This window comes from Rossellomorea arthrocnemi, from assembly GCF_904424705.1.
GTDB classification, from domain to species: Bacteria; Bacillota; Bacilli; order Bacillales; family Bacillaceae_B; genus Rossellomorea; species Rossellomorea arthrocnemi.
Map to the genome: position 1 here is coordinate 1 of NZ_CAJGBF010000013.1, position 56,799 is coordinate 56,799.

64 protein-coding genes (1 of these 64 only partly in view) are annotated in these 56,799 nt (G+C 40.3%); 14 read left to right on the forward strand and 50 right to left on the reverse strand.

The features are described from left to right. Nucleotides 1-45 precede the first annotated feature (45 nt). The 7 genes from map to BAA9072_RS16300 all read right to left on the reverse strand — a co-directional run bounded on the left by map (nucleotide 46) and on the right by BAA9072_RS16300 (nucleotide 7,507). Entirely contained in the window at nucleotides 46-789 is a 744-nt protein-coding gene (map, locus tag BAA9072_RS16270) for a type I methionyl aminopeptidase (RefSeq protein ID WP_201715745.1), read from the reverse strand. A 352-nt stretch (nucleotides 790-1,141) separates the two neighbouring features. Next, entirely contained in the window at nucleotides 1,142-1,828 is a 687-nt protein-coding gene (locus BAA9072_RS16275; protein ID WP_201715746.1) for an LrgB family protein, read from the reverse strand. Then, nucleotides 1,812-2,192: a CidA/LrgA family protein gene (locus BAA9072_RS16280; protein ID WP_201715747.1), complete on the reverse strand. Its 381-nt coding sequence runs from the start codon at nucleotides 2,190-2,192 to the stop codon at nucleotides 1,812-1,814. The genes BAA9072_RS16275 and BAA9072_RS16280 overlap by 17 nt, the downstream gene beginning before the upstream one ends. 136 nt (nucleotides 2,193-2,328) lie before the next feature. Next, the gene (locus BAA9072_RS16285; protein WP_230980903.1) at nucleotides 2,329-2,982 is read right to left on the reverse strand and encodes a type 1 glutamine amidotransferase domain-containing protein; all 654 of its coding nucleotides are present in this window, start codon (nucleotides 2,980-2,982) and stop codon (nucleotides 2,329-2,331) included. Between the two features lie 393 nt (nucleotides 2,983-3,375). Then, the gene (locus BAA9072_RS16290) at nucleotides 3,376-5,550 is read right to left on the reverse strand and encodes a DNA topoisomerase III (protein WP_201715748.1); all 2,175 of its coding nucleotides are present in this window, start codon (nucleotides 5,548-5,550) and stop codon (nucleotides 3,376-3,378) included. Nucleotides 5,551-5,744: 194 nt separating this feature from the next. Next, entirely contained in the window at nucleotides 5,745-6,188 is a 444-nt protein-coding gene (locus tag BAA9072_RS16295) for a DUF6376 family protein (protein ID WP_201715749.1), read from the reverse strand. Between the two features lie 221 nt (nucleotides 6,189-6,409). After that, nucleotides 6,410-7,507, reverse strand: a complete 1,098-nt coding sequence (locus tag BAA9072_RS16300) for a M24 family metallopeptidase (protein WP_201715750.1) — start codon at nucleotides 7,505-7,507, stop codon at nucleotides 6,410-6,412. Nucleotides 7,508-7,776: 269 nt separating this feature from the next. Here BAA9072_RS16300 and BAA9072_RS24330 point away from each other — a divergent pair, with 269 nt between their 5' ends. After that, complete coding sequence (locus BAA9072_RS24330; protein WP_224940763.1) at nucleotides 7,777-7,872, forward strand: putative holin-like toxin; 96 nt, start codon at nucleotides 7,777-7,779, stop codon at nucleotides 7,870-7,872. Nucleotides 7,873-8,109: 237 nt separating this feature from the next. On the opposite strand, the gene BAA9072_RS16305 is transcribed toward BAA9072_RS24330, so the two are convergent. The 11 genes from BAA9072_RS16305 to BAA9072_RS16355 all read right to left on the reverse strand — a co-directional run bounded on the left by BAA9072_RS16305 (nucleotide 8,110) and on the right by BAA9072_RS16355 (nucleotide 18,454). Next, entirely contained in the window at nucleotides 8,110-8,553 is a 444-nt protein-coding gene (locus BAA9072_RS16305; protein WP_201715751.1) for a DUF4064 domain-containing protein, read from the reverse strand. A 19-nt stretch (nucleotides 8,554-8,572) separates the two neighbouring features. Beyond that, nucleotides 8,573-9,034: an NUDIX hydrolase gene (locus tag BAA9072_RS16310; RefSeq protein ID WP_201715752.1), complete on the reverse strand. Its 462-nt coding sequence runs from the start codon at nucleotides 9,032-9,034 to the stop codon at nucleotides 8,573-8,575. Nucleotides 9,035-9,184: 150 nt separating this feature from the next. After that, nucleotides 9,185-10,033, reverse strand: a complete 849-nt coding sequence (locus tag BAA9072_RS16315) for an SDR family oxidoreductase (protein ID WP_201715753.1) — start codon at nucleotides 10,031-10,033, stop codon at nucleotides 9,185-9,187. 277 nt (nucleotides 10,034-10,310) lie between these two features. Beyond that, nucleotides 10,311-10,751 carry a hypothetical protein gene (locus BAA9072_RS16320; protein ID WP_201715754.1) on the reverse strand — a complete coding sequence of 147 codons (441 nt, stop codon included), beginning with the start codon at nucleotides 10,749-10,751 and terminating at the stop codon, nucleotides 10,311-10,313. Nucleotides 10,752-10,984: 233 nt separating this feature from the next. Continuing rightward, nucleotides 10,985-12,649: a glycerol-3-phosphate dehydrogenase/oxidase gene (locus BAA9072_RS16325; protein WP_201715755.1), complete on the reverse strand. Its 1,665-nt coding sequence runs from the start codon at nucleotides 12,647-12,649 to the stop codon at nucleotides 10,985-10,987. A gap of 167 nt (nucleotides 12,650-12,816) precedes the next feature. Next, nucleotides 12,817-14,307, reverse strand: a complete 1,491-nt coding sequence (gene glpK, locus BAA9072_RS16330) for a glycerol kinase GlpK (protein ID WP_201715756.1) — start codon at nucleotides 14,305-14,307, stop codon at nucleotides 12,817-12,819. 18 nt (nucleotides 14,308-14,325) lie between these two features. Continuing rightward, nucleotides 14,326-15,156: an MIP/aquaporin family protein gene (locus tag BAA9072_RS16335; RefSeq protein WP_201715757.1), complete on the reverse strand. Its 831-nt coding sequence runs from the start codon at nucleotides 15,154-15,156 to the stop codon at nucleotides 14,326-14,328. A gap of 340 nt (nucleotides 15,157-15,496) precedes the next feature. After that, complete coding sequence (locus tag BAA9072_RS16340) at nucleotides 15,497-16,054, reverse strand: glycerol-3-phosphate responsive antiterminator (protein ID WP_201715758.1); 558 nt, start codon at nucleotides 16,052-16,054, stop codon at nucleotides 15,497-15,499. A gap of 277 nt (nucleotides 16,055-16,331) precedes the next feature. Next, nucleotides 16,332-16,739: a VOC family protein gene (locus BAA9072_RS16345; protein ID WP_201715759.1), complete on the reverse strand. Its 408-nt coding sequence runs from the start codon at nucleotides 16,737-16,739 to the stop codon at nucleotides 16,332-16,334. Between the two features lie 30 nt (nucleotides 16,740-16,769). Continuing rightward, complete coding sequence (locus BAA9072_RS16350; protein WP_230980904.1) at nucleotides 16,770-18,011, reverse strand: aminopeptidase; 1,242 nt, start codon at nucleotides 18,009-18,011, stop codon at nucleotides 16,770-16,772. 11 nt (nucleotides 18,012-18,022) lie between these two features. After that, on the reverse strand, nucleotides 18,023-18,454 hold the full coding sequence (locus BAA9072_RS16355) for an HIT family protein (RefSeq protein WP_201715760.1): 432 nt from the start codon (nucleotides 18,452-18,454) through the stop codon (nucleotides 18,023-18,025). A gap of 126 nt (nucleotides 18,455-18,580) precedes the next feature. Here BAA9072_RS16355 and BAA9072_RS16360 point away from each other — a divergent pair, with 126 nt between their 5' ends. Beyond that, nucleotides 18,581-19,084 carry a GNAT family N-acetyltransferase gene (locus BAA9072_RS16360; RefSeq protein ID WP_201715761.1) on the forward strand — a complete coding sequence of 168 codons (504 nt, stop codon included), beginning with the start codon at nucleotides 18,581-18,583 and terminating at the stop codon, nucleotides 19,082-19,084. A 69-nt stretch (nucleotides 19,085-19,153) separates the two neighbouring features. Here the strand turns inward: BAA9072_RS16360 and BAA9072_RS16365 are convergent, their stop codons facing one another. The 4 genes from BAA9072_RS16365 to BAA9072_RS16380 form a co-directional block, all read right to left on the reverse strand. Further along, complete coding sequence (locus tag BAA9072_RS16365) at nucleotides 19,154-19,654, reverse strand: CBO0543 family protein (RefSeq protein WP_201715762.1); 501 nt, start codon at nucleotides 19,652-19,654, stop codon at nucleotides 19,154-19,156. A 90-nt stretch (nucleotides 19,655-19,744) separates the two neighbouring features. Next, nucleotides 19,745-20,776 (reverse strand): serine hydrolase domain-containing protein, encoded by a 1,032-nt coding sequence (locus tag BAA9072_RS16370; RefSeq protein ID WP_230980905.1) that lies wholly within the window; start codon nucleotides 20,774-20,776, stop codon nucleotides 19,745-19,747. Further along, nucleotides 20,773-21,318: a GNAT family N-acetyltransferase gene (locus BAA9072_RS16375; protein ID WP_201715849.1), complete on the reverse strand. Its 546-nt coding sequence runs from the start codon at nucleotides 21,316-21,318 to the stop codon at nucleotides 20,773-20,775. Before BAA9072_RS16375 ends, BAA9072_RS16370 begins: the two co-directional genes overlap by 4 nt. Nucleotides 21,319-21,506: 188 nt before the next feature. Next, a complete protein-coding gene (locus tag BAA9072_RS16380; RefSeq protein WP_201715763.1) occupies nucleotides 21,507-22,520 on the reverse strand; it encodes a S66 family peptidase in 1,014 nt (337 codons plus the stop codon). Between the two features lie 275 nt (nucleotides 22,521-22,795). On the opposite strand from BAA9072_RS16380, the gene BAA9072_RS16385 reads away from it, so the two are divergent. Both BAA9072_RS16385 and BAA9072_RS16390 read left to right on the forward strand, forming a co-directional pair. Next, nucleotides 22,796-24,109 (forward strand): D-alanyl-D-alanine carboxypeptidase family protein, encoded by a 1,314-nt coding sequence (locus tag BAA9072_RS16385; protein WP_201715764.1) that lies wholly within the window; start codon nucleotides 22,796-22,798, stop codon nucleotides 24,107-24,109. A 104-nt stretch (nucleotides 24,110-24,213) separates the two neighbouring features. After that, the gene (locus BAA9072_RS16390) at nucleotides 24,214-24,606 is read left to right on the forward strand and encodes an SET domain-containing protein (RefSeq protein WP_201715765.1); all 393 of its coding nucleotides are present in this window, start codon (nucleotides 24,214-24,216) and stop codon (nucleotides 24,604-24,606) included. Between the two features lie 77 nt (nucleotides 24,607-24,683). On the opposite strand, the gene BAA9072_RS16395 is transcribed toward BAA9072_RS16390, so the two are convergent. From BAA9072_RS16395 to BAA9072_RS16430, 8 genes are all read right to left on the reverse strand, one after another. Beyond that, nucleotides 24,684-25,505 (reverse strand): EcsC family protein, encoded by an 822-nt coding sequence (locus BAA9072_RS16395; RefSeq protein WP_201715766.1) that lies wholly within the window; start codon nucleotides 25,503-25,505, stop codon nucleotides 24,684-24,686. A gap of 72 nt (nucleotides 25,506-25,577) precedes the next feature. Next, complete coding sequence (locus BAA9072_RS16400; RefSeq protein ID WP_201715767.1) at nucleotides 25,578-26,849, reverse strand: hemolysin family protein; 1,272 nt, start codon at nucleotides 26,847-26,849, stop codon at nucleotides 25,578-25,580. A gap of 42 nt (nucleotides 26,850-26,891) precedes the next feature. Beyond that, complete coding sequence (locus BAA9072_RS16405; protein ID WP_201715768.1) at nucleotides 26,892-27,302, reverse strand: MerR family transcriptional regulator; 411 nt, start codon at nucleotides 27,300-27,302, stop codon at nucleotides 26,892-26,894. 175 nt (nucleotides 27,303-27,477) lie between these two features. Further along, entirely contained in the window at nucleotides 27,478-27,960 is a 483-nt protein-coding gene (locus BAA9072_RS16410; RefSeq protein WP_201715769.1) for a DUF4306 domain-containing protein, read from the reverse strand. Between the two features lie 127 nt (nucleotides 27,961-28,087). Then, nucleotides 28,088-28,834, reverse strand: a complete 747-nt coding sequence (locus BAA9072_RS16415; RefSeq protein ID WP_201715770.1) for a YdcF family protein — start codon at nucleotides 28,832-28,834, stop codon at nucleotides 28,088-28,090. A gap of 11 nt (nucleotides 28,835-28,845) precedes the next feature. Next, nucleotides 28,846-29,475 (reverse strand): nucleotidyltransferase family protein, encoded by a 630-nt coding sequence (locus tag BAA9072_RS16420; RefSeq protein WP_201715771.1) that lies wholly within the window; start codon nucleotides 29,473-29,475, stop codon nucleotides 28,846-28,848. Between the two features lie 172 nt (nucleotides 29,476-29,647). Further along, a complete protein-coding gene (locus tag BAA9072_RS16425; protein ID WP_201715772.1) occupies nucleotides 29,648-29,812 on the reverse strand; it encodes a hypothetical protein in 165 nt (54 codons plus the stop codon). A gap of 213 nt (nucleotides 29,813-30,025) precedes the next feature. Continuing rightward, complete coding sequence (locus tag BAA9072_RS16430; RefSeq protein ID WP_201715850.1) at nucleotides 30,026-32,158, reverse strand: peptidoglycan D,D-transpeptidase FtsI family protein; 2,133 nt, start codon at nucleotides 32,156-32,158, stop codon at nucleotides 30,026-30,028. A 358-nt stretch (nucleotides 32,159-32,516) separates the two neighbouring features. Here BAA9072_RS16430 and BAA9072_RS16435 point away from each other — a divergent pair, with 358 nt between their 5' ends. Further along, entirely contained in the window at nucleotides 32,517-32,912 is a 396-nt protein-coding gene (locus tag BAA9072_RS16435) for a sporulation protein (RefSeq protein ID WP_201715773.1), read from the forward strand. A gap of 59 nt (nucleotides 32,913-32,971) precedes the next feature. Here the strand turns inward: BAA9072_RS16435 and BAA9072_RS16440 are convergent, their stop codons facing one another. The 3 genes from BAA9072_RS16440 to BAA9072_RS16450 all read right to left on the reverse strand — a co-directional run bounded on the left by BAA9072_RS16440 (nucleotide 32,972) and on the right by BAA9072_RS16450 (nucleotide 34,139). Further along, complete coding sequence (locus BAA9072_RS16440; RefSeq protein WP_201715774.1) at nucleotides 32,972-33,682, reverse strand: nucleotidyltransferase domain-containing protein; 711 nt, start codon at nucleotides 33,680-33,682, stop codon at nucleotides 32,972-32,974. Between the two features lie 66 nt (nucleotides 33,683-33,748). Continuing rightward, the gene (locus BAA9072_RS16445) at nucleotides 33,749-33,919 is read right to left on the reverse strand and encodes a tRNA U-34 5-methylaminomethyl-2-thiouridine biosynthesis protein (RefSeq protein ID WP_201715775.1); all 171 of its coding nucleotides are present in this window, start codon (nucleotides 33,917-33,919) and stop codon (nucleotides 33,749-33,751) included. 16 nt (nucleotides 33,920-33,935) lie between these two features. Beyond that, nucleotides 33,936-34,139 carry a hypothetical protein gene (locus BAA9072_RS16450; RefSeq protein ID WP_201715776.1) on the reverse strand — a complete coding sequence of 68 codons (204 nt, stop codon included), beginning with the start codon at nucleotides 34,137-34,139 and terminating at the stop codon, nucleotides 33,936-33,938. 261 nt (nucleotides 34,140-34,400) lie between these two features. Here BAA9072_RS16450 and safA point away from each other — a divergent pair, with 261 nt between their 5' ends. Further along, nucleotides 34,401-35,030, forward strand: coding sequence for a SafA/ExsA family spore coat assembly protein (safA, locus tag BAA9072_RS16455; RefSeq protein WP_201715777.1), 630 nt, complete (start codon nucleotides 34,401-34,403; stop codon nucleotides 35,028-35,030). Nucleotides 35,031-35,184: 154 nt separating this feature from the next. On the opposite strand, the gene BAA9072_RS16460 is transcribed toward safA, so the two are convergent. The 3 genes from BAA9072_RS16460 to BAA9072_RS16470 all read right to left on the reverse strand — a co-directional run bounded on the left by BAA9072_RS16460 (nucleotide 35,185) and on the right by BAA9072_RS16470 (nucleotide 36,762). Further along, the gene (locus BAA9072_RS16460) at nucleotides 35,185-35,370 is read right to left on the reverse strand and encodes a hypothetical protein (protein ID WP_230980906.1); all 186 of its coding nucleotides are present in this window, start codon (nucleotides 35,368-35,370) and stop codon (nucleotides 35,185-35,187) included. A 129-nt stretch (nucleotides 35,371-35,499) separates the two neighbouring features. Then, nucleotides 35,500-36,135 carry an FMN-dependent NADH-azoreductase gene (locus tag BAA9072_RS16465; RefSeq protein WP_201715779.1) on the reverse strand — a complete coding sequence of 212 codons (636 nt, stop codon included), beginning with the start codon at nucleotides 36,133-36,135 and terminating at the stop codon, nucleotides 35,500-35,502. Nucleotides 36,136-36,336: 201 nt separating this feature from the next. Beyond that, nucleotides 36,337-36,762, reverse strand: coding sequence for a DUF1801 domain-containing protein (locus BAA9072_RS16470; RefSeq protein WP_201715780.1), 426 nt, complete (start codon nucleotides 36,760-36,762; stop codon nucleotides 36,337-36,339). A 399-nt stretch (nucleotides 36,763-37,161) separates the two neighbouring features. On the opposite strand from BAA9072_RS16470, the gene BAA9072_RS16475 reads away from it, so the two are divergent. Together BAA9072_RS16475 and BAA9072_RS16480 are read left to right on the forward strand one after the other, a co-directional pair. After that, the gene (locus BAA9072_RS16475; protein WP_201715781.1) at nucleotides 37,162-37,299 is read left to right on the forward strand and encodes an FbpB family small basic protein; all 138 of its coding nucleotides are present in this window, start codon (nucleotides 37,162-37,164) and stop codon (nucleotides 37,297-37,299) included. Continuing rightward, a complete protein-coding gene (locus tag BAA9072_RS16480; RefSeq protein ID WP_201715782.1) occupies nucleotides 37,299-37,685 on the forward strand; it encodes a sporulation protein in 387 nt (128 codons plus the stop codon). Before BAA9072_RS16475 ends, BAA9072_RS16480 begins: the two co-directional genes overlap by 1 nt. Before the next feature lie 103 nt (nucleotides 37,686-37,788). Here BAA9072_RS16480 and BAA9072_RS16485 read toward each other — a convergent pair whose 3' ends face one another. From BAA9072_RS16485 to BAA9072_RS16515, 7 genes are all read right to left on the reverse strand, one after another. After that, nucleotides 37,789-38,253, reverse strand: coding sequence for a GNAT family N-acetyltransferase (locus tag BAA9072_RS16485; RefSeq protein WP_230980907.1), 465 nt, complete (start codon nucleotides 38,251-38,253; stop codon nucleotides 37,789-37,791). Between the two features lie 19 nt (nucleotides 38,254-38,272). Continuing rightward, nucleotides 38,273-39,103, reverse strand: a complete 831-nt coding sequence (locus BAA9072_RS16490) for an alpha/beta fold hydrolase (RefSeq protein ID WP_201715852.1) — start codon at nucleotides 39,101-39,103, stop codon at nucleotides 38,273-38,275. Next, entirely contained in the window at nucleotides 39,099-39,332 is a 234-nt protein-coding gene (locus BAA9072_RS16495) for a hypothetical protein (RefSeq protein ID WP_201715783.1), read from the reverse strand. Before BAA9072_RS16495 ends, BAA9072_RS16490 begins: the two co-directional genes overlap by 5 nt. Nucleotides 39,333-39,458: 126 nt before the next feature. After that, on the reverse strand, nucleotides 39,459-40,328 hold the full coding sequence (locus BAA9072_RS16500; protein WP_330999304.1) for a cation diffusion facilitator family transporter: 870 nt from the start codon (nucleotides 40,326-40,328) through the stop codon (nucleotides 39,459-39,461). 328 nt (nucleotides 40,329-40,656) lie between these two features. After that, entirely contained in the window at nucleotides 40,657-41,208 is a 552-nt protein-coding gene (locus BAA9072_RS16505; RefSeq protein WP_201715784.1) for a hypothetical protein, read from the reverse strand. A gap of 370 nt (nucleotides 41,209-41,578) precedes the next feature. Next, nucleotides 41,579-43,261, reverse strand: a complete 1,683-nt coding sequence (locus BAA9072_RS16510; RefSeq protein ID WP_201715854.1) for an acyl-CoA dehydrogenase family protein — start codon at nucleotides 43,259-43,261, stop codon at nucleotides 41,579-41,581. Nucleotides 43,262-43,263: 2 nt separating this feature from the next. Further along, entirely contained in the window at nucleotides 43,264-43,641 is a 378-nt protein-coding gene (locus BAA9072_RS16515; protein WP_230980917.1) for a MerR family transcriptional regulator, read from the reverse strand. Nucleotides 43,642-43,915: 274 nt separating this feature from the next. On the opposite strand from BAA9072_RS16515, the gene BAA9072_RS16520 reads away from it, so the two are divergent. Then, a complete protein-coding gene (locus BAA9072_RS16520) occupies nucleotides 43,916-45,163 on the forward strand; it encodes a cytochrome P450 (RefSeq protein ID WP_201715786.1) in 1,248 nt (415 codons plus the stop codon). Between the two features lie 102 nt (nucleotides 45,164-45,265). Here BAA9072_RS16520 and BAA9072_RS16525 read toward each other — a convergent pair whose 3' ends face one another. After that, the gene (locus BAA9072_RS16525; RefSeq protein WP_201715787.1) at nucleotides 45,266-45,820 is read right to left on the reverse strand and encodes a 2'-5' RNA ligase family protein; all 555 of its coding nucleotides are present in this window, start codon (nucleotides 45,818-45,820) and stop codon (nucleotides 45,266-45,268) included. Between the two features lie 242 nt (nucleotides 45,821-46,062). On the opposite strand from BAA9072_RS16525, the gene guaC reads away from it, so the two are divergent. The 4 genes from guaC to BAA9072_RS16545 all read left to right on the forward strand — a co-directional run bounded on the left by guaC (nucleotide 46,063) and on the right by BAA9072_RS16545 (nucleotide 48,241). After that, complete coding sequence (guaC, locus tag BAA9072_RS16530; RefSeq protein ID WP_201715855.1) at nucleotides 46,063-47,046, forward strand: GMP reductase; 984 nt, start codon at nucleotides 46,063-46,065, stop codon at nucleotides 47,044-47,046. 342 nt (nucleotides 47,047-47,388) lie between these two features. Then, nucleotides 47,389-47,715, forward strand: a complete 327-nt coding sequence (locus tag BAA9072_RS16535; RefSeq protein WP_201715788.1) for a hypothetical protein — start codon at nucleotides 47,389-47,391, stop codon at nucleotides 47,713-47,715. A gap of 97 nt (nucleotides 47,716-47,812) precedes the next feature. Then, on the forward strand, nucleotides 47,813-48,007 hold the full coding sequence (locus BAA9072_RS16540; RefSeq protein ID WP_201715789.1) for a hypothetical protein: 195 nt from the start codon (nucleotides 47,813-47,815) through the stop codon (nucleotides 48,005-48,007). Between the two features lie 33 nt (nucleotides 48,008-48,040). Beyond that, entirely contained in the window at nucleotides 48,041-48,241 is a 201-nt protein-coding gene (locus tag BAA9072_RS16545) for a twin-arginine translocase TatA/TatE family subunit (protein WP_201715790.1), read from the forward strand. A gap of 101 nt (nucleotides 48,242-48,342) precedes the next feature. On the opposite strand, the gene BAA9072_RS16550 is transcribed toward BAA9072_RS16545, so the two are convergent. Continuing rightward, on the reverse strand, nucleotides 48,343-49,143 hold the full coding sequence (locus BAA9072_RS16550; RefSeq protein WP_201715791.1) for a class I SAM-dependent methyltransferase: 801 nt from the start codon (nucleotides 49,141-49,143) through the stop codon (nucleotides 48,343-48,345). Between the two features lie 182 nt (nucleotides 49,144-49,325). Further along, complete coding sequence (locus BAA9072_RS16555) at nucleotides 49,326-52,406, reverse strand: GNAT family N-acetyltransferase (RefSeq protein WP_201715792.1); 3,081 nt, start codon at nucleotides 52,404-52,406, stop codon at nucleotides 49,326-49,328. Between the two features lie 258 nt (nucleotides 52,407-52,664). Between BAA9072_RS16555 and BAA9072_RS16560 the strand changes: the two genes are divergently transcribed. Then, nucleotides 52,665-53,006 (forward strand): DUF3889 domain-containing protein, encoded by a 342-nt coding sequence (locus tag BAA9072_RS16560; RefSeq protein WP_201715793.1) that lies wholly within the window; start codon nucleotides 52,665-52,667, stop codon nucleotides 53,004-53,006. A gap of 279 nt (nucleotides 53,007-53,285) precedes the next feature. Here the strand turns inward: BAA9072_RS16560 and BAA9072_RS16565 are convergent, their stop codons facing one another. The 4 genes in view from BAA9072_RS16565 to BAA9072_RS16580 are tightly spaced (at most 17 nt apart) and all read right to left on the reverse strand, a layout consistent with a single transcriptional unit that may run on beyond the window. Next, complete coding sequence (locus tag BAA9072_RS16565; protein ID WP_201715794.1) at nucleotides 53,286-54,074, reverse strand: serine hydrolase; 789 nt, start codon at nucleotides 54,072-54,074, stop codon at nucleotides 53,286-53,288. Nucleotides 54,075-54,091: 17 nt separating this feature from the next. After that, a complete protein-coding gene (locus tag BAA9072_RS16570) occupies nucleotides 54,092-55,096 on the reverse strand; it encodes an ABC transporter ATP-binding protein (RefSeq protein ID WP_201715795.1) in 1,005 nt (334 codons plus the stop codon). Continuing rightward, a complete protein-coding gene (locus BAA9072_RS16575) occupies nucleotides 55,093-56,016 on the reverse strand; it encodes a C40 family peptidase (RefSeq protein ID WP_201715796.1) in 924 nt (307 codons plus the stop codon). The genes BAA9072_RS16570 and BAA9072_RS16575 overlap by 4 nt, the downstream gene beginning before the upstream one ends. Nucleotides 56,017-56,033: 17 nt before the next feature. Further along, nucleotides 56,034-56,799, reverse strand: partial view of a mandelate racemase/muconate lactonizing enzyme family protein gene (locus BAA9072_RS16580; RefSeq protein ID WP_201715797.1) — the 3' portion only. Its footprint extends 314 nt past the window's final position; 766 of the gene's 1,080 nt are visible here — the last part of the coding sequence; the start codon falls outside the window, past its right edge; its stop codon occupies nucleotides 56,034-56,036.

Sequence of the window (56,799 nt, forward strand, 5' to 3'; positions counted from 1 at the left end):
GTTCCCAGGAGATGCTCCTGGGAACAAGGTCCGTCCCTCACTGCTTTACTCGGTTAAAATGATAGGTTCGTTTTTAGTGATGATGATGGTGTGTTCAATTTGGGCAACCAGGCTGTTATCAGGTGTGATGTAAGTCCAGCCGTCGCCTTTCTCCACGACGTTCTGGGCTTTTGTGGAGATGAACGGTTCAAATGCGATGACCATTCCTTCCTTCAAAAGAGCGTTATCCCAGGGATCAAAGTAATTTAGAATATGATCCGGTTTCTCATGAAGTGAGCGGCCCACACCGTGCCCCGTCAAATTCATGATCACAGTATATCCATTTTTTCTTGCTTCATTATTCACGGCTTTTCCGATTCCATTTTGTTTAGAGCCGGCTCTTGCCTTTTGAAGTCCCGCTTGGAATGACTTTAATGCAGCATCACATAAATCTGTCAGCTTGTTATTTCCCGTTCCGACAACGAATGAAATTCCTGTATCTGCATAGTAACCATTTTTAGATCCTGAAACGTCTATATTGACAAGATCCCCTTCGTTTATCATTCTTTCTCCGGGAATGCCGTGGGCAACTTCTTCATTTACACTGATACAAGTAAAACCCGGAAAATCATATTCTCCTTTAGGGCCTGAGACCGCTCCGTTTTCTTCAAACATTTTCCCTGCAATATCGTCAAGTTCCTTCGTCGTTACGCCAGGTTTGGTTTGAGATCTCAACTCATCGCGAATCATTGCGACAATACGTCCAATTTCTTTTAAAGCCTGTAAATCTTCATCAGTTTTGACAATCATAATATCTTCCTTCTCTTTTTGAATTTCCTTCCCTTACTATACATAAACCTCCTCTTTTTTTAAAGGGAAATCCCCTGTCCATCACGCGTAATACCACAAATATATTTCAGCCATTCTTCCAGCTATTCTGTTTATTCAGGTTTCTTCCTTGTAATTCCTTCATTTAGATAGTATAAATCCCACTATTGCATTTGATCCAAATTTATTCCATGCAGGACATAATGATGAAAATCGTACACAATCTTTTTCCGGTAGAGGTCTAATTGTCCATAAATCATTTTAAGTGATTCTATAATGGATAGAATGAAAGAAATCTCATCTTTATCATAATGCACTATTTAAAAATAAGTGATCAAACCAAAAGAAATAGAATTGGAACGACAAAAGACATGATGGTTGCTGTCAAGGCCATGGCAGCACCACTGACTGCTCCTTCTCTTTCTCCTTCTTTAATAGCTTGGGCCGTACCGACACCATGAGAGATAACACCGAATGGAAGCCCTCTGGCAATAGGATGCTTAATTCCCATCCACTTTATGAGCGTCGGAATGACCATTGCACCTATCATCCCTGTTACGATGACAACTGTTGGGATGATCTCGATCCTTGCACCAATTTCGCTCCCGATATCAACTGCTACAGGAGTCGTAATGGTTTTGATCATTAAGGAACGATTCCAGTCTGACGGGATCCCGAGCCATATGCCAAATGTATAGGACACAAGCATTGACAATCCACTTCCGAACAAAATGCCCAAGAAGATTGGCTGACAGTTTCTCGTAAGTAAATGTCTATGCTGATAAAGTGGGTAAGCAAGAGAAACTGTCGCTGGTCCAAGTAAATAGGTAACGAGTGAAGTGTTATGTGCAAATTGTGAGTATGGAATATCCAAGACGAATAACATAGCCATTATCGCAATTGTACTCAAGAAGATAGGAATCGTAAATGGATTTGTCCAACGTTTGTGAATCTTAACGCCCAAGACAAAATATAGGAGGGTAATGCCTATTGTGAGTAGGGAATTAATGAGAACGATCATATTTTCTTTTCTCCTTCCATCGAATCAACACCTCTGCTGAAAGCGAAGTGGCTAAGAATCCAACGACTCCACTGCCAACAAGAATGAGAACCAATTTCCAACCAAATTCGATAAAATAAGGTCCGAGAACGATGGCGCTGACAGACAAGGGCAGGAAGAAGAAGGAGAAGTGTCTTAAAAAGAATCCTGAACCGTCCAACAGGACCCGTTCATTCACTACCCCTGATAATAGTAATAGAAATAATAACAGCATACCGATGATGCTTCCGGGTATGGGTAAATGAAAAAATGCTGTACACCACTTTCCAATTTCATAGAATAAACAAAGAATAGCCATTTGTATGATGACCCGAATAGCCTGCATAGGATTCACCACTCCCCTGTAATCTTCTCCCGATTTTATCATAAATAATGGTAGAAAAGAGAATAATGTAGAAGAGATAGAAAAAAGAGCATGGATTTAAGTCCATGCTCCAAGAAAAAGAGATTAAAAGGGTTGGTTATAAGATTTTAACGAATGCTTCTGCTGTTGCCTGACTGGACTGTGGATTTTGACCTGTTACAAATTGACCGTCGGTTATGACATGATTGCTCCATGCATCTGATTTTTCAAATCGAGCTCCCTGCTCCCTCAATTTTGTTTCCAACAAGAATGGCATGAATGAGTCCTTGCCCGTTTGCTGTTCTTCTTCGTTTGTGAATGCGGTTAAACTTTTTCCTTCAACGAGCCAATTGCCATTAGATAATTTAGTGCCGACAAATCCAGCGGGGCCGTGGCAAACAGAACCGATTGCTTTATCATTTTCAGCAAAGTGGTTCAATGCCTTTTGAAGTTCAGGACTATCAGGAAGGTCAAACATGGTGCCGTGTCCTCCAGGTAAGAAGATGCCTGCATATTCATTTACGTTTAATTGCGAAAGCACTAATGTTTGATCAAGTTCCTTTGTGACCCCTTTCCACTTTTCCACCTGCTCATCATCAAGGCTGTTGGGGTCCAATGGGATGCGACCTCCTTTTAGACTTGCAACATCTACATCAAAACCTTGATTCTTAAATTCTTCATGTGGTTCAGCGAACTCGGATAACCAGAGACCTGTTTCGTGTTCATCGTCTATCTTGCTTTCGTTTGTTAAAACCATTAAAATCTTTTTCAATGTATACCCTCCAATTATTCAACAATGATTTCCTATTACTCTATTGTTTTATCCACTTCACATAAAAATAAACTTATTCTGAAGCATATAGCCTTTCTATGAATGGCTGACAATACAAAGAGTGGGGAGAGATAACTAATCCAATCAATCTATAGATGACCGACCTGGATAAATGAACGGGATAGAGTCTCTTGTTACATCTCTGTTGCTTTCCGTACTATGCTTGGCTAACTTCGAGTGGCAGGTGGGGCATTCACTCCAATCAACAGCTAGAAACAGCTAAATATAATAAATATGCTTTCAAAATACAAAAAAACCGAACAAATTCGATTTTTAAAAAACTTCGAATTTGTTCGGTTTTCCTTGTGGACAAAAGACTTTTGTACAGGCCACTTATAATTGCCGTTCGTTAATATCAAATTGAAATTGGATTTTCTTCTGATTTGAATCCCAGCTCAGGTACGCAGAAAATTCCTTTTCCCCTTTTTTGAATCCGTCTATACGATCGGATTTACCTTCAGTTAATACTTTTTTGACGATCTTTTGAGTAATTCTCTTTGATAATATGGTTTTTGAAATGGTAAAGCTGCACTTGGTCTTTTGATAGTTGGAACATCCATAGAATTTGCCTTTATCCATTACTTTCCCGCCACATTTCAAACAAGTGCCCAGACTTGTTTTGGGCACTCTTTTTCGGTTCCTTCCCCTAGCTTGTTGAATAGACTCTGTATCAAGATCTTCGAATTTCCATGAGGCAGATTCTTGAAGGGCATTTTGAACAAGCCCGGCACTCAATTTCTTCACTTGTTCCATAAATTCAGGTGCGGATGCTTGTCCTTTTCCTATTTCTTGTAGGCGCTGTTCCCATTTAGCCGTCATTTCTGCAGAAGCCAATACATTTTTCCCAATGGCACGTATCAATACTTTTGCTTTGTCGGTGGGGAATACAATATTTTTTTGTATATCAATGTACTTACGATCCTTTAGCATTGTGATGATACCTGCCCTTGTTGCTTCCGTTCCCAGCCCCTCTGTTTGTTTCAACACCTTCTCAAGCTCATCATTTTCCATATACTTACCTGCTGTCTTCATTAAGGTAATCAGTTGTCCTTCTGTGTATCGTTTGGGTGGTTGCGTTTTTCCTTCTTTTGTCAGGGCCTTCTCAACGATTCCTTTATCCTGTTCTTCTACAGGAGGCAGGAGTGGTTCATCTTCTTTTTCATTTTGTATAAGGATCTTACGCCAGCCTTCCTGAAGGATTTGTTTCCCTTTGGAAATAAACTCAGCCCTCTCATCTACAGTTGTGGTGATGGTCGTATAGTTCATGATAGCTTTATCATGATGAGCAGCGATAAATCGTTTCACTACTACATCATAAATTTTCCTTTCATCTTCTGATAAGGATTTGGGATTTATTACTTGCTCCGTAGGGATGATGGCGTAGTGATCCGAGACCTTTGCTTCGTTCACAAATCGCTTATTGTTCAGTAACGTTGCATGAGGAGTCGGTATCCAATTATTGTAAGGGTCAAATTCTTTCAGTTTGGTCAATATTTCTGGAAAGCTTTCAGCTTCGCCTTTTGTTACATACTGGGAGTCTGATCTTGGATAAGAAACGATTCCTTTTTGGTAAAGCTTCTGAAGCACATCCAATGTTTTCTTTGGTGAGAATTTGTACATTTTGTTGATCGTAGCTTGAAGTGCTGATAGGTTGAATAGCAGAGGTGGTTGGAATTCTTTTCTCTCTATATTCAATTTACTTACGGTTGCAGGCTTGTTTTGACAAAAAGAAGCAATCTTATCAGCTAATTCCCGGGAATGAATTCGACTTTCTCCATCCTTTTGCCATATCCCTTCATAGGCGTCATCGCCGATTTGAAAGTTTGCTTTCACTTCCCAAAAAGGTTCACTCTTAAATCGATCAATCTCTTCATCCCTTCTTACGATCAACGCAAGTGTAGGGGTTTGAACCCTCCCTGCAGAGAAAACATCGGCCATACCCTGCTGTTTTAGTAGTATGCTATACACTCTTGAAGCATTCATCCCTACCAGCCAGTCGGCACACGCTCGGGAATATGCTTCAAAATAGAGACTTCTCATTTCTGATTCTTCTCGTAAACTCTCGAATCCTTGAATGATGGCTTTCTCAGTCAAAGAAGAAATCCACAGTCTTTTCATAGGTTTATGCACCTTGGACATCGAAATAATATTCCGGATGATCAACTCCCCTTCACGTCCTGCATCACCTGCATGGATGATTTCTGTGACTTCCTGCTTTTTAAGAAGGTCTTTAATGACGGAGAATTGTTTCGCTTTAGCCCTCTGCAACTCATATTGAAATCTGAGAGGAATGATAGGAAGGTCATCCAGGGACCATTTCTTCCATCTGCTTTCATATTTCTCTGGGGATTGAAGCTGAAATAGATGTCCAACTGCCCACGTTATATAAGCACCTTCAGGGAACACATCATTTGGATGAATCTCAATGTATCCTTGACGTTTTCTATGGGAAAAAGGCTTGGCAAGAGTGGATCCTTGGTCGGGTTTTTCAGCTATTACGACTTTCATAACATTCTCCTTTTCCTTTTGTTGATTTTTTCATTATATCATTTTCAAGAACTCCTGTTCTATAAATACAAGAAATCATCTTTTAAGTATAGTCAGACAAATCTGTTGTTCCATTAGTCAGATGTATGGTTTATTCCAGTGTGGAGACTCAAATAAAAAGGTGTCACAGACTTAACGTCTGTAACACCCGACTTTTATTGACCGAGATTTTCTAAGTTTTCTCTTATGTCCTGCAGTTGCTTGAAGGTATTTACGATTTCAAGGTTTTGGAGTTCGGAAATCTTGACTTCTCCTTTATCAATTTCGACTAATGCCTGATTGATCCCATCCAATGCTTGTTGATTATATCCCTCCACTTTTTGGTGGATGTCTCCTGCCATTTTAGGTGGGGTTAATTCGTTGACTTCCTTGATCTCATTTTTCATATCGACCAACCTTGTTTCAAGTTCCGGAATGGAGGATGAATCGGCAGCGGCCTTTTCCATTAGACCAGGAAGGTCATTGGCGAACTGTTCAGCCTCATTCAAGTAATCGGTCATTTCATCTACATAGGTCAAACTATTGTTTGCTTCTTCAAGAATGCCACAGCCTGTCAGAGTAATGAAGCTGAAAGCAATAAGTATCAGTAATTTTTTCATATTGAAGTCCTCCCAATGTGTTTCTTTCCCTGTATATACGTATCTAATCAGTAAAAGTTTCACTACTTTGTTAAATGGTTGGTTTTTTAGAGAGATAAAAAGGAGAATGGGATGACCTAATAAAGATCTTCTTTTGAGAAAATTGTTGCTGTCGTAAAGAAGAAAGTAATAAAGCGCCTAATAAAAAGAAGGCTAACTCGTATGTCAGCCTTCTTTTAGTGTTATTCGATAATTTGAAGTTCTTTTGGATAGTTCGTTAACGTCACGTAACCGTCTTTGGTGATGAGTACGTCATCTTCAATTCTTACACCGCCGATTTCCGGGACGTAGATACCAGGTTCGATTGTGTAGGTCATACCTTCTTTTAATATACCATCATTCAAGTGACTCATGGAAGGGAACTCATGGACATTGATTCCTAATCCATGCCCGATTCGATGCGGGAAGTAGTCTCCGTAGCCTGCATCTGCAATGATATCACGAGCGATTTGATCCAGATCACCTATTCGATTTCCAGGTTTACTGGCTTCCAAAGAAGCGAGCTCGGCTTGTAATACGGTGTTGTAAATCTCCTTTTGTTTGTCTGACACTGACTTAAACGCGAATGTACGGGTGATATCAGAAGTGTACCCTTCAAGGACAACTCCCAGGTCAAATAAGACAAAGTCTCCTGCTTTAAGCTTTCGGTCTCCCGGGTTACCATGGGGATCTCCGGCTTTTTCCCCAAAGAGTACCATGGTAGAAAAGGACATTTCACGAATGCCTTTTTTCTTTAATTCATACTCAATCTTTGCAAGAACTTCCATCTCTGTTATACCTTCCTGAAGTGCACTTACACCTACTTCTACTCCGTAGTCCGCCATATGAGCCGCCCGACGCATGATTTCTATTTCTTTCTCGTCTTTCACTACACGCATCTCATTTAATTTGTCTTCAGCATTCACTACATTCGGTGAATCAAATATGTTTAAGAATGATTGGCTGCGTCCATAGGATACGACTTCGTTTTCAAAGGCCACTTTACTGCCGGTGATGTTTCTTGACTGAATGGCTTCCTTAATAAAGTCCCAAGGATTTTCGTGGTCGGAGTATCCAATCACTTCGTTGCCCCATCCTGCATCTTTCACCTGCCTTGCTTCCATTCCTGGAACGACAACGAATGGATCCGCTTCGGGGAATACAAATAGCCCCATTAATCGCTCATGTGGATCAGTGTGGAAATTCGTTAAGTAGAATACATTTTCAGTTGAATTAATAAATACTGCGTCAATTTCTTCTTCTTTCAACCAATTTTTCACTATTTCTAAACGTTGCTTCATTGGATGATCCTCCTTGATTTTCTTATAATTATGTAATCGTTTAATACAAGCATATCTATGCTAACATATTTTAAAGAGAGATTGAACTAAACACATTTGTTAATGGAAGATGAAAGAGGTTTATTGAGTAGGGGTGTGTTTTTTTGAGGGGCAGGCTTTTCCTACCTCCTGCCTATAAAGGGTGGTGGCTGTTTGTGATATAATTTGGAGTATACAGTGAATGTAGGGTGGGAGTGGCCACTTCCTTACAGAAGGAGGTGGTGCTTATAGTGACAACGTATGAGGCGTTAACGCTGATGATTACCTTTGGCTCTTTAATTGTCTCCATCATTGCCATAGTTATTTCGAATGACAAAAAGAAATAACCCCACCCTCATGAAGCGCCTAAACTTTGAAGGGTAGAGTTATATTCCTTTCTCTATTGGGCCACTGCTTTCCTTGCAGTTTGCTGTGTAGCAAGAGACATTGGTTGCCGCCAGTGTCTCTTGTTTTTCATTATACTCTCTTTTAAGATAGTATAATTTCTGTCAGAAAGCAAGGTGTGACTAAGCACATTCTGACGGAAAAATAAAGCTTAGAGAAAATTCCCTAAGCTTTATGTATTAATAAACGGGGTCTGTTCTTTTGGGTTTGCGAACAAATGCCATGATACCGGCGATTAAGAATAAAAGTCCAGGAATGAAACCGAAGCCAACTGTCCCAAGACCAATCACAAGAGCGGCAATGATAAACATGATACCGGATAGGACCGGTTTTTTATTTTTGACAATAGCCATAACAGCAATAATCCCAAGAATTGATGCGATTATTCCCAATATCACCAGGTAGGAACCCATGGACTCAGCTGCTTCCATGATAGAACTCATATCCCCTGCTGTCACCCCGGATTCCTGCAGATTCGGGTCACTTTCCATTCCCTCCTCGATCTGAGACATTACTTCAGGACTGCTCATTCCCATGTTCAGTACAATTCCAATGATGGAAAATAATGCGGATAAGACAATTCCAATTACCCCCATGACGACTTCTCCTGTACGTTTTACCATTCTAATCTCTCCTTTATTGTTATTTCTCTAAAGTATATTGTGCTAAAACATGACTATTCTCTTTTCTTGATAGTATGTTTTGCTTCTTGCTCATATAGGCTTCAAGGATGGATTGATCCTCTGGAAAGCAAAGGGGCAGATCTTTTAACTCATCTAGTGATATCCATTCAATCCTATGTATTAACTGATCAGGATCATGAAGAGTAGCTTCACCTTTCAGGAGCTGAACTTCATAATAATGAATGGTGGTGGAAACGCTGCCTTCACACCCCCACTTAGTATAAAGGTGTTTTCTTACGTCCACCTCATAGCCGGTTTCCTCCCAGACTTCCCGCTTACAGCACTCCCTAAGGGTTTCCCCTTCCTCAAGTCCTCCTGAAGGGACGGACCATCGTTTCTCTTCATATTCTTTTCCCTGTAATACCATCAATAAACGCCCTTCATTGATGCAAAGAGCAGATGCCCCTTTCCAATCATTCATTTATTCACCTCATTTCATGTGGAATAAAATTCATTTTTCGACCAAACGCTTATCTAAATGAATCTACTTAATGCATATTCGTTCTTTTGACAAAATTCTCCTTCTTTAGAATTAAATTCTTTATTTTCAGACTTCATTCGAGGTGTTCATTTAGTTTTTCATGCGCAGCTTTTTGAGGACAATGGTTTCCAGTATGCCCCAGGAAAGGATGGATTTGATGAGTAGTGTCAAACGAACTCCCTTTCCGATAGGTATTCTGAAATGGTTTCTTTTATTCAGTACAAGATCGCTCACAATTGCAACGACTTCTCTTGGATCCCCAAGTGAATCTTTACCGGCTTCAATTTCTGCATTGATCGCTTTCATGTAGAAATAATATGGAGAATGTCTATCCAACGATCGAGAAGTAATTTTTTTACCTGATGTCCATATATTTGTCCGATAAGAACCGGGTTCAAGTAGATGAACGTCGATCCCAAATGGTTTCACCTCCAACCGGAGGCTTTCACTGTATCCTTCAAGGGCATGCTTGGAGGATACATAAGGGCTGAGCCCTGGAAATCCAATTCTTCCGCTAATACTGCTCATATTAATGATCTTCCCTTCTCCTTGCTTTCTCATATAAGGAAGTACTAGCTGAGTGACCCTTATCACACCAAATAAATTCGTTTCAAATTGTGCGCGGAATTCCTCAATGCTGACTTCCTCAGCAAATCCTCCTGCTGCATATCCTGCATTATTCAGAAGGACATCGATTCTCCCGATGTCTGTTAGAAAACTTGAAAACTCACTTATGGATTCCTCAGACGTGACTTCCAATGAATGAACATGTATGGATTGCTCCACCCCGATTTTCTTTGCCTGGGAAACCAATTCCACTCTTTTATCAGGATCTCTCATTGTGGCAATGACTTTAAACCCAATCTTTGCAAGCTGAAGCGTCGTAAGTAGACCAAATCCACTATTCGAACCCGTGACCACGGCAATTTTCTGATTCATTAAAGCCCCCCTTTCTCTATCAGTATAGCAAGAACAAGTCGTGCACCTTAAATATTTTTATCTAAAAAAAACAAAAAAAAGGCCGGCTTCATCCCATTGAAGCCGGCCTTTTTAACGAGGAGTCGTGTCAATTTCTATTATTAATTTACATCATAAACGTCTCTCCCTCAACTACCCTCAGAAGGTATATATAGTTCTCTCGAGAAATGAAGTGCAGCGTTTAGACGATTTCAGCATCATTTCATATATTTATATAATTGTAAGCATAATTCGGGACTTATTTTGCAATTGTTGAAGCAACGATTCCTCGATCTTCAGAATAAAAGTTCACTCTCGGAACAAGGAATGCATCTTCATTTGTTTCAATATGTATGAAAAAATCTTCAACTGGCAAACTTACACGTTTAAACTTGATGTTTTTTCGATATGTAAAGTAATCTGCACCTAATTTCTCTCTGTTGCCATACACGATAAATTGGTAATTATTCAGGTGGTCTGAACCAACGGAAGATTGTACAGGATTATAATATTGTTCAAATTCATAAAGTGGTAGAAAATCCATTTTCTTATATCGAACCAGTCTGATTTCATTTTCTTCACCTTTGGTATGTTTGGTACAGAGAAGGAAATAATATTCTCCTGCCTCTTTCTCTAACACTATTTTAATATCTTCGTTGAATTCATTTTGTGATATATGTTGAAAATGTTCACCAATCATACTCTTTTTAGTAATTATATCGACTTTCTCAAAGAAAAATGAAATGCCGGTTGCTAAAAGAGAAGATAGAAGGATTGAGAAGAAAATTTTTCCTGTATGCTTCTTTTTTTCTTTTTCCAGTGAGCATCCCTCCTCTAATTGAAAAAGGTCTATGCTCTATTTTACCATTTTATTAAGAGGTTATATGTTAAATACGAAAAAACGGCAGAAGAATTATTCTGCCGTTTACACCTTTAAGACTGCAAATCAACGGGTACCACTGCATTTTTTAATTCATTTTTTAAATCGGCGGAGTATCGTTCTTTCTGTTCTCCATTCCAATTCAACAATTTGGACATGACGTCAATGACTGACTCTTTCCATTTCTCTACCCACTCACGATCAAAGAATAAGGCCCCTGTCCGTCTAATGAAGAAATCCACGGGCGTTGCGGCCATCTCTTCCTGAATCGCATAAATCAACTGTGCATATAAATACGGAGGTACTTTCCTATCAACAGTAGAACCACTATAAGCATGTGCAAGCTTAAATAATTGTTCCACATTGGATCCGTACATTCCAGCAAGCTTTCTCCCTTCAGCCTCTGATAATCCATATTGAATGGCTTCGCCTGCTTTTTGATCAATAAAGGATTGGAAATTCTTCGATCCCCCGACATGACCGCCGGAAATGGGCGTATGTTTCGTAGAGGAAGCAGGGAACTTCTGCTTGTGTTCTTCTCTTAATTGTTTAGAAACAAGATCTACGACGTGTTCCCCCATCTTCCGGTAGCCAGTCAGTTTTCCACCTGCAATGGTGATCAGTCCACTCTCGGCTTCCCACACTTCATCCTTACGTGAAATTTCAGAAGGGTCTTTTCCTTTTTCAAATATCAGTGGACGCACCCCTGCCCAGCTGGATTCTACATCTTCTTTCCCAACTGATACATCCGGGAACATAAAGTGAATCGCATCCAATATATAGTCCCTGTCTCCTGATGTCATATGAGGGGAAGATTTCTCGGAGTCAAAGAATGTGTCTGTTGTCCCTACATAGGCTTTTCCGTCACGTGGAATCGCAAATACCATCCGTCCATCGGGTGTATCGAAATAAACGGCCTGTTGAAGAGGGAATTTGCTTTGATCTATAACAATATGGGCACCCTTTGTCAGGCGGAGCTGCTTGTTATTGGTGCTGTAATCTTTACCGCGAACATCATCCACCCATGGACCGGCAGCGTTGACGATTTTGGAACCGCGTACTTCAATCGATCCTCCACTCACCATGTCTTCTGCTTCGATGCCCACTACTTTCTTGTTATCATAGAGGAATCGCTGTGATTTCATATAATTTAAGGCTGTGGCCCCATGAGCAACCGCTTCCTTCATGACTTCGATGGTTAGTCGGGCGTCATCGGTACGATACTCCACATAGTAACCGCCGCCTTTTAAACCATTCTTTTTGACTAGTGGCTCTTTCGTTAATGTTTCAGAGACCGATAGCATGGATCGTCTTTCACTTCTCTTTACGCCAGCAAGATAGTCATATAGCTTTAAGCCGATCGATGTACTGAACTTACCGAACGTCCCACCTTTGTGAAGAGGTAAAAGCATCCATTCAGGCGTTGTGACATGAGGTCCATTTTCATATACAATTTCACGTTCTTTTCCTACTTCCGCCACCATTTTCACTTCGAATTGTTTTAAATAACGTAATCCCCCGTGCACTAATTTAGTTGATCGACTGGACGTACCCGCTGCGAAATCCTGCATTTCTAGCAAGGCAACCTTCATTCCTCGTTTGGATGCATCGAGGGCGATCCCTGCTCCGGTAATCCCCCCACCGATTACGATCAGGTCGAAATGGTTCTGAGTCAATGTATGTTTCACTTCTCTTCTGGCAGTGCTTGAAAATGTCATAGTTGGTTCCTCCTATGGATTATCGATATAGTTTATTCGTTACTGTTTAACCATAAAAAAAGAGACCGAAACAAACATCATGGTCGAAATGTGCCATAATGTAAGTCTGGTCTCTCTTGGTCTCTAACCGTTTTATTAACTTGTTATCATTATATCATATGATTCTTTTATTTAAAAGCCATAGCTGCCTTGACCGCTTTTTTCCATCCATTGTACAGTTCTTCCTGGGTTCCAACGGCCATTTCCGGTTCAAATTGTTTGTCTTTATTCCATTGCTTGGAGATCTCCTCACGGTTTTCCCAAAATCCAACGGCTAGTCCTGCCAGATAGGCAGCACCAAGTGCAGTGGTTTCATTGACTACAGGTCGTTCAACGGGTACAGATAACAGATCGCTTTGGAATTGCATTAAGAAGTCATTTTTAACTGCACCCCCATCCACTCTTAATTTCTTTAGGGAAATTCCCGAATCCGCTTCCATAGCTGTCAACACATCTTTCGTCTGATAGGCAAGGGATTCCAGAGTGGCTCTTACAAAATGCTCTTTAGAGGTACCGCGGGTTAAGCCAAACACAGCCCCTCGGACGTCACTGTCCCAATAAGGAGTCCCCAACCCTACAAAGGCAGGGACTACATACACACCCTCAGTTGATTCCACTCTTTCTGCATAGCCCTGACTGTCCTTGGCATCCTTCAACATTCGCAATCCGTCGCGAAGCCACTGAATGGCGGATCCGGCAACAAAAATGCTGCCTTCAAGAGCATATTCGACCTTGCCGTCGATTCCCCAGGCAAGTGTGGTAAGTAGTCCGTTATCAGACTTAACCGCTTTTTCACCAGTATTCATAAGCATAAAACAGCCTGTTCCATACGTATTCTTAGCCATACCTTTCTCATAACATGCCTGTCCAAATAGCGCGGCTTGCTGATCCCCTGCTGCACCCGCAATCGGTATCTCCCTCCCAAAGAAATGATACGGAACCGTTTTCCCGTATACTTCAGATGAGGGACGGACCTCAGGAAGCATACTTGCCGGTACACCGAGAATATCAAGGAGCTCCTTATCCCAGTTCAGGTCATATATATTGTACATAAGTGTACGTGAAGCGTTGGAATAGTCGGTTACGTGAGCCGTTCCACCAGACATTTTCCATATCAACCATGTGTCGATTGTTCCGAAAAGGAGCTTGCCGTCTTCCGCCTTTTCCCTTGCTCCATCGACATTATCCAGGATCCATTTCACTTTCGTTCCGGAGAAATATGCATCAATCAACAATCCGGTTTTATCTCGGAAGGTTTGGTTGAAGCCTTGTGATTTTAGCTCATCACAAATTCCCGCAGTTTGTCGGGATTGCCAGACAATTGCATTGTAAACCGGGTCACCAGTCTCTTTATCCCATACCACAGTAGTTTCCCGTTGATTCGTGATTCCGATTCCTTCAATCTGTTCGGGTTTCACACTTGATTCAGATAAAACGCTTGCAATGACGGCAAGGATAGATCCCCAAATTTCATTTGCGCTATGTTCCACCCATCCTGGTTTAGGGAAATACTGAGTAAACTCTTTTTGTGCAGTATGAACGATTTCACCTTTTTTATTAAATAGGATAGCTCTTGAACTAGTAGTTCCTTGATCCAGAGATAAAATGTACTTTTCCATTGGTAACCCCTCCAAAGATTAATTTTCAGTTGATAATTGATGTACTTTTTGTGCTAAACTGTTCTTTCTGTCACTTGTGTAGGCAAGTCCAAGCAAAGCAAGTGTAATAATCAGAACCACCCAGAAGCTTGTCGTGACTTGCCCGATGAAGATCGCTTTATAAAACACTCCTCCAAACGATCCACCGAGTACAGGTCCGACGACCGGAATCCACGAATATCCCCAGTTGGAAGGTCCCTTCCCAGGAATAGGGAGCAGGAAGTGAGCGATCCGCGGTCCTAAATCACGAGCCGGGTTAATCGCGTAGCCGGTTGTCCCGCCAAGTGAGATTCCGATTGCGATGATAAGGAATCCGACGATAAATGGATTTAATCCGTCTGTAAAGGTATTCGCTCCTATGGATAATAATCCTACCACCAATATAAAAGTTCCAATAATTTCACTCATTAAATTCGAAAAATAATGTGGAATAGCAGGACCTGTAGCGAAAACGCCTAATTTTACACCTGGATCCTTTGTTGCATGCCAATGGGGCAGAAAATGTAAGTAAGTAATCCCTGCCCCAATAATTGCTCCGATCATTTGAGCAAGTATGTACTTCGGTACGTCACCCCACGGAAAATCACCGTTGAAGGCAAGTCCCAATGTAACAGCGGGATTTAAATGCGCACCGCTAAACTGCCCTACGGCATATACACTCATGGCAACCCCTAATCCCCAGCCAAATGTGATGACGATCCAACCAGCATTATATGCAAATGACTTCTTGAGGTTTACATTGGCACAAACACCCGCACCAAAAATAACCAGCATCGCCGTTCCAACCAATTCTCCTAAAAATGCATTCATGTATTATCCCTCATTTCAATAGATTTTGCTCTGTAGCCGAAGGCATCTGAAACAACATGCGTATGGTATGCACCTGTTCAAGGAAAAATGTGGGCTAAAGTTATGTACACCTATTTGTGAGACTTGTTAGCTCGTTTACCCTATATGAGCAGGTGGTAACCTTATTAATTTTGCTTTGAAACCTTGGCCAGAGTATGTTGGATCAAAAAGAAAGAGACTCACGGAATATGCCCGGCAATAGCGGGCAATTCACGTGAGTCTCTTCATCTCTTTCACAACGTATTAACTTATGAACAATGTTACTCCACTATGAAAGCGGTGTCAATGAATTTTAAACATTTTATCTGTCAAAGTGTTTCCAAAGGACACGATCAGAGGTTGTAATCGCCGTCGCCCCGGCCTCAAGAGCAGCTTCTACTTCTTCAACGGTGTCAATCAGCCCGCCGGCAAAAATGGGTTTACCTGTCTTCGCCCCTATCTCTTTAATGATTTTGGGAATGACGCCAGGAAGTACCTCAATGAAGTCCGGATCTGTCTTTTGAATCAAGTCAATGCTGCGATTCATGGCACTTGAATCTATGACAAACATTCGTTGGGTGACGTAGATGCCTTTTTGTCTTGCTTTTTTTATTACGTTTCCTTTTGTAGATATAATGCCATAAGGTTTGATTTCCTGGCAGATATATTCTGCTGCATATTCATCACTCGATAAACCATGAATGAGATCCAGGTGCAAGAACATTTTGCGATTTTTATTACGGGCATATTCAAATACACTTTTCAGCATCCCGACATGAAGGTCGAGGAATACACCATATTGGAAAGTAGTTTCAAGCATTTTATCAAAGTCCTTCATGGACCTTATGGCAGGTAATATTTTTTGACCTTCAAAGCTCATGTCTATCACTCCTTAATAGGTTTTCATATGGATTTCATATGGATGTTTTTCACAAGGAGAAATTATACCATAATTGCTTCTGTGAGGTTTTAATATGCTTTCATTGATTTTACCACTATAGGTCAACCCGGGACTGTGTACCTTTTAAAAGTGGCGACGAAAAGGACATTCAGATGAAATGGTCTGGTTTTACCAGAAGTATAGAAGGTGTCGAATGACTAGAAATACCCCTGCTCTTTTTCCACAGGGGTCTAACCTACACTTCTTTTTTCTCGATTTATTCGGGGGATAACTTATCCTTCCCATGAATGAATTGGATCCGTTGCTTCATTATAGAATGATCATGATACTCAAACAAACCAATTCCATTCCCCCACGGATCCTGAAACGTTGCCCACTTCACAGGTACCTCTTCCCTTTCGTGAATATCAAAATGTTCTAAGGGGAGGAGGGATTTTAGCCTCTCCCGTTCACTGCTTATATCTTCAACCCCTAATCGAATGGGTCCGGAATATGTAGAAGGATTTCCCTCTGCCAGTTGAAGCCAGCAGCCGGGTATTAGCTCCCATTCAGCAAAACCTCCATGTGGGATGAAATCAGGTTCACGATTGAATAAAGTGGTATACCACTCTTGTCCTTTGAAAATATCCATTACCCTCACTTGAACGGTCATTTCATAAATCATGGCATCTTCCCTTCTTATTAATTTTTAGTATCAAATGGCCCAATTTCCATTACGGAAAATTGCGATCTTTCTTCCATCACGGCAAACGCCGTCAATATTCATGGTTGCTGAACCAATCATGAAGTCTTCATGTATTACACTTTCATTGAGCCCCTTGTTCTCCCGCTCCTCGTCGGATAAGAGGTTTCCACCTTTCATGCAAGTCGGATATGAAGATCCTATCGCTAAATGATTCGATGCATTTTCATCAAACAAGGTATTGAAGAATAGGACACCTGATGCAGAGATGGGGGATTGGTGTGGCACAAGTGCCACTTCACCAAGGTAGGAAGCACCTTCATCTGTATCAATTAATTTATTCAAAATTTCTTCCCCTTCTTCAGCGGAGACTTCAGTAATTTTCCCATCTATAAATGTAAGGGTGAAGCCGTCAATCACATTTCCATTGTAAGCGAGGGGTTTGGTACTTGTAACCGTTCCGTTCACTCCTGTTTTCACCGGTACAGTATACACTTCTTCTGTTGGTAAATTGGCAATAAAGTTGGTGCCCTGCGGGGTTTTGCTTGCACCGGTAAGCCATAAATGATCTTCATGCAGCTTAATTGTAAGGTCCGTCCCTCTCGCAGTATAGTGTAGGCTTTCGAGATGTAATGAATTGAGTTGAGTGGCTTTATCGGTCAAGGTTTTGATATGTGAGATCCATGCAGCAACGGGGTCTGGTTGATCGATTCGTACCGAAGTGAAGATCCTTTCCCATAGACTAGTGATTCTTTCCGATGTTGGAAGGTGAGGAAACACTTTATCCGCCCACTTCTGTGAGGGGATGGCGACGATTGACCAGCTGATCTCATCCTTTTCTATCGCCTCATAGAACCGGTCAAGTGCATCCCCGCTCGCTTTTTCGTAATTGAGGATCCGCTCAGGATCGATACCTTTTAGGAGGTCCGGATCATTAGCCTCAATTTGAAGAAAAGCTCCTTTAAGGTCTACTACCCATTCATGAGCTTGAGCGAGCCAGCCTGGATATTCATAGAACACATCATCCGGTGCCAATTCATAATGAGTTCTCATAATTTCTTCATCATACCATTGAACATGTACATTTCTTGCGCCGGCAAGATAGGCTTCTTTCACAACAATCCGGACAAAGTTTTCTGTACCTAAGGGTGCTGATATAAAAAGGGGTTGATCTTCTTGAATATTCACCCCGACCTTGATGGCCAGTGCAGCATATTGTTTTATTTTTTCTTGAAAGTTTTTATGAATCATCATTCGTGATTCTCCTATTCTAGTAAGCTTTTGATGTAGGTCTTCATTTTATCTTGGGTTTCTTCCAATGACTCAAACGGTTCTTCGACTCCAGCATTTCCATAAAATAAATCACCAAATCGCTTTGCTTCTTCATTGCGTGGAATGACATGTAAATGGTAATGAGTCAACTCATTATAGATACCGCCGTTTTGGCAAATTGTCACTCCATCAGGTTTATATAGTGCGTAGATGGTGCGAGTCACCAGTTGTGAAACCTTCGTTATGGAAAGACTTTCCTTTTCGCACATTTCAGTAACCTCCACCCTGTGTTTCTTCGGAAGTATCAGCGTATGACCCGTATGATGGGGAATATGATCCAAAAAGCAGGTAACCTGATCGTTTTCGTAAATGATATATACTTTCTCTTCATCATTTGCAAGTTGGCATCCAAGGCAATTTACCATTCTGGTTCCTCCAATAATCATTGAGCTTTTAAAGGGATTTTTTAGAAAATGTCGAACATTGTTGAATAGATGAAACCATTGAGTTTCTCTTATCATATCACGGAATAGAAAGAAGGTCAGAAAATAATGGAAATTACATTACTTAATGAAAATCATGCTGAAGACTATTGGAACCTTAGGCTCGAGATGTTGAAACAGAGTCCTTCAAGCTTTGGAAGCAGCCATGAAGAGGCAATTAAGCGTCAAAATCCGATTCAAACTACTAAAGAAAGACTTTCAAGCGATGGGAACTACACATTTGGCTGCTTTATGGATGAAAACATGGTAGGGGCCGTTACGATGGTGCGGGAAGTGGCATTGAAAATGAATCATAAAGCATCTATTTATGCGATGTATGTTGCACCTCCATACCGGGGACAGGGTTTGGCAAGGGGACTGATTGAAGCGGCCATCAAACTTGCAAAGGAAACAGAAGGTATTGAACAACTGATGATTACAGTCGTTACAACCAATCTAACAGCAAAAGGACTTTATCATTCGTGTGGATTCAAACCATACGGAACTGAAAAGAGGGCATTAAAATATAATGGTGAATATTATGATGAAGAGTTAATGGTTTTATTTTTATAGTGCTTAAATTTGGGATAGTTACAGTCGTCGTAAAAAGCGGTGAAGCTCATAAAGGAGAAACACCGCTTTTTACAATACATGATAATCGAAACTGATTAAGAGGAAAGCCACTACAAATACTGACGTAATCAAAGCCTTTGCGGGGTTTAGGTAGTGGAGGCGTAGCATTGGAAACATTATACAATAAAAAAGTACCGTCCACGACAGATTCCATCCTTCAAAATATTCAATGGAATCGGTTTCCCCAGCAGCCCATTCTGCCAAAGTTGCCACACCAATATATTTCAGATAATAAACGATTTTAATTCGCCATTCTTCAGGATAGTCACTCAAGAACAGAACAACCAGGCAAGGGTATGCAACCATTGTATAAAGCGTATCTGTCACAAACATATTGACAAAAAATCCTTCTAATTCCCATACAGCTTTTACCGTATAGCTTATATACTGATAAAACATATTGAAAAAACTAAAGTAATAGATAGTTGGAAGAAATTCTCTCCATCTATTCCACGATCCCCATTTCAAGGAACTAAGAACAATCAATAAGATCACGACAATATGAAACATGGGATCCCCCCATAGTACGATTCAATTTTATTGGTCTTAGTGTACCCTCAGAAATGGAAATTCATTCCCAAATGCGTTTTTAGCCTTTTGTCATGTCTTTAGTCTGCTATTAAATAGATCCGAAACTTTATTACTGAATTCTCTTAAATAATGGAGATAGTCCTTCCCTCCATAGTTATAGCGCTTATTATACATCTTTGCCACCACAACGTTTAAGGCTGGAATTACAAGAAGAGTAGGACCTGTAACACCCAGAATCTGATAAGACCCATGGAGAACGCGTTCTCCGATTTCACTTTTTAACTTTGGCAGCCCTTGTACATACCAGAATAGGCCGTTATCTGGAAGGGTCGAATCTGAGTATGCCTCATTTTGAATAGAGGTGGATATTTCGATCACCTCAGATGGAACCACCTGTTCTCCATTCATCTTGCCCATATTCAGGTGCAGTTGTCCCCACAGTGCAAATTCACGAGCCGTAACGAAAAGATTTTTTTCTTTGCCGTCATTGGTTGTCCCCAGTCCGGAAAGAGGCAGTTCGGTTACTTCTCCAATAATATTCACAAGGCTTTCATCCGGTTCTGTCTTCCAGCCCGTATCTTTTAAACCGATACGTGAAAATACCCGTTCTTCTAAAAGCTGTGGAAACCCTTTTCCGTACAGTCGATGAACCAATTCGGTCATGATCTCCACTCCGATGTTACGATAAGCCCAATCAGTACCTGCCCGGAATTCACGAAACCAATGACCCTTTTCATCTATATCCAGTCCGTGGGAATGGGTTACAAGGTGTCGAATGGTAACGTCCTTTACCAACTCTGTTTCCAGCTCAGGCATATAAATTGAAATGGGATCGTCAAGACTCTCAATGTATTTATCATGTAATGCAAAGGCAACGGAGAGTCCCAAATAGCTTTTCCGGGCAGAAGCCACATTGAACTGTGAATCGCACCGGACTTCCCGTGCACCTTTCTCGTGGGAGTGGCGACCGCTGTAATGCTCTGCCACTACTTGATCATCTTTAAGGATATAAAGCGCTGCAACAGAGCTTCCATTTTTATCTTTAATGTCTTCCACCCAGGAAATCAATTTCTCTGTCGCATAGTCGACTTTTTGCTTCACGCCTTCTCCCACTCGTCCGCAAGTATTCCGTACACAATATGATCCACAAAGTGATCATAAATCCATTCTTTTTGTCTCAGCTTCCCTTCTTCCACAAATCCAAGTTTCTTGGGAATGGCGCGGCTGCGATGGTTGAATTCAGCAGCGGTAATTTCGACTTTATTCATTTTATAATAGTCGAAGGCATAAGTCGTCAAACCCTTTGCAACGGTCGTCATGATTCCCTTGCCTTGATAACCTTCACCCAGCCAATAGCCGATGTATGCCACTTTATTTGACCAATCCAGTTCATTGAATCCTGCTACACCTACGATTTCATTTTGATAAACGATACCAGCTGTCAAACTCTTATTGTTGGCATACCCTAAGCGGGTCCCCTTAATGAACTCCTTCGAATCCTCCAGTGTTTTAGAATAATCCACCCAAGGGAGCCACTCCCGTAAATAGGAACGGGATCCATCTGTCAGTTCGAATATCCTTTCTGCATCCTGTATATCGAGTAATCTTAATTCCAATTGATCACTTAATGTATATGTAAACATACGTTTCCTCCTTATCATTTTTTCAGAAAAATGGATGACCTTCAGGCAATTCATCACCACTTCTGTAAAGATATCTGCTTTCTCATACTGAAGCGTATGGGCACTCTGTTTGATATGAACCATTAGCGCATCCTGATTAAAGTGAGTATCTGCTCCTCGTACGCATCTGTCTCCTTGATGGGATGAGATTAGCGGAAAGTTTGAGTGACCGACCCTTTTCCATCCTGTACGTCTACTTCTCCATATGCACCATTGATGAAAGTGATCTGTGGTGGTTGATGACCACAGTCGATGTCATAGACAATAGGGATTCTTAACTCTTCTTCCAGTTCCTGATAAAGGTCTTCTACTGAATAGTCCCCCACTGGGCTATTGGCAGCACTTCTTCCAAAAAGAATTCCGGCACATTGCTCGAACCAGCCGGCGAATTTCATTTGCACCAGTGTTCGTCGCAAATCAGTAGTAGTCATTTCACAGTTTTCAAAATACCAAATGATTGGTTCATCCATCAGGTGGTCCTGCCTGAAAGCAGCTACATCTCCGTATGGGGTACCAATGAGGTGCCTGATCACATCGATGCATCCTCCAAGCATCCTGCCTTTAAGTCGAACATGGTGATCTCCGACTGTCTTCCAATAAGTGTGCTCTGTTAAATGAAATACACACGGGGAGGGTTGATGATGATTCCATTGTTTCTGATAGCGTGGAGATGAATATTGGGTTACGGATAAACCTTCTTTCGTCGAAAGTACGGATTCCCATTTTTCCGTAGTGGCGTCGGAGAATTCTCCTCTTATATCAATGAGATTTGTACCATGGGCAGTGGCCATTCCAGTCTTTAAGGTTACTGCCAGTAAGAGAACACTAATATCGGAATACCCGAGTATCCACTTGGATTTGATTTGTTGAAAATCGATTAAATCAAGGATTTCCACAAGCAGTTGTCCTCCCCAGGGTGGCATGATGAGGGAGATCTTCTCGTCCTGAAGCATCCCGTTCAACTCAGCTGCTCTCTCCCATGCAACTGAGGACTTAGCTTTCTGCTGCGTCCAAACGGTCTTGCCGCACTCCACAGAGTATTCTTTCTTTTCCATTTTCACGATGGCTTCCTTAAGTAAATGGTGCATTTCTTGAGGCACACCTGAAGAAGGCGCAGTTACCCCAATGATATTTCCCTTCTCAAGCAGTGGATATGTGATCAACCTCATTCCCTCCCAACAGTTTACATAATTTTACCAGAATGGTAGAGTTCCAACAAGAATTATTTCCCCAGAGGACTCCCCGGAGGGACGGACCTCAATCCGTGTAATTATGGTAAACCCAGATTGATAAATGAAGGTCCGTCCCTCTCAGGTATACGACAATTATTTACAATAATTTGAACGATTTGAAAAGGTTCACGGGATTTTGGGTGTTTGTTAGGTTTGTATGGTAGAATGATTTGGTTGCGTAAATTGGTTTTTTTGGAGGTACTATTTTGAAAAAGAAGATGGTGAAACAAAGCCTCACGGTTTTGATGATTTCATTTATAGCCATGATGCCTTTTCAGCAGACGGCGTATGGTAAGTCAACATTAGAAATCAATGCAGATGCTGCGATTTTAGTAGAAGCAGGAACAGGAAAGATCGTTTATAGTAAACATGAAGACGAACCACTCGGTATTGCAAGTATGACTAAAATGATGACGGAATACCTTGTGTTGGAAGCAATTGAAGATGGTAAAATCAAATGGGATCAAACGTATAAAGTTAGTGATAAGGTTTTTCAATTAGCTAATGCTCCCGGGTTAAGTAATGTTCCGCTGAGAGCAGGTGAAGAGTATACAGTAAGAGAATTGTATGATGCCATGGTCATTAAGTCCGGCAATGGTGCAGCCATTGCTCTTTCAGAAGTAGTCGCCGGGTCTGAAGGTGAATTTGTAAAAAGGATGAATGCCAAGGCAAAGGAACTTGGCTTTGAGAATTCTCAATTTGTCAATTCCTCCGGCCTCAGTAACTACGATATGCTGGGATTGTTTCCAAAAGGAACCGATGTGAATGATGAGAATATGGTTTCAGCTGAAGATATGGCGACCTTGGCGTATTATCTCATTCATGATTTCCCGGAAGTTCTAAAAACATCCAGCCTCTCTACTAAAGTATTCAGACCAGGAACCAGTGAAGAATTGGTCATGAAGAATACAAATGGTCTCTTAAAGGGAAAGACCTATCATTACAAGGGAGCAGACGGTCTGAAGACCGGTACGACGCCATTCGCCGGCTCCACTTTTACAGGGACGGCAAAAAGAAACGGAGTACGCTATATATCAGTTATTTTAGACGCAAAGGATGAGTACGGACAACCGAGCAGTGCAGAACGATTTATTCAAACGAGAGAACTTCTCGACTTTGGGTTCAATGAATATAAGACTGTATCTTATAGCTTGGATAGCATCGAAGAGAAAAAGAAGCATACGATAACAGTTCCAAATGGCAAAGAGCAGGAAGTCGCCATAAAAATCGACAAACCTCTCTCTATCCGCTTAACGAAACAGGAAGAAAACAAAGTGAAAACCAAGCTGAGTTTAGATAAGAAGAAAGTCAATGAGGATGGATCCCTTCAGGCTCCGATTAAAAAAGGGGATAAAATCGGGGAATTGGTCATCGATACACAAGAAGATAAAGATTATATCTTCGACAAGGACTCCTCCTCTTATAAATTGAATGTTTATGCAGCTGAATCTGTAAAAAAAGCAAGCTGGCTGGTACGAAGTGCACGTAGCATTCAAGATTTTTTCGGTAATCTGTTCTAACAGAATGCCCTCCTTTAATAGCCGGTAGATTGATTTAGTGTTTGCTTTTCTACCCCATTCGTGTCAAACTTACTTAGTCAAGGATTCAGAAAGCAGGTGGCATAATGATCGAAGTGAAACTATCATCTCTTAGCGACGGTGACCTTAATCGTGGAGTGTTTGCTAAAAGAGATATAGCCAAAGGAGAGCTGGTCCATGAAGCACCAGTCATCCCTTATCCCAATGAGGAACATGAGCATATTGAAAAAACATTCCTGGCGGATTATGTATTTGAATACGGTATTAACCACACAGCCCTTCTTTTAGGATATGGAATGTTGTTCAACCATTCATATACACCCAACACGGTTTACGAAATAAATTTTGAAAACCATACATTCGACTTTTTTGCCTATAAAGACATTCAAGCCGGGGAAGAACTGCTTATTAACTATAATGGCGAAGTGGATAATGATGAACCACTTTGGTTTAATAAAGATAAGAGTGAAGAAGAATAATGAAAAAGGGACTTCCTATTAGGAGGTCCCTTTTTCATTATCATTTTGGAGAAATCATTACTCATATATAAGGAATGTTAATTCAAGGTCCGTCCCTCTTCCAGTTTCTCGAGAATTCTTCTTTTGCGGTAGAGCATACGACCGGTTTCTCCTATGTCATTGATCATGGATTTGTTGATAAATGATCCGAACAGGATGCCGGCTATGGGAATCATTTGAAAGAGCTTTTTCCAACCGAAGTTGTCACGGAAACTGATCATCACTTCCCTCCACCCCTGCAGCTGGGAAAGGGTTTGCTCTCTCTTCTCCGTATCCTTTTTATTAAAGTCCGAAAGTTCCTTGAGGATTGCCTGCTTTCCGACAATATCTGAAGAAACGAATTGTAGGCACTTTATTATGAAAATTCGCTCTCGCTGATCATTCGGGTCGTACCCGTAACTAATTGCAATCTCCTGAAGAGTCTTTAATGAGATGCCGAGAATAAAGGGTATATCAATACTTAAAGTGAGAAAGCCACCGATTCCGGTAGTCGCACCCTGGGTCATCGCAACCTTCTTTCTCATACCCACAATCCCCTCGCTCACTTCATCCATAACCTTGAGGGGCTGTTCGGAGATATCGGTTACAGTTATATGAGTAGTGTCTGTTTTCTTAGTGAATCGCTTTACAACTTCTTTCTCACTTGTAAGGTAACTTCCACCCTTTTGTATGTAGCTGCCGATTTCATCCAGTGCTTGTCCAATCTTGTTATGGACCATTTGAGGAGTGATCCGGTCGAGGATCATAAATGGAATTCGGCCTAGCTTCTCCCAAAACCATAACCCCTTTTGATCCTCTGCCCAATTATTTACGACTTCAAGTTCATGTAAAAGACCTTCCCGTGTTTCTGATTCGTGCATAGGTGCAACAGCCTCCTTCTTTCATGATAAGCCAAAAAAATAACAGGCAATGAAAAGCCTGTTATTTCATACTTATGGAACCATATCTCCCATTTTGTCTTCTAAAATTTCAACTTTAATGGTCCGTACCCGACGGTTATCCACTTCTTCAACGCTCACCTTTAAGTTTTCATAATCGAAGCTGTCACCTTCTGAGGGGAGATCTTCGAAGCTTTCAACCACCCATCCCCCAATCGTATGGTAGGAACTTTCGGGCTCGGTTACATCAAGTAGTTCTGTAAACTCATCTAACTGATATTGTGAATCGAATCGATATTCTTTTTCGCTGATTTTTCTAACGGAATGCGTTTTCTCGTCCTGCTCATCCCATATTTCCCCAACAATTTCTTCAAGGATGTCTTCGAGGGTAATGATCCCTGTGGTGCCGCCGAACTCATCCACTACAATGGCCATGTGCACATTGTTTTTCTGTAGCTTGGTAAGAAGGGAGGAGATTTTGGCAGATTCAAATATGAACATCGGTTCACGAATCAGTTCACGAATATTCACTTCACCAAACTTGATCAAGTGAGTGAAGAACTCTTTTTCAGAAAGGATTCCAATAATATTATCGATATGGTCTTCATAAACTGGAATTCGCGAAAAACGTTCTTCAAAGAACATTTCTTTGATTTCTTCAATCGGTTGATTTACCTCAACAGCCTTGACATCGATCCGGGGTGTCAGGACCTCGGTAGCAAGGATCTCATCAAAGTCCATGGAGCGGTGAATCAACTCTCGCTCCTCTTTATCGATGACTCCTTCTTCTTCACTAATATCAAGCATCACTTTTAACTCTTCTTCTGTGACAGACGGCATCTCATGATTTTTTGAGAAGAACTTCGATACCAACTCTTTTAGTTTGATAAAAAAGAAGTTGATCGGTGTAAGGACCTTAATCAAGAAAAACAATACGCCGGATATAGTCAGGGAATAGGTTTCAGCATTTTCTTTTGCCAGTGATTTAGGCAGGATCTCCCCGAAAATCAGTATTAACAAGGTCATCACAAACGTACTGATGACAAGTCCTGTATTCCCTCCGAAAATATCAGTCGCAAGCTTAGCTGAAATACTGGCTGCGGCGATGTTCACGATATTGTTCCCGACTAATATCGTAGACAGTGCTTTATCAAAGTTTTCAGCGATATAATGTGCTTTAATGCTTCCTCGTCTTCCTTCACTTACGAAATTCTTAAGTCTGATCTTGTTGACGCTGGAGTAAGCCGTTTCTGCCGATGAGAAAAAAGCAGATAAAAGAATTAATGCTCCTAATAATACTAATGAATTCAGTGGTATATCGTCCAAAAAAAAGTCACTCTCCTGTAGTTGTTTATCTATTATGCTGGATTAACCAGAAAAAACCATTAATGTTTGAAATAACGCCAATGCTTGTGGCGACACTTGTTTCAACATGCGTTTGCGGTCCTCATCCCCTAATGTATCCATTGCCTGCAAAACTTCATGCAATTCATTATGCAAATGTTTCATCTCGTTTCGGATATGATTCACTTGCTTTTCTAGGATCGATTGATCCACCTGCTTGGATTTCAATAGAATCATTCGATCTTTGATTTCCTGCAGTGACATATTCATCTGCTGACACTGTTCAATCAGTTTCAAGTCGCCTAATGTCTCTTCATGATAATACCGGTAATTATTGCGGGACCGGTCGCACTTTAATATACCCATCTTCGTGTAATAATCAATGGTCCGTTTGGACACTTCACTTAGCTTCGATAGCTCGCCTATTCGATACAACTTCCCAAGTTATCACCTCTAGAGTAGTATACTGCATTTTGATGAAACCGTACAGTTAAACGTTATGGTTTAGGGACGGACCTCAAATTTTCACTCTTTTTCATAATGAAGATGTTCAATATAAAGGGATTCTCTCTGAAAGATGATGCTAAACAGAGGTCCGTCCCTGCCCCTATTACTGCTGGTTCAAATGGCCTTTTATCCGCATAAAAGGTAATAGATGAAGAGAAATTGCTCCTATTATCTTTAATAATCCAATCGCTAGAAAGAGCCAAAATAAAATATTCCCACCTTCCGTAGGTGAGGAAGAGATGATGAAACTTAACGCAAGGTGGATCACACTGGAGAGTATTAAGGAAATCCGGTAACCGGTTTGTTTAAATACTCGAGATCCGATCAGAACGAAGAGATAATTGGCGCTAATCACCATCATCCCAGGGAATAGTGGCAAATATTTGCCAGCATACACAAAGAAATCAAGGGCTATAATATCATTGGGACCGGCAACTCTTCCGTAAATCAATTCACTAAATGGAGCAGAATACCTCCACTCCCAATGATTGTCCATCAAAGCACTCCCTTCATACAAAGAAACCAAAGAAGCAAAACCCAGGACAACCAACCCAACCCCTATTTGTGACCAATATCTAATAGACATAACTTTCCCCTTTCCATTAAGGGACGGACCTCCAAAAATGCTCAGTTACAAGATGGGAAATGTTTTATATCAAGGGATTCTCCCCTTACATTGATGCTGTAATGAGGTCCGTCCCTCAATTGAGCACTCATTTGAGCATCATGTTCACGACAGCGAAGTATTCCCTGATCATATAGTTCGCAGTTATGTATAGCGGGGATTCACTTCCCAGCCCGAAACAGTTCAACTCTAGTTCTTCCCCGATCTTTTTGGCACGGTAGATATGGTAATCACTTGTCACGATGAATACGTTCTTTTTATGTAATCCTTCCTTTTTTAGAATGGCTCTAGAATTCAGGAGGTTTTCATATGTAGTTGTTGACGTTTTATCATATAGAATTCGATCCTCTTGAATGCCCTGCGCTTTTAGATATGCTCCCATTGCTTCTGCTTCGGGAATAGCCTCTCCTGGTCCTTGTCCTCCAGAGACGACAACAGGGACGTTTTCATTGACTGTAAGCAACTTGCTTCCCTTTTCCAATCTCTCCCTTAAGGTGTTAGAAAGATCACGCCCATTTAACCCTGCCCCGAGAATGATGACGGCATCGGGGGCTCCATTCTTAATATGATGTGATTGGATGGCGGTTTTTATGAGCACGCATTCGATGATTCCAAAGGATATTATAAATAGTAGAAACATCCCGCCAATGATTCTACTTATCGCCTTAAAACGGGTCTTACCTGTATTCTTATAAGCGATATGGAAGAGGAAGATCAGTATGACAGTTTGCACTATACAAGCAATGAACATTACTCCGAAGGTTAGTCCAATGATTAGAGTGAAGATAACAAAAAAGAAAATGAATAGTAATTCGTAAGAAATGAGCTTTTTCATAACATCTCCTTTCAAGGTAGTAAATTGAGTCTTGCTTTATCTGCCAGGATATCACCTTGGGTACCATAAACTTTCACTTTAGGCCACTTCTTACTCCATTCCTTATCCAACCCCCTTTTTTCATAAATGGAAGAGAGTGCCTCTTTTTCTGTAAAAGGTGGAGTGGGCTTTATTCGTAAGGAAAGTAAGTCCTGTATTCCCCATGGGGCTGCTAGAATCAGGTCATTATTCTCGTTAAGCGTCAATGCAATGGAAGTTGCTGTTTCAGGGAAACGTGATACAGCATGAATCGTTGAACTATAGGGTTCTTCTCCATTTTTAATATGCATCCTTGCCTGGTTTTTCACCGACCACGGTTCTCCTGGAGCTTCCTCTTTCAATTTGGATTCCAAGACTTTTTCGAAATGTTCCGCTGAATTTGTAGCATCAAAATACACAAGATCAATATCCGGCAAGGTCGTTTTCTTGGAATACCCATGCAGTGTATCCCACACTTTCGTCCTAACAAACCCTGCACATATCCACCAGTCAGGCAGATGAAGGCTTTGGGCTGTTTCAAGGATACTCATCATCCATGAATCATTTTTCACTAAATCCAATATATCCTGTTCAGATTTTATGACGGTCTCCCCCTTATTCATTTTGTCTCCAATTAAAGACTTCCCCCTGAAAAAATCGAGTATGACACAAACTTTTTTAACTTATTTTACCATAAAAAAACAGAATCATGGATTTTTTAGATGACCTTTTCAGATTATCTTTGGGGAATGCAGGACAAAAAAATGCCAGGAATATTATCCTGACATTTCCATATCATTGTCCCCCAGAAAACCAACTGCTTGCTTTCACACGTTCTTCTTCCTGCAGTTGGTTTTCGTTGTTAGTTCCTGCTTCGAATGTATTTTGAGAGAATTTTCGTCTGAGAAGACCACTTACTACACCGAATACAACGGCAATACCGATAATCCACCATAGCATAGACTTCACTCCTGTCTTTAAAGGATTCCTTTCTATATATACGGATAAAAACAGGGAAAAGTTTCAAATATTGAAAAATTAACCATGATCGAGTGCTCATCGGAAACCTTCACTTCGACCACTTTTGCAAGTTGTGATCCCCAATTATTTCAATTCAGAGGTCCGTCCCTCGATCAAAAAACGCAGCTCCTTGGGAAAGTAAGCTCGTTTCGTTTATTCTTCTGATGTTTCCTGTTCTTCTGTTTCTTCGAGCTGATCAGCATTTCGTACTTTCTCTTCAGTTGATGAGTTAAAGTATCCTTCTTTTTCGTATTGCTTTTTTAGTTCGAAGTATTTATCCATAGCTCTTTTGGCGATGGTTTTGTTAACGTATGGATCTTTGTCTTGGTGCGAATAGGGTAATACGACTGAAAACGCTATTTCTGGATTGTCATATGGTGCATAGCCTATTAAAGTGGTGTTATAAGTGTCATATTGTTTCTTTTCTTCTGGACTATAATAGAATGCCTCGGCAGTGCCTGATTTAGCTGCTGCATCATAAGGTGCATCTTTAAAGTTATTGGCGGTACCTTGGCTTCCATGGGCCACTTTATAAAATCCTCTTTGAACCTGTAGTATTTGCCTTTCAGTTGCATCAATTCGGTTCAGGACTTTAGATTCGTTTTCGTAAATCAAAGGACCAACCTTATCTCTTTCCTGACTTGGTTCTCTAATTTGCTTCATTAAATGTGGCTCCATCCTGAAACCTCCGTTGGCGATCGTAGAAGCATATTGTACAAGCTGCATCGGTGTATATAAATCGTATTGACCAATGGCAAAATCCATTAACTTACCTGGTTCTCTTTCTTTTCCTTTTAATCCTTCTACCTCGCCTGGCAGATCAATGCCAGTCTTTACTCCAAGACCAAACTGACTATAGTAATTTCGCATGGTGTCAAACGCTTTAGGGTCCATATCAATGGGTTCGCCCTTCCTGTATACACCACCAGCTATTTTTATCGCTGTTTTAAACATATATGCGTTGGATGAAATTTCTAATGCATCAATATCACTTAAATATATCGGGCCTCTGGAAAGGTTAAACCACGATCTTTTAGTGGGTGTTCCCTTTATCTCGATCGCTTCATCATACAGAACGTCCCCGACATTCAATGCCCCTGTCATATACCCCGTCAACACGGTAGCACCCTTAACAGCAGATCCTACTCCATATTCAGAAGTATACGTACCTAAGGCATAATCTTGTAATTCAGTCTTTCCGTCCGCATCCTTGCCGTATTTCTTTCCAACCATAGAAAGGATTTCACCTGTGTGGGGATCCATCATGACGACGAATGCACGGTCCAGGAATGGGGACTGCCAATATTTTGACGCTTGTTTACTAAGCTCTTCTTCAACGATTTTCTCAATTTCTTTTTGCAGCTGCAGGTCGATGGTCAATACGACGTCTTTACCGCTATGCCCTTCGCTAACAAGCTGAGTATCCAGTACGCTCCCGTTTTTTGTTGTGTATTCGATTTCTTCTTTTTGACCTTTAAGGACGTTTTCGTACTCTGACTCGAAATAACTTGTTCCAACTCGATCATTCAAGGCATATCCCTGAGCTTTATATTCGTTAACGAGTTCGCTCGGAAGTCCTTGCTGGGAAGTGGATACCCTTCCCAGAATCGTTCGAAGTGTACTGTTATTCACATATTTTCTTTCCCAGTCCGTGGTAACATTTACACCGGGCATTTCCGATAAACGTTCACTCACTCTGGCCATCTCTTCCATGGAGACATCTTTATTTTTGATAATTTGCGGACTAAGGGCATATCCCGTATTGAATTCACGGAAAATTGCCAGGACTTCCTTTTCCTGTTTAGAAAATGATTCGATATCTTTTTTTGTGATCCTCTCGAGCTGCATTTCATAAATCTTTTTGTTCCTGTCATCCTCTGCCAGGTCTTCATCATCTTCCAGCTTCTTGATTTCTTCTTTGGAAACCAGTTTTTCCGCTTTATCAGGATTTGTGAGAAGCCAAAAGTCCTGCTTATCGCGATCTGTAATTTTACCTGTATCCATTTCAATTAGTTCAGCTAATTTCTCTGCAACCTTTAGCATATCTTTAGGCTTTGTCGTTTGCGTTCTCGTATACGTAATGGCATTCAATGGAACGTTGTCTACAATGACATTTCGATAACGGTCATAAATTTTCCCTCTTGGAGGTGTACCATTATGGGATTTCACATTTTCTGTTCTGGCGACTTCTGCTTCATAATGGTTTCCCTGCACGATTTGCACAATCCCAAGACGAAGAATCAGAAGTGAAAATAGAAAAAAGACCGATATAAACAGTAGGTTCATTCTCAATGGGACATGGGTTTTTTTCTTTTTCTTCTTTTCCTTCAATTTAAATAACCCCTTTTAAACTCGTATTTTACCAAAATATGATAATGCTCTAGTCTTATTTTATAGAAATTTCGACTATATTTCTACCTCTATCTGGAACAAATTCCATATAATTTACTACAATAGATGTTGATTCTAGGGGGCATTTATCAGAATGGAGAACATGTCATAAGGATTGCAAAAATTGTCGAAGAAGGGATATAGACAAAGGAGGCATCTTTCTTTTAGAATATAGTCGTAGAAAAGGTGTGAAAAATGAAACCAAAGCTCTCCTTAATGCGTAGAATTGGTAACTAGATGAATGAGAGGTTGAATGTCTGTTATGTTTAGTAAATTCATGTGCAGGTTCGGTATTGGCACTACAAAAATTGATCTGGTATTAAATAAGAAGGAGTTTCGTCCAGGAGATGTTATCAAGGGTGAATATGAACTCACCGGCGGACGGGTTGAGCAGAAATTAAAGAGAATTGAGACTGACCTTTTGCAGTACGATGAAATCACTGATCGCTCATATATTCTTCATCAAAATACCATACTGAGCTCATCAACGATGAAAGCAAATGAACAACGCACCATTCACTTTTCTTGCAGACTTTCTGATGCATTCCCACCTAGCAGCGAGACAGTCTCTTATAAGTTCGTCACACGACTTGTCTTTGACGATGGTGTAAACAGCGTCGATCATGATGAGTTTCAGATTTCAGTATAATACAAGAAACCCTTCCATTTCAGAAGGGTTTTTTAATTGAATCTGTAATGAATTTAACCTTAACTCTTGCCAATTGAAAATCCTTCAAACAACCTGCCCCCATGTGCTTGAAGTACTGAATCAACCAGCTTCACCACAGGTTTTTTATCATCACTCCGATAAAACTGTTCGAAAGCATCTATATATTCGTCTGCAAAGTGCGGATCATACTCTTTTAAGGAACGGACAATCCATTTCGAAGAGCCGATCCAACGACCATTTACCCTTAGCACAAACTCATGCAGTGATTCTCCAATTGAGTTTGCGATAAATATACTTTCTCCCCTATCCGTTGAGCCGATGAAATCCTCCAGGGCATCTGAGAGAAAATATCTCTTCAAGGTTATGGTTTCTGCTGCCCATCTAGGAGGTCCGTCCCTCAAAATTGTATTCGCTTCTTTTTTTAGAATAGGGAGGATGGGATGGTTAACAAGGGGGATTCCTTCTGACACCATCTTTGGTAATGATGGTCGAGCTCTGTTGCAGTCTGATTGAAAATAGCGACGGATGGTTACCTGATTGTGAACGAATACTTCTATGGGCCATCCGTGTCCAATAAAGGATTCCCGGTATTCAGTGGGTAGTTGTTCATCCAAGACGACGATATCTAAATCCGATGTTGGTGTCTCCTCTCCCCTTACAATACTTCCTCCAAGAAGTGCCGCTTGGCATGTAGGGAAATTTTCCAGGACGAATCGCTTGGCTGCTTCAATCGCTGAAGTTTTTATCATAAGGCCGGCCCCTTTCTTCATTGATGATTAATTCTTTCATAAGGAATTCAGATGGAAAAGGAACCATCAGATTGACTCTGTACATTCTTTTTTTTCCTTCCTCCGCCCGATATAGTGCCCGATCACCATCCCAATGATCAGGATGAAAAGATAATCTGTTTCAAAACCTTTCGTGAAAAACCCCGTAATTCCCCAACCTAAAATGGCACCAAATATTACTAAGAAAAGGGATTTCATAGTAGGATCATCCTTTCTAATAGAATCCGACCATTGTAAGGAGTCCGACTCCGATGATGGTGGTCAACACCCCCGAAACGACAGCAATGAAGAGGATTCGCCATTGTTTGGTTTCCACCCAAATGCTGAAGGCAACCGCCAAGGTGATGATGATTCCGAAAAACACTGCAGCATATGGATTTGAAGGTGCTAGAAGATCATTCCAATTCAACCAATTCATCAAGTCAGCTCCTTTTGAATGAGTTTTCGGCTACTGTGGGCCTCATAGTTAACATTAACACGACCGAGGCACAAGTATGTTAAACGTTATATATAAGTATAGCAAAACACGACCATAAATTGGAAGTTTTGTTACGCTGATTAGAAAGTAACCGGTATTTTATCCTGGTAATATTTACTGGATATTGATTTTATGGGATTTGCTGAAGAGTGGTAACAACTACCTGTTTTAAAATTAACAGAATTATATTTCAATAGAACTATGAAAACTTTAAAACTTTTATCTATCTTATTGTTGTCTGTCACTTTTGTCATTGGTTTTGGACATTCTTCCAAGGTTGCTGCTGCAGGTACTTATACAGTTACATACGGGGACACAATGTGGAAGATTGCTGTTAAGAATCAGGTTGGTGTATCTGAACTGATTTCAGCAAATCCAGAAATCAGTAATCCGAATATGATTTATCCTGGACAAAGCTTGAACCTCCCAGGAGTAAATGCCACTGCTGAAAGTTATACATACGAAGTGGTAAAACTGGTAAACATGGAACGTTCTAAAGTCGGTTTACCTCCATTGAAGGAAAATTGGGAATTATCCCGAGTCGCCCGTTATAAGTCTCAAGACATGATAGCAAAGAATTACTTCAGCCACACTTCCCCGACTTACGGGACTCCTTTCCAAATGATGAAGGATTTTGGCATTTCATATCAAGCAGCTGGTGAGAACATTGCTGCCGGCCAAAGAACGCCTGCAGAAGTCGTGGAGGCGTGGATGAACAGCGAAGGGCATAGAAAAAATATCCTTTCTCCGACTTATTCAGAAATTGGGGTAGGATATGTGAAGGGTGGATCGTACGGTCATTATTGGACCCAAATGTTCATTAAAAGATAAAGAATGCAAGGAAGAAAGTTTCTATATTTATGAGGATGACCTGGTAATGTACCGGGTCTTCTTTTTCACTGAAAAGAGTTTCAGTACGGTAGATTTATCATCTAAAATAATTATGTGGGAAACATCGATTACATTGATGTTTCCCACATTACATTTAATAAGGACTGCGGCTGATTTCAAGAATAACAGTTAAGCGTTTACCGTATGTAGAAATGACCTCTTGAACATAAACCGCATGGGTTCCTATTTCTTCCCTCTTTTGTGTCACGATTGTTTGTAGTAAGGCTGCGAGTGATTCATTTTCCCCTAATTCAATATCCATAAACTCTTGATCCTTCATTTCCTCAACTCCTTCTCTTCTCTCATTACGTATTAGAATTGGATAAAGTTTCATATAAATAGGAAATTAAAAAAAAAGTATGAAATGATAAAAAAAGAGCCAACATAATTGCTGGCTCTCTCAACACTATTAAAATGTTTGTGCTAAATCCTTTGCTCTTGCAATCGCATTTGCTTTAATTTCATTTGCTTTTTCAGGCATGGCAGCATGCCCTTCAACAAATAAACCTTCAAATGAAGGAACGCCGTAAAATTGCATCATTACGTCAAGATAACGGTGTCCCATTTCCATTGCGGCTGCCGGCCCCTCAGAATAAATTCCTCCACGTGCTTGGATGTGAAGAGCCTTTTTATCAGTTAGAAGACCAACCGGTCCCTGTTCTGTATATTTGAAAGCTTTACCTGCTACAGATACAGAGTCAATATACGCTTTCATTACTGGAGGGAATGAAAAATTCCAGAATGGTGTAACAAAGATGTATTTATCAGCTTCGACAAATTGATCTGATAGTTCACCAAGTCTGCCAACTTTACCTTGTTCTTCTTGAGAAAGTTCTTCAAATCCTTTACCGGATTGCAATTTCCCCCAGCCGCTGAAAACGTCAGCATCAATTTGTGGGATGTTTTCTTTATACAAGTCTACATTTACAACCTCATGTGAAGGGTTTGCTTCTTTATAAGTATCAATAAATGCTTTCCCTACAGCCATGCTGTAAGATTGAGTATCATCGTGCGGGTGTGCTGTAATAAATAAAACCTTTGTCATGTTGAACCGTCCCTTTCTGAATGTCAAATTATACAAAACCAGTTCTTGAAAAAAATTCGAAATCATTTATCTTGAACCAGAATAGTCTTAATTCAAGATTAATAATATAAGATATTAAACAGAATTACAAATATAAAGATTCTTTTAAAAAAAAATAAGGAATTAGTCACAAAGAAATGCGACTTATTCCCTTTAATCCGTTTACTTATTGTTAGGATATGTTTCATGGAGAAAGGTCACTGACTGATGGATCAATTGCTTTAAAATCGTTTCATCAATGTCCGCTACTTTATTTATATACACACACGCTTTCCCTGATGTATGCTTACCGAATGACTTTAATAGCTTCTCTCTTTCAGAGTCCCCTGTAGCAAAGTATAAGCTTATTTTGGCTTTTCTCGGTGAAAACCCCACTAATGGTGCATCACCCTCGTGACCGGTCTTATATTTATAATGGTAAGAACCGAATCCGATAATACTCGGCCCCCACATCTTTGCTTTGAAGCCTGTCTCTTCACTGAAAATATCCAACAGCTTATAAGCATCTTCCCGTTTTTTGGGATTTTCAACCCCCTCGATAAATTCAATGACACTGCTATCATTTTGTTTTGTTTTCAATTCATACATTTTGAACATCCCCTTTTTTGTATCATCCTTTCCCAAATAATTCTCTTTTCTTCACACCAATTCCTGCAAAAAATATGAATTCACCTGATTCCCATTGCGCCTGTAAACAAATGTTGTTTTTGAGAATTGGAGAATTGGAGAGTCGCAGATATCTCCTCGATTGACATTCAATCCCGTATCGATTATGCTTATTTCATAATTTAATATTCTCCTAAAGGGGAGTAGCTGTAACAATAAAGTCGTCATTACAGAGTGTACACTCTCGGCTTTATTGACAACCATGTTGTTAGCGAGACCTTTACCTGTTGGTGAAGGCTTATATATGTCCAGAAAAGACCTTTACCAATATCGGTAAAGGTCTTTTCTTTATCACTTCACTTTGAAAGGAAGTAATGGACAATGAAGAAATTAAAATCAAATCTCTCTCAATTAATCGAGCAAAACAAGGAAGAGATATTAAAAGACAATCGACAAATCAACAAGATCGAAGAAAAAATAGATAAGAAATACACTTCAACCCAAAAGGAGAATGTGTGATGATTTTGCGGAAATACATGTCCCTCTTCGGTATAGGTTCTGCGAAAATTGATCTTGTGTTACCTAAAACCACATTTAAACAAGGAGAGCTCTTACATGGGTACTTCTTTTTGGAAGGTGGCATTATTGAACAAAAGCTGAGGCGGGTTGAATGTGATTTGGTTATGATCGATAAGAATGGTAAGGAAGAAAATCTCATCGATTCAACCACTATACTAAAATCTGATATTATCCGTGCAGAAGAATGCAACAAACTCTCGTTTACCTACCGTATACCAAAAAAACTCCCATACTTTGTAGAAGGATCCCGTTATCTGTTCAAGACTAAGTTGACATTTGACCAGGGTGTTGAAAGCTTGGATGAAGATTACATCTCTATAGAATAAAGAAAAGACTCGCACATGTCTGCGAGTCTTTTCCGTTAAGTCTTCTTTTTTTTTAATGTCGTCGAGTAATGATATAATCCTCTGACACCCATTGAACAGGTAGTTAAAGTGTCTTTGACATTAATACATTCGTTATTTCATAGCCTGTTTTTTGGTATAAGGAAATAGCTATTTTGTTGTGACCGAATACATGGAGGGATATTTTTGAAATGGCCATTTCCTTTGCAAACGAGTCTAAGGACGCCAAAGCTTCCTTCCCATATCCCGATCCTCTTTTGCTCTCCAGAATCTTTATATCATAAATAAATATTTCTTTGTCTTCTTCTTTCACATGTATCCATAAGTTACCTACTACTTCCTGGCTCTCTTCCTGAAATAACATGAACAAATAATGATTTTTTGTTTCCTTTCCTTCAGGCAATAATTGTTTGAATTCCTGTTCTGCCTGTTCCAGGGACGTTTCCTGTTGAAAATTACCTGCTTTTGTTTTTTCTTCTGCGTATTCTTTGATGGACTCTTGTATCCAATGATTAAATTCTGCTCCTGTCATAGGTTTTAGTAGAATCATAGGATATTACCTCCTTTATCTATTTCCAGTATTTTCTGATTTCCCTTACTACCACTTCGGGGCGGTCCCAATGTAGAAGGTGGGTGGTTCCGGGGATGCATATAACTTCTGCCTTAGCCTTTTCCTTGAATATGGCAGCGGTCTTATGACGGTGTTCATTCAGGCTTTCCGGTAAAGTGGCTCTTAGTAATATAACGGGAGCCTCAATCTTGTGATAGATATCCTCTGCTTCATCTTTGTGCATGGCCCGAATGATGTGAGCGGCTGTAACTCCTCTGGCATGCCAATAATATTGATGATCTTTATAGAGGAAAAGATCTTTGGCGGCTTCCATCTTCAATGGGGTCCAGTTTAACGTTTCACTTTTAACTAATGCGAGGAAGTCTTCCCATGTTTCCCATACCTGCTCAAAGTCTTTTTCATAATAAGCGACTTCTTCCTCCATGGTTTGTTTTGAATGGCGTTTTCCCTGGTAACCTCCATCTATTAGGATACAACCTTTCATCTTGTCAGGAAATTTGATCGAATAAAAAAGGGCTGCAAAGCTTCCCCAGGAATGAGATAAAAAGTAGAAAGACTGTATTTCAAGAAGATCCGTTACTTCATTCAACCAATCAGCCATCTTATTCATTTCATAGTCTTCACCTCGTTCAAACGGGGTAGTTTTCCCATGACCTGGAGCATCGATGGAAATAATCCTGTAGTCTTCCTTTAAATCATGCGCTATTTCGATAAAACTGAGCCCTGTACTTCCCAAGCCATGAAGACATAGAATCACAGGCAAATCTTGCTTTCCCCATTCCGTAATATGTATATGTTGATGTCGATTTTGAATAATATAGCGTTTAATGGTATTCATCTCCTATGTAGCCGTACTTTCTACGAAGAAGCAAGGGAAGCTGATGTTCATGCCCCTCCAGCAAAATCATTGTCGCACCTTGTATGATCTCTGCCCCTATCAGAGGGTCCAACATAACCCCATCGACATTTCCATAGTCACTATTTGTAGAGCTTGCCAGGGTATGAGCGATAATAGTTAAAATAATCGGTACTAACAATATAACCATCAAGCCTGTCATGCTCATTACTTCTTAGTATTGCATACGTTTGAGGGGATGAAAGGTTTCAAATTAAGAAGAATTGCAGGAAAATTCTTATTGAATGTGATTGAGTTTAAATTAAATTATGATCGGTTCACTAATTTTTCAATTCGGTTCCACATGAACATGCACATCATATACATCATGCTTCTCCATTAACTCTTCCTCAACCTCACTTGATATATCATGAGCCTGTTTAATGTCAAGAGTTGATCTCACTAAGATTACGACATCAACGACCGTGTTATTTCCATACTTTCTTGCACGTATATCTTTAACCCCTTTGACCCCCGGTAGATCGAGGACAGTACTCTCGTAAGAATGTATAAGCTGTTCATCGAATCCGTCCGTTAAGTAATGTGAGGATTCAGTGAAAATGTTCCATGCGGTTTTACAAATTAAGAGTCCGACAATGACTGCTGTCAGGGGATCTAACCAGGGAAGATAGAATTGCGCCCCGAGAATTCCGATTACAGTACCGATGCTCACCCATGTATCTGAAAGATTATCTTTAGCTGCAGCCATGAGGGATTGACTATTTATTTTTTCGGCTAATTTTTTGTTGTATCTATACACAAGGTACATGACCATCGCTGCGCCAATCCCGGTCCATGCAGAAAGAAGATCCGGAGACTGCGTTTTCCCATCAAATACAGTCTGTATGGCATTGTAGAGGACCTGGATACCTACGGCCATCATGATAAATGATGCCACTAAAGAAGCTACACTTTCTGCTTTCCAATGGCCATATGGATGATCCTGGTCTGCAGGCTTCCTCGAATATTTTAATCCAATGAGTACCGCCACGGATGCTACGATATCTGTCGCATTGTTTAATCCATCTGCGCGTAATGCTTCTGAGTTTGCAGATGTGCCGATGAGGAATTTAATTATTGATAAAATAATATAGGCAACGATGCTAATGATCGCACCACGCTCACCCAATTTTAATTGATCATATTTTTCTTGGTTCACTATCATATCCTCCACGACTTTTAAGTACTTGAATATCATAGCAACCCTCCACCATGTGGGTCTATAGCAATCTTCTTTAGTGCAGTAATCTTATTATGAAAAGGTTAAAAGTGTTTCGTAGAGTAAACATTGATGAATGCAAAAAAATAGGACAGCAGATGCAGTCCTATAAAGGAAAAATCTTATAACGATATTTGATGCATTATCCTTTTCAGCTTCCTGATATGTGGTAGAAACCTCGGTTTCTACCGAATAAGTCAAAAATCTAAATTTTTTCTTATTAAAATTTTACATTTCTCATTTTCTTTTATGCTATCAATATTCCACCTCAATCTACAATATCAGCAGAAAAACTAGGCTTACTCAATCCTGATTCTTCGTAAACAGCAGCCATTTTTTCTTCAAATGACGCAAATTGTTTATCAGATTCTGTGTATTCTGCGTTTACTTCATCTGAAAGGTTGGAAGCTCTTGTTTCATAAGAAGTTGCAAGATCATCCAATGCCCCTTGGATTTCATCTTTCTTTGAATCGAGTTCAGCAGGCACTTTAAGTGCACGAACATCCACTGCTACGGTTTTAGCCGCTGCTTCGGCATCCGTTTTAAGCTTTGCAATCTCCTCAGCGCTTGGCTTATCTTCTTCTTTTGCCTTGGCTGTTTCAAATGCGTAAATAGCTGAATCGTTTGCGTTCACTGTGTTGATGATCTCCATTTGGTAGTCTAATAGAGCGGTTTTCATATCCATTTCGTCCGATTTTGCCGTTTCCTCTGTTGTTTCAGTGTCTGACTCTTTTTTTTCTGTACTATCCTTATCGCCACTGCACGCAGCAATAAATAAACTCATAGACAGCAAGAAAAATGGTAACATTAATTTTTTCATTTACATTTCCTCCCCACTTATTCGTTCCTTCAATGACATATATTACCTTATTATCTATAAAATGTAAACAAATGGATGTCATTTTGTCTTATTTGTAATGGGCTTTGAACGTATATCCTACCTTAACGTGTTCTATCCTTACAGACCAATCAGGAGTTACCTCTGTCGTTTATGTATGGAAACCAATGTTTTGGTTACGATGAATAATAGCAGATACCATAGTAGGAGGTGTTTTTTTGGTAACGAAAGAATGCTCTTGTGAACGATGTACATGTAAGACAAAAAAAGAATGTGATTGTCCTTGCTGCTGTGAAAAATAAAAAGAAATCCCGGGACTCAATAAGATATGATTTCCGGGATTTCTTTTTATTTACACCTCCACATTCACCCCGACTATTTCATCGAAATATTGTACGGATTTCATTTCTTCATCGATCCATTCCGTTTCTTTCCATGTTTCCTGAATAAATACTTCAGCAATCATCCGCTTTCTTTCTCCTTTAAAGGTATATGCATCCTTAAGGGCTACCACGCTTTCAAAAATATTGACCATGAGTTCTGCGATTCTCTTTGCATGATACGTTTGTGTATCAGGATTGCCTTTTACTACTAGTTTTAATAGTTGTTCGAGAATTACGATTCCCTTTGTAACTGGAAGAGTTAACGGGATAAGCTCATCGGGTAAATGGGCAAGATCTCTTTTCATTTGAGATAGAAAGTACTCATGAGCCTTGTGCTTATTGATTAATCTCAGAACTTCGATCCCTAAAATATTGGCAGTCCCCTCCCATACCGTCAAAACCTGTGCATCCCGGAGTAAACGGGGCAGAACGAAATCCTCGATGTATCCATTTCCACCATGGATTTCGATGGCTTCGTGAGAAAAATGAATGGCCTGTTCAGCCGACTCTTTTTTCAAAATCGCAATGAGCAATCGGTTAAGAGTAGATTCTTCTTCAGTAGTAGGAATATCATCGGATACTACCCGGTCAAATAAATGGACCAGTTGAAACACTGCACTTGTTTCCACTTCCTGTTTGACAGCCAGTCGCGTCAGGGTCTCTTTGATCATCGGATAGTGAGTCAACGGTTTTCCAAATGCTTCTCGGTAAAAGGCATAGTTACGAGCTTCCAGGTAGGCCCTTCTCATGATGCCGATGGACGCAATAGCATTACAGACCCGGGATAAGTTAAGAGCTTCCATCATGTAATAAATACCCCGGTCCTGTTCACCGACAAGATAGGCTTCAGCTCCCTTGAACTCTACCTCTGCAGAAGGCACAGCCCGAACACCTAACTTATCTTTTAATCTGCGAATGTGGATACCGTTAAGCGAACCATCATCGTTTCTCCATGGAACAGCGAATAAGCTAAGGCCCTTTGTTCCTGTAAAAGCCCCTTCTATCCGAGCCAATACCATCGTCACCCCGCACATACCTGAATTGGAGGCAAAATATTTTTCACCCCAGATTTGGTACATATCACCATTCTGGATAGCTTTTGTGTCGTTTGCCCCTACATCGGAACCTCCCTGTCTTTCGGTTAAGAAGGTCGCCCCCTCGTATAATTCAGTTTCTCCCGTTGAAAGGACATGAGGGAGGAACTTTTCTTTTACCTCATGAGAAGCATACCTTTCAAGAAGGAGCGCTGTCGCCATGGAGAGAGTAACAGGGCAATAGAAACCGGGCTCAGTTTGAGATAAAAGGTATCCTTGTGCGTAGGAATATACATAATTACCTTTACGGGCAAGTTCAGGAATATTTTTATGAATATACCCGACTATCCCTTTATTGTAGGTTTGTTCAACTGTTTTCTTGTAGCCTTCATTCACCCAAATTTGGGAGATTTCTTCTCCTAACCGGTTGTATTTAATGAGCTTAGGCTGCCCTTCACGATCCGTGTGCACAGCTCTCTCATCGATTTCCCCTGCACATAGTTTTCCGAAAGTATTCAATTCTTGATCGGACCATGCAAAAAAATCTTCGTCTAAATAGCGTTCGAGGATTTCTTTGAGATGAGGGTCTTCAAGATAAAAATTTTCAATTTTTTTCATCATTACTCCCCTGTTCCCTTTAGTTTTTTGATGAATTCATCTCTTAAGTCTTCCATTTCAGATCTCATGGCCTCAAGCTCTTGAATGTAGTAGCTCAGTTCTTCTATTCGCAAATTTCCATACTCGATTGTTTTTTCTAATTGCTTCTTTCCACTTCGATCCTGATCAAATAATTGAATCATTTCCTTGATTTCTTCTAAGGTAAAACCAAACCGTTTTCCCCTTAAGATCAATATTAATCTGGTGATATCACTCTTCGAAAATACCCTCCTTCCTGATTCACTTCTTTCTGGATGCAAAAGATGAAGTTCTTCATAATACCGGATTGTACGTGTGGTTATATTGAATTCCTTTGCTAAATGCGAAATGGTATAAGGTATAGTGATCAACTCTTCGTTAGAATATTTTGATACTTCTATTTTATCATTTACGTTAACGTAAAGTTCAAGCTCTATTCGTAAAAAATTGAATAATAATCTCCAAATATCAGAAAAAAAGAATGATAGCGAACTCATTGAGGATATTCATTCTTTTACAAATTGCTTATCATTCAAGGGATTCTGTCATACAAAAATTCCAATTCAGCCAGTGTTTATTTTCATAAGAAAGGAGGGAATGTATAAAATAACTTACTATAAAGGGGCGTGATTACAAATGGCAGTTCAGGTACCGAGGGATAAGGGAATTGACCGCACGTTGTCTATCTTTAAGGACGGTTATGAGTTTATTCAAAAACGTATACAAATGCACCATCTAGATGTATATGAAACTAAGATTCTTGGTCAAAAGGTGGCTCTTCTTAGTGGGGAAGAAGGCGTTAAACTTTTCTATGATAATGAAAAGATGAAGAGGAACGGAGCGATGCCGCCTCATATACTAAACACACTATTCGGAAAAGGTGGGGTTCAAACGTTGGATGGTGGGTCTCATGAACATCGAAAACGTTTGTTTATGTCGTTAATGACACCTGAAAGACTAAAGGACCTGCACCACATTACGACGAGGCATTGGAAAGCCTTTGCTCTTGAATGGGAGAAAAAGAAAAAAGTCATCCTTTTTTATGAAGCCCTGGAATTACTCACAAGGGTCGGGTGTGAGTGGGCTGGCTTACCTTTAGGAGACAAGGAAGTATCAAAATGCTCCAAAGAATTAAATCATTTAATTGAGGGAGCTTCGAAGGTCGGCCCAAGGTATCTTGTAAGTATACGGGCAAGAAATAAATTAGAGCAATGGATTGGGAGTATCATTCAAACGGTGAGGCAAGGGAAACATGAACCAAGAAAAGGCTCAGCTCTTTACGAAATGGCACTCCACAAAGACCTGAACGGGGACCTTCTTGATATACATGTGGCTGCAGTCGAATTATTAAATGTGATTCGCCCACTTGTGGCCATATCCCGCTATCTCGTATTTGGTGCGGTCGCGCTTGAAAAACAACCTGATTGGAACATAAAGATCATGTCTAATGATGATCATTTACGATGCTTCATTCAAGAAGTGCGTCGCTACTACCCCTTCTTCCCATTTCTGGCTGCTATTACAACGAATGACTTCGTATGGCAGCAGTACCATTTTAAGCAGGGTCAAATGGTACTGCTTGATTTATATGGAACGAATCATGACCCGAGGATTTGGGAAAACCCCGACAACTTCGAACCGGAACGTTTCAAAGAATATAAAGGCAGTATTTATGACCTGGTGCCACAGGGCGGAGGAGATTATTATGATGGTCACCGTTGTCCAGGAGAATGGCCGACCATTGAAGTCATGAAAGCCAGCTTCGCATTTATGAGTAAGCATCTTGAATATCAACTGCCTACGCAAGATATGAGCTATAGCCTTCGAAAGATTCCTTCACTGCCTAAAAGTGGTTTTGTTATGAGGAAGGTACGCTGTAAGTAATATAGACTCCCTTAGGGTCTATATACATATACTTATCATTCAAGTAATTAACCAGTGTTTTGATTAATACCACTGGTTTTTTATGTTTCGGTATGATAGAACTTAACTATTTTTTAATGGTTTACTAAAGATGATGGGTGCATCCACACCATTATTGGAATCTTCTACTAATTCAATTAAGGCTATATGGGTTATCCTTGCATCAATCAGGTCTCCCCTCTTTAAGCAATATTCGAATCCTTCCGCCAATTTTTCCGGAGGGAGCTTATTGGCTAATGTGCAATGGGGTATCCAGTTGTCTGGAAGATAAAGTGGATTGGCATATTCATTAAAAGACTGAAAATAATCATGGTGAGATGAGTGCAAATTCAGGAGTTCTCCAGTAACCGTTGGGGAGAGGAAGAGAGTTCCGAAGTTTAGAAAGGAACCTATTGTGTTCAATGTGATATGAATAGATTTCTTATGTTCATAATATGAATCTAAAGCTTCTATATAAGCTTCCTTGTTTAAGTGGGTGTAACTCCCTATCGTAATATGGGGACGAGCATCGTGAATTTCTTCTTCATAAAAAGAAATTTTTTTAATGGTAAGTTCTTTCCAAATTCCTTTAATCAGCTCTTCAGTTTTATCATCAAATAGAGCGATTACCCAGTACATAGGTAAACCACCTTTCATATTATACGGATTTTTTCAAACACCGACTTCCTTATACTGTAACACACTCTCCGTAAAGAATGATCTGATGTAAACGCTTAATGATCTGATGGGCGGATATTCAGTTTCTTCTTTCATAATTAAATAAAATTCTTTGACATCGAAAAGAAAATGATGTAAATTACCTTATGTACGAACGTTTACAAAATAACCAAACTTTAATATTCGTGTTTAGGGGTGTAATGATGGAAAATGTATTTGATTACGAAGATATTCAATTAATTCCTGCAAAATGTGTGGTTAACAGCCGTACTGAATGTGATACAACTGTAACTTTGGGTGGACATACCTTTAAATTGCCTGTGGTCCCTGCCAATATGCAGACGATCATTGATGAAAAAATTGCTGTCTATTTAGCTGAAAATGACTATTTCTATATCATGCATCGTTTTGAACCAGAAAAACGTGTTTCTTTTATAAAAGATATGAAGGCACGTGGATTAATTTCTTCTATATCTGTAGGTGTTAAGGATGAAGAATATGACTTCGTTCTACAGCTGGCCGAAGAAAAGCTGATTCCCGAATTCATCACGATAGACATCGCACATGGACATTCCAATGCCGTCATCAGTATGATCCAGCACATAAAAAAACACATACCTGAAAGCTTTGTGATTGCTGGAAACGTAGGTACACCTGAGGCGGTAAGAGAATTGGAACATGCCGGGGCGGATGCTACGAAGGTGGGAATCGGACCAGGTAAAGTGTGTATTACCAAAATAAAAACAGGCTTTGGTACAGGCGGTTGGCAGCTGGCCGCACTACGATGGTGTGCAAAAGCAGCAACAAAGCCCATCATTGCCGACGGTGGTATCCGTACTCATGGGGATGTCGCAAAATCCATTCGCTTTGGAGCTACTATGGTGATGATTGGATCTCTATTTGCAGGTCACGAAGAATCTCCAGGAGAAACAATTGAAAAAGACGGAAAGCTATTCAAGGAATATTTTGGATCAGCCTCGGAATTTCAAAAGGGTGAGAAGAAAAACGTTGAAGGCAAGAAAATGTATGTCGAACATAAAGGTTCATTAGAGCATACCCTGATCGAAATGGAACAAGATCTTCAATCCTCTATCTCTTATGCTGGTGGCACTAAACTTGAATCCATCCGCACGGTAGATTATGTTGTGGTGAAAAATTCAATCTTTAATGGTGATAAAGTATATTAAAAGTGAGATAGGTAAAAAGGTGGGCAAAGATTGCTCACCTTTTTTTAAAATAGTCATACCATGATGAATCGGTAGGTAATACAGCCTTTCCTTCAAATATCAACTCCATTTCTGCCCAGTTCATAAAAATAATAAAACCCCTCATCCATCATTCATCCCTCCAAAAAATATGTTTCCCCTTCTCCAACACCACTATGAGGGACGGACCTCTAAAAAGATAGAAGTCGTATTCTAAGTTTCTTATTTTGAGGTCCGTCCCTCAAAATTATTTCACCACTCGTGTAGACACCGGAAGAAATAAAGCTATAATTAATTTTATATGATCTTGGGAGGTGAAGGGCTATGGAGAGATTAGTATTGATGTTACTATTGTGTATAACCTTTGTAACCATTCCGTTCCAGCAGCAAACTCATCCATCAATTTCTACAAATTTTGATAAAGTGGCTACTATTTCGGATCATCTGTATATAACTGATGAACCAATGATTCTCGACACAGTGCCTTCCCTTGTTCATAAACAAGATGGTATTCCCCCTAACAAAATCACCATCCCCCCTGAGATGCACTCCGAGGTAACGTCTTTAATGCGGAGTTCATTTTGCTTTGAGATTTGTCCTGATTCATTGGGCTTTCTTGAAATGGTCAGGTCCTATTCAAATTACCTCTGAACCTTCATTCTTACATTTATCATTAGTGAAAACTTTTTTCTTCTTTAGGAAAAGAGTTTATTTGTCTTGCATGTTAAGAAAATGGAGGCGTTCTAAAATGAAGGATAATGAATTCCGTATGGAATCAATTGTTTGTTATGTATTCTGTTCTTTATTCCTTATATGCTTTATCGGTTTGATCTTAATATCTGGAGAAATGAGCGGTAATAGTCTCGTTTCTTCTTTTCCGCGATTCTCCTGGGATATGATGATTAAATGGCAGGAAATTGTGGAAATATTCGACCTGAAATAAGTTAAATGACTTGAAAAAAGTGAGGAATATAATATGAATCTCGGATTCGGTGAAATAGCGATTATATTGTTTGTTGCCCTTATATTCTTTGGACCAAAAAGACTTCCAGAACTCGGAAAAGCGGCAGGTACATCCTTAAGAGAATTCAAAAAGGCAGTTAGTGGGTTAATGGACGATGAAGAACAAATTAAACTGGAAGAGAGCGAACTGAATAAGAATAAAGAAATTAAATAGCGGACAACGTTTTTTGGGGACGGGCCTCTATAAATGGTGATTTCATCATTGTTTGTACGTTTAGAGGTCCGTCCCTCTTTTTATTCATAGCTCAATTCCGATTATCTCTTCTTGGCAATGATCGTGAATAATCCTGGTAGCTTATTTTCTATCCCCTCTGGCGCATCTGGTGGAAATGCCCACCTTATTCCGGATTCTTCTTTCAAATGAATGATGCTCAGTTCGACGGTGGCTAGCGCAGTAATGATTTCACCCAATGTCCACCTGCGAATCCTGTTCTTAGTTGATTGGTGTTCTGATTCGTTCTCTAATAATTTCCTGAAAGCAACGTCTACTTCGATTTCACTATTATCAAAATAGTCGCCTGCTGCCACCATTTTCGTATCTTCAACCTTTAATAGTTTAGAAAGCATCGGATGATAATCTCTCAAAAACAAAGTCCCGCCTCTCTTAAGAATGTTTCTGACAACCTTAAAAACAGGTTCTAATTCCACAAAATAGTGTAGGACGCCCACTTCTAGTATGACAAAATCAAAGTCCTCTATCTCCTTTTCTACAGGGATTTCCAATAAATCAGAAACGATATAATGAATGTTGACACCAGCACTTTCTGCCAATTCCAATGCGTACTTTCTATTTTCTTTTGAAATATCAACCACAGTTACCTCTGCTCCCAACAATGCAAAGGATACAGCTTTATTTCCCTTTGATCCGAGTAAATTTGCAATTTTCTTTCCTTTTATATCCCCCATATGCTTTATATATTCCGATACTTTCCGTTTAGGATCTTCTATAAGTGTAATGGCATATTCCTGCGGCAATCCATGGCGATTCACCCATGCCTGATAGGCACCATTATTCCACCCTTCCCTATTAATCTTACTAAGTTCGCTTTGTTTCAAAATCATGTCACTCCCAAGATAAAATGTAGAGGGACGGACCTCCCAAATCGCCTCGTTTCAGCTTCCCCATCCTTATACAACCAATGTTTTTTCTGAAAAATCCACACATTTCAGAGGTCCGTCCCTCGCCTGTTAACGAAAAAAGGGAACCTACCTAAAAGCGCAGGAAGGTTCCCGTGGGGTTATCTGAATTTGATGTTTTGTAATGAATTGATGCCTTGGATATCCTTAACTTCTCCGTAGAAGAGGATAGTTGGTTCTGTCTTCAGGGTTTCTCCAGTTGTCCCCGACCACTCGGTTGTTGACGCTATGAGGAGTGCATCCTGGTTGACGTATGCTTCGGATATTTTTCTATTTTTAGGATGAACGCACGTGAGTGTCTCAGCATGTTCATCCGACCCTAACGTAACATACGGCGAATCTCGTAAAACAAACTCTTCCGATCCCGCATAGTATTTATTAACAATTCCTTCTGTAGGAATTGATACGTAGCTCGAACATAATGTATCTCCATGTTTAATGAAGGCATCCATATTCAGTAATTCTTTTTCCACAGTACGTCCTGAATTCTGATGAATCTCTGCGTAAACGGTAAGGACGGGTACCTCCGACAGCGTTAATGCATATTGTCGTAGAGTGATGCCTTTCATCTTATCGTGTTTCTTAAACTCTGTCGTTAAACAGATACCGGTCCAGTGATGGCCGTAATCATCCATTTTGGTCACTGCATTAATTGTGGTATCCTCTTTCAGCATGGAATATGCACTGATATTCTCGAAAGAGTATGCGATACCACCGCCCCATGGATTCCACCACGCACGTGGGCCGGCTGTAGGATATTGATGATCAAGGGCTTCATTTCCCTTAAACTTCAAGGAATAGATACCCGGATAGTAATCCGGAGAGGCCATGAATGAAATAGCACCATTATCCACAGACCAAATGTCTCCTTTTTGCTCAATCTTCACATCATTTTCCCCTTGAACAAATTGCAGGGAGTCAACCGTTGCCAATTGACTCTTTGAAATAAATTCACTGGATATCCACTTTATGCCAGGAGAATGGTGTTCTAGTTGTACACTAAATTGAGTAAGACAATCATCCTTCTGCACTTTTTTCACAAGTGTGCTACTCTCATTTTGAACGGTTAATGTTCCATGCACATAAGGAGTCAACATGGATCTGAATGAATATTCCACTTTTTCATTTACGGAAGAAACAACATCCCCCTTTTCTTTTTCAAATGCATAAAGAGGCAGCTCTTTCAGTTCGCATTCTTCATCCCCCAGGACTAATTCACGCCACTTAGACCAATGATTAGACGTATTGACCCCTACTTGGATCGGGCCTAAGCTGATCTCTTCGTGGGATCGAAGCAGTTCGACTTCATATTCCAAAGCCATTCGCCAATCATCTTTTCGTGCAGTGGCACCTTCTGGCCATCCTAAACCAATCGTATCGCCTTTTGCAGATCCGATAAAAATCCAATTCTCAGAAATAGCTTTGTCATCGATATATTCCATAAATGGATTCAAGGACTCATTGCCAATCAAGACACCATTGTTTTGAGGGATCGCCATCCCTTCAAAACTAGTGAACACTGGTTGTATTAATGAAAGCTGCTTCTTATCTTCCTTCCCTTTATTCACCACCTCGTGCTTGATTTCGACTAATCCATCTCCATAAATCTTGAAATACGTGTTGAGAAGGATCGAATCAAAAGCTTCTGATATCAGAGAGGTTTTAATAATCATTGCCTCAGGCAATTCGATAAATTCAATGGAAGAAGCTTCTTTCTTAGAAAATTCTTCACTGTAAGGTTTACCAAATTTGGGAGTGAACAATGAAATAGGGTCTCGAGTAAAAGCTGTGGAGCCAATTTTCACAAAATGGTTTCTTTTTTCGATTTCCACAAAATGTGGCCCGTTATACCCTAACCAATGCTCATCTGTTTCACAACCAAATTTAGCGCCAAACCCTGGAAATGCCAATCTAAGTATAGTTGTAAAGGTAGATCTGATCCCGTTCTCCCGTTCGATGGATACACTGATTTCTTCTGATAAATATCCATTTTTCAACAGTTGAACAGGAATCGGGATGGAAATTCTCCCTTTACACCCGATTTTCTCGTTTACTTCTGTTTTTTCCCAATTTAAAACTTTATTGGAAGGAAGCTTAATGCTCCAATGAGTGGTTTCGTCTACTTCACTTTCAAGGTCAAGATAGACAGTTCCATTACTATGAGGTTTCCAGTTTTTCTTCACTGACCTCAGGTTGATTTTACCTGCCTGCTTAGGGAAGACGCCTATTTTCAGAGAAAGAGCTTGTTTATTGATTTCAACATCAGCGCCAATTGTGGGATGGGTTTTCCACGGACTTGGTTCATTGATTGGCATAGAAACCCTTACAGGGAAGTCTTTCGTACAATTATGATTTACCAGAATGGTCTCTTCGAAATCATGTGTTGCAACAGAAGACGATACACCTTTTATAGAAAACTCAATTGGTTCCTTATTGTGATTCTCCAAATGATAATGTACATAATGGTCTTCGTTTGCAAGAAGTTTGAATTCGGGCGCTTTCATTTCAACTAAAAAATCCTGGGTTTCAATCAAACGGATCCCTCGTCCCGTCCGCTCAAATTGTATGCGGACGAACTCTTCACCTGCTGCCCACTTGTACTCATAATACGTATGGTCATTATCTATTAAACCATCCGGTTGGATTTCAATTACTCGCTGACTGGTTGCATACCAGTCATGTTTCTTGAAAAATGATTTTAACATGTCGATTTGAAGCACCATGGGGATAAAATTCATTAAGTGGACTGTGTCATCACGGTCCTCCCAGAAGAATCCGCATTTTTTATAAAGTGGAACGGCTTTTGTATTTCCCGGCCACGTAAATAAATCGAGTCTCGGCCATTGTAATTCAACCGTCTTCTCGATCGCTTTTCTGACGAGCTTTTTGCCGATTTTTAACCCCTGAAATTTAGGATGTACATTTAATAAAGGAATGTATAAAGCACCTTCATCTTCACGATATTCAGATAGACCGCAGTAACCTGCAACTTCTTCTCCAATCATTGCTAAAAATAAATGAAGATTTGTGGAATTGGCTTCCTTGTCCTTCACATCCTGCTCTGTCGTGACAGTGGAATCACCACCCCAGTTCTCACGGCTTTCATTCCACATTTTTGCGATTCCTTTTGCTAGATCTTCACGATACTCTACGATCTTCACTTGCTCCATCGTTGTTTTCATAATATCCTCCTGCGCTAAGTTTTGAGGGAAAGAACCTCATAATCATTTTTTTGAATTGCATCGACGATTGTCATCATCGTCACCGCCTCCTTTCATTATGTTGGAAAGATTTTCTTCCCACATCCACAGTTTAAGATTTTATGCGGATTAAGTAAAGAATATTCTAACTAAAAGAAAAATTACATCTCCTTTTTTGTTAAAGGGAAATAGGAATAATATCAGTCAGACAAGACAACCCTACAGAGTAAAAAGAGGGTAATGGCATTGAAAATAATTAGAGTTCTTTTAGTTGTAGGGTGCATGATTTTTGCTGTGAATGCTGCCGGCGGTGACAGTGCGATTCTTCATGCGCAACAGGAAATTCCTTCCTATGCAAAATGGGGAAGTCTTGCTGTGAGAAAAACGAAAGAAAGATATCCCGACGCAGCCATCGTTGACTATCTTCATATTGGAAAGGAAAGTGGAACAAAGCGTTCGACTGAGAAATTCAAGCTCTGGTTAAACCGAGGTGGAAAAGAGTTCGGAGTTTTTGTAGATATTGAGTTTGAAACAGACAATGAAAAACTGATTGACGTCAAGTTCAGGGAAACAAATCGATAATACAAATAACAAGACGAAGGATTTAATTAATCCTTCGATCTCTTTTGACCCTCTGCATTTTCTTGAACTTATATAGCTCATGTATCATCCACGAATAGTTACGTTGATGTAACGGAGACGTAATAATGGTACCCCCTTCATATAGTAATGGATGTGGATGAACATTATAGGTGATGCTTTCAGCTGGTGAAAAAATTAGAAATAACAAGACTGACGGAGTCATATCATCCATATCTTCATTAGCGTACGGTTCCTATCTTTGTCGCCCTTAAATCTTTTTTAAATTCCCTCTTTGATCAGATGATCATATATTAGTTTTCCGATCTGTACGATTGTCTCCTTTCCTGATTGATTTTCTTCAAGTTCATCAATTAAAACGGCAATGTAGGCTGTTTTATTTCCGAGCTTTACGATAGCGCAATCATGCTCGACCCCGGGTAGTTCCCCTGTCTTGTTTGCTACATACACTGCATTCCGGTCCATCCTTGAAGGGAGTTTGGTAACAAATTGCTGTTGATGTAGAATATTCAGCATTTTTTCGCGGCTGGAGTGTCTGAATCTCGGGCTTTTGTCCATTGCCTTTAAGCAAGAGATAATATCGATGGCCGATGTATAGTTATCCAAGCCTTTCTCTATCGCTTTGAAATCCATCAGTTTTCTAAGAAGTTTGGTATGCTTTAAATGTAAAGAATTGCAACATTCTTGTATTTTATTTGAACCCAGGCGATCTATAAGAAGATTTGAGGCAGTGTTATCCGAAACGATTATCATAAGAATAAGGAGGTCCTCTATTGTAAGAGAAATGGTTTCTGATAGTCCCGTCAGTACCCCAGCCCCTCCCACTCTTTGTTCTTTATGAACTAAAACCTTCTCATGAAGGGAGACCTTCCCTTTCTCTGATTGGCGGAAACCTTCGAGTAAGATGGGAAGTTTGATCAAGCTGGCAGCAGAATACGACCTGTCGCTATCGATATGGATAGAGTGTGATGGAAGTTCAATGGCAACACTGACCCTTCCATCACAAGTATCCATTACTTCCCGTATTTTATGTTCTAGTAAAGTCTTCATGAATCTCCTTCTTCCCTTTACCTGGTGACTGCCACTTCATCATGATCCCTTGCGATTTCCTTGTCGTAAAGGTGACAAGCCACGAAGTGCTTTTCCTCAACTTCCTGCCATTTAGGTTTATGGGTGGCACATGCTTCCATGGCTGCAGGACAGCGCGTTCTGAACACACAACCACTGGGCGGATTGATGGGACTTGGAATTTCCCCCTGTATGATCATACGTTCCCTTGCATCCTCCACATCGGGATCCGGAATCGGGATCGCTGAAAGCAAAGCTTGAGTATATGGATGAAGGGGCTTTTTATACAACTCTTTACTTTCGGTTAATTCAACAATATGACCTAGATACATCACACCGATGCGGTTACTGATATGTTTGACCATAGAAAGGTCATGTGCGATAAATAAAAAGGTCAATCCCTTTTCTTTTTGCAGCTTCGTTAATAAGTTGACAATTTGGGCCTGAACAGATACATCAAGTGCAGAAATCGGTTCATCCGCAATAATAAAGTCAGGATTAAGTGCAAGCGCCCTTGCAATACCAATACGTTGACGCTGGCCCCCGCTGAATTCGTGGGGATAACGATTGGCGTGATCTCGATTAAGTCCAACATCCTCCAAAAGCTGATAAATGCGTTCCATTTTTTCTTTTTTATCTTTGAATAAGTTATGAGCTTCCATGGGTTCAGCTATGATCTCCCTTACCGTAGAACGGGGGTTAAGAGAAGCATATGGATCTTGGAATATCATCTGCATATTCCGGTAAAAAGACAGCTTTTCCTTTTCCGTTAGGTCGTGGACGTTTTTCCCGTTATACAGGACTTCTCCTTCTGTCCGATCATATAATCCTATAATGGTACGCCCGGTCGTGGACTTTCCACAACCGGATTCACCCACTAATCCGAAGGTTTCCCCTTTGTTTATATCAAATGAAATACCATCCACTGCCTTCAATATCTTTCCTTTTTCCAGGTGAAAGTATTTTTTTAATTCTTTCACTTCGAGTAACTTGTGTTCTGTCATGGTGAGTCCTCCGTTTCTTTCCAGTAACGTCTGGCAGCACACAACTCTTTTTCGTAATATGTTCCTTTCAAAGACAGAATCTCAATCGTTTTGCCAGTGTTTGGTGAGTGTATCATCTTACCGTCTCCATAATAGATGGCCACATGGTGAATGCTGCCTTTTCCTTCCTCATAAGCAAAAAATAAGAGGTCTCCAGGCAACAATTGTTCTAAAGGGACGTTTTCCCCTTTTTTTGCCTGATCATTTGCATCTCGGGGAATCAAGTAGCCCTGGGTTTTACACATCGTGTAGCTGAATCCTGAGCAATCAAACCCGTAGCTTGACATCCCTCCCCATAAATATGGTAGGTCAAGAAATGATTCTCCAGAAATGACAATGTCCTGTCCACTTCCCTTTCGGTCGTTGACTTTCGATTTGGAGATAAGGATATCCGTCTGCCTTACATATCGTCTTCCTAACGGAGTCTCCACTTCGATCAAATCATCAATCTCTTTCACAACTGGCAAAACGGTTTGAAAGCTGATTTCTAATTCAGCCTCATTCTTACGGCTAATTAAGTCCGCGAATGGTCTTATCACAACGGCATATGTTTCAGCTTGAGGTAAGCCTCCTGGTAAAAGCTGAATAGTCGGGATCCAACCGGGGTATCCAAGCTCGTCTTTTGAGGAAGGTTGATCAGGAATGATGACGTTGGACCATCCGTTCCTCTCTTCCACCACGAATACTTCTTGACCGAATAAGGCTTGAGACTGTATACGATTCTCATCACAAAGTGCTAAGCGCGTATCATAGGTTAAGGAGTCTAACCATTTTGTGATGTGAACAGGATTAGATATGGCTGGTGTATCCACATCACGTGCAGAATCCGGATTGGTCCATATAGTTGCTACAGGTACTGCTATTTGCGCTTTTGTCGTCATTTGATTTCCCCCTATATTCAAACTTTTACGTTTTTTATCCCAAGACCCGGTTCGTTAGGCAATGTAATCTTCCGCCCGTTATATCCTATTCCCCCCACTATAATATCTTCAGCCAGCATGAGAGGAGCGTCGAAATCAAATCGAGTGACATTTTTCCTGCTTGCAGCAAAGTGGGCTGCCGCCGTTATTCCCAGTCTTGTTTCAATCATGCTTCCAACCATACATTCTACCCCGCAAACTTCAGCAAGATCATTTATTTTCTGAGCCTGGAAAATTCCGCCCGCTTTCATAAGTTTAATATTGATCAGATCTGCACTTCGGGTTTTTAATACTTCAAATGCTTGATAAGGAGTAAAAACACTTTCATCAGCCATGATCAGGGTTTCGACTGCATTTGTGACCCTTTTTAATCCTTCAATGTCATGAGCAGGTACTGGCTGCTCAACTAACTCAATATTCAGATCAAGGTCCTCCATCTTTCGAATCGCTTTTACAGCGGCTTTTGCTTCCCATCCCTGATTGGCATCCAGCCTAATTTTGATATTATATCCGATCCGTTGACGGATCTCTTGAATTCTTTTAATATCTGTTTCGACGTCATCTTTGCCGACTTTCACTTTCAGTACGTCAAATCCATTTTTTACATATGCTGCTGCATCTTCACCCATTTCCTTCGGGCTGTTTACACTCACTGTGTAATCCGTCTCGAGCTCCTTTCGATACCCTCCAAGGAATTGATAGAGTGGTATTTTATATTGTTGAGCTAAGCAATCATATATTGCC

Coding starts and splice junctions, on each gene's coding strand:
- BAA9072_RS16510 (WP_201715854.1), bottom strand. CDS start 43,261: ATGAAAAAAATTGAAAATTTTTATCTTGAAGACCCTCATCTCAAAGAA.
- BAA9072_RS16345 (WP_201715759.1), bottom strand. CDS start 16,739: ATGATTTATGAAATGACCGTTCAAGTGAGGGTAATGGATATTTTCAAA.
- BAA9072_RS16290 (WP_201715748.1), bottom strand. CDS start 5,550: ATGAAAGTCGTAATAGCTGAAAAACCCGACCAAGGATCCACTCTTGCC.
- BAA9072_RS16415 (WP_201715770.1), bottom strand. CDS start 28,834: ATGAAAAAGCTCATTTCTTACGAATTACTATTCATTTTCTTTTTTGTT.
- BAA9072_RS16340 (WP_201715758.1), bottom strand. CDS start 16,054: ATGAGCTTTGAAGGTCAAAAAATATTACCTGCCATAAGGTCCATGAAG.
- BAA9072_RS16475 (WP_201715781.1), top strand. CDS start 37,162: ATGAAGAAATTAAAATCAAATCTCTCTCAATTAATCGAGCAAAACAAG.
- BAA9072_RS16570 (WP_201715795.1), bottom strand. CDS start 55,096: ATGACAGAACACAAGTTACTCGAAGTGAAAGAATTAAAAAAATACTTT.
- BAA9072_RS16310 (WP_201715752.1), bottom strand. CDS start 9,034: ATGAATGATTGGAAAGGGGCATCTGCTCTTTGCATCAATGAAGGGCGT.
- guaC (WP_201715855.1), top strand. CDS start 46,063: ATGGAAAATGTATTTGATTACGAAGATATTCAATTAATTCCTGCAAAA.
- BAA9072_RS16525 (WP_201715787.1), bottom strand. CDS start 45,820: ATGTACTGGGTAATCGCTCTATTTGATGATAAAACTGAAGAGCTGATT.
- BAA9072_RS16460 (WP_230980906.1), bottom strand. CDS start 35,370: ATGAAGGATCAAGAGTTTATGGATATTGAATTAGGGGAAAATGAATCA.
- BAA9072_RS16300 (WP_201715750.1), bottom strand. CDS start 7,507: ATGAAGCAACGTTTAGAAATAGTGAAAAATTGGTTGAAAGAAGAAGAA.
- BAA9072_RS16480 (WP_201715782.1), top strand. CDS start 37,299: ATGATTTTGCGGAAATACATGTCCCTCTTCGGTATAGGTTCTGCGAAA.
- BAA9072_RS16325 (WP_201715755.1), bottom strand. CDS start 12,649: ATGACATTTTCAAGCACTGCCAGAAGAGAAGTGAAACATACATTGACT.
- BAA9072_RS16390 (WP_201715765.1), top strand. CDS start 24,214: ATGATCGAAGTGAAACTATCATCTCTTAGCGACGGTGACCTTAATCGT.
- BAA9072_RS16355 (WP_201715760.1), bottom strand. CDS start 18,454: ATGGTAAATTGCCTTGGATGCCAACTTGCAAATGATGAAGAGAAAGTA.
- BAA9072_RS16430 (WP_201715850.1), bottom strand. CDS start 32,158: ATGAACCTACTGTTTATATCGGTCTTTTTTCTATTTTCACTTCTGATT.
- BAA9072_RS16470 (WP_201715780.1), bottom strand. CDS start 36,762: ATGTATGAATTGAAAACAAAACAAAATGATAGCAGTGTCATTGAATTT.
- BAA9072_RS16375 (WP_201715849.1), bottom strand. CDS start 21,318: ATGTTTACATATACATTAAGTGATCAATTGGAATTAAGATTACTCGAT.
- BAA9072_RS16540 (WP_201715789.1), top strand. CDS start 47,813: ATGAAGGATAATGAATTCCGTATGGAATCAATTGTTTGTTATGTATTC.
- BAA9072_RS16275 (WP_201715746.1), bottom strand. CDS start 1,828: ATGATCGTTCTCATTAATTCCCTACTCACAATAGGCATTACCCTCCTA.
- BAA9072_RS16315 (WP_201715753.1), bottom strand. CDS start 10,033: ATGAATCAGAAAATTGCCGTGGTCACGGGTTCGAATAGTGGATTTGGT.
- safA (WP_201715777.1), top strand. CDS start 34,401: ATGAAAACTTTAAAACTTTTATCTATCTTATTGTTGTCTGTCACTTTT.
- BAA9072_RS16560 (WP_201715793.1), top strand. CDS start 52,665: ATGGCATTGAAAATAATTAGAGTTCTTTTAGTTGTAGGGTGCATGATT.
- map (WP_201715745.1), bottom strand. CDS start 789: ATGATTGTCAAAACTGATGAAGATTTACAGGCTTTAAAAGAAATTGGA.
- BAA9072_RS16445 (WP_201715775.1), bottom strand. CDS start 33,919: ATGAAATCCCTTTTCTTAGTAATATTTGGTGCCATTTTAGGTTGGGGA.
- BAA9072_RS16335 (WP_201715757.1), bottom strand. CDS start 15,156: ATGAATGCATTTTTAGGAGAATTGGTTGGAACGGCGATGCTGGTTATT.
- BAA9072_RS16465 (WP_201715779.1), bottom strand. CDS start 36,135: ATGACAAAGGTTTTATTTATTACAGCACACCCGCACGATGATACTCAA.
- BAA9072_RS16295 (WP_201715749.1), bottom strand. CDS start 6,188: ATGAAAAAATTACTGATACTTATTGCTTTCAGCTTCATTACTCTGACA.
- BAA9072_RS16365 (WP_201715762.1), bottom strand. CDS start 19,654: ATGTTTCATATTGTCGTGATCTTATTGATTGTTCTTAGTTCCTTGAAA.
- BAA9072_RS16555 (WP_201715792.1), bottom strand. CDS start 52,406: ATGAAAACAACGATGGAGCAAGTGAAGATCGTAGAGTATCGTGAAGAT.
- BAA9072_RS16305 (WP_201715751.1), bottom strand. CDS start 8,553: ATGGTAAAACGTACAGGAGAAGTCGTCATGGGGGTAATTGGAATTGTC.
- BAA9072_RS16485 (WP_230980907.1), bottom strand. CDS start 38,253: ATGATTCTACTAAAACCTATGACAGGAGCAGAATTTAATCATTGGATA.
- BAA9072_RS16545 (WP_201715790.1), top strand. CDS start 48,041: ATGAATCTCGGATTCGGTGAAATAGCGATTATATTGTTTGTTGCCCTT.
- BAA9072_RS16535 (WP_201715788.1), top strand. CDS start 47,389: ATGGAGAGATTAGTATTGATGTTACTATTGTGTATAACCTTTGTAACC.
- BAA9072_RS16360 (WP_201715761.1), top strand. CDS start 18,581: ATGGAAATTACATTACTTAATGAAAATCATGCTGAAGACTATTGGAAC.
- BAA9072_RS16520 (WP_201715786.1), top strand. CDS start 43,916: ATGGCAGTTCAGGTACCGAGGGATAAGGGAATTGACCGCACGTTGTCT.
- BAA9072_RS16320 (WP_201715754.1), bottom strand. CDS start 10,751: ATGATTGGTGAACATTTTCAACATATATCACAAAATGAATTCAACGAA.
- BAA9072_RS16425 (WP_201715772.1), bottom strand. CDS start 29,812: ATGCTATGGTGGATTATCGGTATTGCCGTTGTATTCGGTGTAGTAAGT.
- glpK (WP_201715756.1), bottom strand. CDS start 14,307: ATGGAAAAGTACATTTTATCTCTGGATCAAGGAACTACTAGTTCAAGA.
- BAA9072_RS16450 (WP_201715776.1), bottom strand. CDS start 34,139: ATGAATTGGTTGAATTGGAATGATCTTCTAGCACCTTCAAATCCATAT.
- BAA9072_RS16435 (WP_201715773.1), top strand. CDS start 32,517: ATGTCTGTTATGTTTAGTAAATTCATGTGCAGGTTCGGTATTGGCACT.
- BAA9072_RS16575 (WP_201715796.1), bottom strand. CDS start 56,016: ATGACGACAAAAGCGCAAATAGCAGTACCTGTAGCAACTATATGGACC.
- BAA9072_RS16350 (WP_230980904.1), bottom strand. CDS start 18,011: ATGATGATTCATAAAAACTTTCAAGAAAAAATAAAACAATATGCTGCA.
- BAA9072_RS16420 (WP_201715771.1), bottom strand. CDS start 29,475: ATGAATAAGGGGGAGACCGTCATAAAATCTGAACAGGATATATTGGAT.
- BAA9072_RS16440 (WP_201715774.1), bottom strand. CDS start 33,682: ATGATAAAAACTTCAGCGATTGAAGCAGCCAAGCGATTCGTCCTGGAA.
- BAA9072_RS16395 (WP_201715766.1), bottom strand. CDS start 25,505: ATGCACGAATCAGAAACACGGGAAGGTCTTTTACATGAACTTGAAGTC.
- BAA9072_RS16280 (WP_201715747.1), bottom strand. CDS start 2,192: ATGCAGGCTATTCGGGTCATCATACAAATGGCTATTCTTTGTTTATTC.
- BAA9072_RS16495 (WP_201715783.1), bottom strand. CDS start 39,332: ATGACAGGCTTGATGGTTATATTGTTAGTACCGATTATTTTAACTATT.
- BAA9072_RS16565 (WP_201715794.1), bottom strand. CDS start 54,074: ATGAAGACTTTACTAGAACATAAAATACGGGAAGTAATGGATACTTGT.
- BAA9072_RS16410 (WP_201715769.1), bottom strand. CDS start 27,960: ATGTCTATTAGATATTGGTCACAAATAGGGGTTGGGTTGGTTGTCCTG.
- BAA9072_RS16505 (WP_201715784.1), bottom strand. CDS start 41,208: ATGAAAAAATTAATGTTACCATTTTTCTTGCTGTCTATGAGTTTATTT.